At 49.4% G+C, this 57,671-nt stretch carries 47 protein-coding genes and 7 tRNA genes (1 of these 54 running past the window's edge); 33 read left to right on the top strand and 21 right to left on the bottom strand.

Features of this window, described 5'->3' with window-relative positions:
* The 11 genes from mazG to rpoS form a co-directional block, all read left to right on the top strand.
* Positions 1 to 671, top strand: the 3' portion of a protein-coding gene (gene mazG, locus J3L11_RS01790; RefSeq protein WP_347566490.1) for a nucleoside triphosphate pyrophosphohydrolase. It extends 115 nt beyond the left edge of the window; the window shows 671 of its 786 coding nt (coding positions 116-786); its start codon lies beyond the left edge, outside the window; its stop codon occupies positions 669 to 671.
* 141 nt (positions 672 to 812) lie between these two features.
* Positions 813 to 2,450: a CTP synthase gene (locus J3L11_RS01785; RefSeq protein ID WP_207569824.1), complete on the top strand. Its 1,638-nt coding sequence runs from the start codon at positions 813 to 815 to the stop codon at positions 2,448 to 2,450.
* 189 nt (positions 2,451 to 2,639) lie between these two features.
* Positions 2,640 to 3,935 carry a phosphopyruvate hydratase gene (eno, locus tag J3L11_RS01780; protein ID WP_207569823.1) on the top strand — a complete coding sequence of 432 codons (1,296 nt, stop codon included), beginning with the start codon at positions 2,640 to 2,642 and terminating at the stop codon, positions 3,933 to 3,935.
* A gap of 115 nt (positions 3,936 to 4,050) precedes the next feature.
* Positions 4,051 to 4,353, top strand: coding sequence for a cell division protein FtsB (ftsB, locus tag J3L11_RS01775; protein ID WP_133038155.1), 303 nt, complete (start codon positions 4,051 to 4,053; stop codon positions 4,351 to 4,353).
* Between the two features lie 35 nt (positions 4,354 to 4,388).
* Complete coding sequence (ispD, locus tag J3L11_RS01770) at positions 4,389 to 5,120, top strand: 2-C-methyl-D-erythritol 4-phosphate cytidylyltransferase (protein WP_242695034.1); 732 nt, start codon at positions 4,389 to 4,391, stop codon at positions 5,118 to 5,120.
* A 26-nt stretch (positions 5,121 to 5,146) separates the two neighbouring features.
* The gene (gene ispF, locus J3L11_RS01765; RefSeq protein ID WP_207569822.1) at positions 5,147 to 5,647 is read left to right on the top strand and encodes a 2-C-methyl-D-erythritol 2,4-cyclodiphosphate synthase; all 501 of its coding nucleotides are present in this window, start codon (positions 5,147 to 5,149) and stop codon (positions 5,645 to 5,647) included.
* Positions 5,641 to 6,705 carry a tRNA pseudouridine(13) synthase TruD gene (truD, locus tag J3L11_RS01760; RefSeq protein WP_207569821.1) on the top strand — a complete coding sequence of 355 codons (1,065 nt, stop codon included), beginning with the start codon at positions 5,641 to 5,643 and terminating at the stop codon, positions 6,703 to 6,705. The genes ispF and truD overlap by 7 nt, the downstream gene beginning before the upstream one ends.
* Before the next feature lie 6 nt (positions 6,706 to 6,711).
* Positions 6,712 to 7,458 carry a 5'/3'-nucleotidase SurE gene (surE, locus tag J3L11_RS01755; protein ID WP_189618843.1) on the top strand — a complete coding sequence of 249 codons (747 nt, stop codon included), beginning with the start codon at positions 6,712 to 6,714 and terminating at the stop codon, positions 7,456 to 7,458.
* Entirely contained in the window at positions 7,455 to 8,093 is a 639-nt protein-coding gene (locus J3L11_RS01750) for a protein-L-isoaspartate(D-aspartate) O-methyltransferase (protein ID WP_189618844.1), read from the top strand. Before surE ends, J3L11_RS01750 begins: the two co-directional genes overlap by 4 nt.
* 116 nt (positions 8,094 to 8,209) lie before the next feature.
* Positions 8,210 to 9,061 (top strand): peptidoglycan DD-metalloendopeptidase family protein, encoded by an 852-nt coding sequence (locus tag J3L11_RS01745; RefSeq protein WP_207569865.1) that lies wholly within the window; start codon positions 8,210 to 8,212, stop codon positions 9,059 to 9,061.
* 75 nt (positions 9,062 to 9,136) lie between these two features.
* Positions 9,137 to 10,084 carry an RNA polymerase sigma factor RpoS gene (gene rpoS, locus J3L11_RS01740; RefSeq protein WP_189618845.1) on the top strand — a complete coding sequence of 316 codons (948 nt, stop codon included), beginning with the start codon at positions 9,137 to 9,139 and terminating at the stop codon, positions 10,082 to 10,084.
* 69 nt (positions 10,085 to 10,153) lie between these two features.
* On the opposite strand, the gene mutS is transcribed toward rpoS, so the two are convergent.
* Positions 10,154 to 12,742, bottom strand: coding sequence for a DNA mismatch repair protein MutS (gene mutS / locus J3L11_RS01735; protein ID WP_207569864.1), 2,589 nt, complete (start codon positions 12,740 to 12,742; stop codon positions 10,154 to 10,156).
* Positions 12,743 to 13,039: 297 nt separating this feature from the next.
* On the opposite strand from mutS, the gene recA reads away from it, so the two are divergent.
* From recA to J3L11_RS01675, 12 genes are all read left to right on the top strand, one after another.
* The gene (recA, locus tag J3L11_RS01730; RefSeq protein WP_133039660.1) at positions 13,040 to 14,110 is read left to right on the top strand and encodes a recombinase RecA; all 1,071 of its coding nucleotides are present in this window, start codon (positions 13,040 to 13,042) and stop codon (positions 14,108 to 14,110) included.
* Positions 14,111 to 14,121: 11 nt separating this feature from the next.
* The gene (locus J3L11_RS01725; RefSeq protein WP_347566489.1) at positions 14,122 to 14,556 is read left to right on the top strand and encodes a regulatory protein RecX; all 435 of its coding nucleotides are present in this window, start codon (positions 14,122 to 14,124) and stop codon (positions 14,554 to 14,556) included.
* Between the two features lie 500 nt (positions 14,557 to 15,056).
* On the top strand, positions 15,057 to 17,678 hold the full coding sequence (gene alaS, locus J3L11_RS01720) for an alanine--tRNA ligase (protein ID WP_207569820.1): 2,622 nt from the start codon (positions 15,057 to 15,059) through the stop codon (positions 17,676 to 17,678).
* Positions 17,679 to 17,699: 21 nt separating this feature from the next.
* Complete coding sequence (locus J3L11_RS01715; RefSeq protein ID WP_189618915.1) at positions 17,700 to 18,914, top strand: aspartate kinase; 1,215 nt, start codon at positions 17,700 to 17,702, stop codon at positions 18,912 to 18,914.
* A 110-nt stretch (positions 18,915 to 19,024) separates the two neighbouring features.
* Positions 19,025 to 19,222, top strand: coding sequence for a carbon storage regulator CsrA (gene csrA / locus J3L11_RS01710; RefSeq protein ID WP_133039664.1), 198 nt, complete (start codon positions 19,025 to 19,027; stop codon positions 19,220 to 19,222).
* Positions 19,223 to 19,432: 210 nt separating this feature from the next.
* Positions 19,433 to 19,524: transfer RNA gene (locus J3L11_RS01705), tRNA-Ser, on the top strand.
* A gap of 17 nt (positions 19,525 to 19,541) precedes the next feature.
* A tRNA-Arg gene (locus tag J3L11_RS01700) sits at positions 19,542 to 19,618 on the top strand.
* 31 nt (positions 19,619 to 19,649) lie between these two features.
* Positions 19,650 to 19,726, top strand: a tRNA-Arg gene (locus J3L11_RS01695).
* Between the two features lie 27 nt (positions 19,727 to 19,753).
* Positions 19,754 to 19,830: transfer RNA gene (locus J3L11_RS01690), tRNA-Arg, on the top strand.
* 37 nt (positions 19,831 to 19,867) lie between these two features.
* Positions 19,868 to 19,944 (top strand) — tRNA-Arg (locus J3L11_RS01685).
* Between the two features lie 24 nt (positions 19,945 to 19,968).
* Positions 19,969 to 20,045: transfer RNA gene (locus J3L11_RS01680), tRNA-Arg, on the top strand.
* A 6-nt stretch (positions 20,046 to 20,051) separates the two neighbouring features.
* A tRNA-Ser gene (locus J3L11_RS01675) sits at positions 20,052 to 20,143 on the top strand.
* A gap of 80 nt (positions 20,144 to 20,223) precedes the next feature.
* Here J3L11_RS01675 and J3L11_RS01670 read toward each other — a convergent pair.
* Complete coding sequence (locus J3L11_RS01670) at positions 20,224 to 20,391, bottom strand: hypothetical protein (protein WP_165900142.1); 168 nt, start codon at positions 20,389 to 20,391, stop codon at positions 20,224 to 20,226.
* Positions 20,392 to 20,491: 100 nt separating this feature from the next.
* Positions 20,492 to 21,736: a dicarboxylate/amino acid:cation symporter gene (locus tag J3L11_RS01665; protein WP_133039665.1), complete on the bottom strand. Its 1,245-nt coding sequence runs from the start codon at positions 21,734 to 21,736 to the stop codon at positions 20,492 to 20,494.
* A gap of 437 nt (positions 21,737 to 22,173) precedes the next feature.
* On the opposite strand from J3L11_RS01665, the gene J3L11_RS01660 reads away from it, so the two are divergent.
* The 4 genes from J3L11_RS01660 to J3L11_RS01645 all read left to right on the top strand — a co-directional run bounded on the left by J3L11_RS01660 (position 22,174) and on the right by J3L11_RS01645 (position 28,052).
* Entirely contained in the window at positions 22,174 to 25,035 is a 2,862-nt protein-coding gene (locus J3L11_RS01660; RefSeq protein ID WP_207569819.1) for a pitrilysin family protein, read from the top strand.
* 260 nt (positions 25,036 to 25,295) lie between these two features.
* Positions 25,296 to 26,888, top strand: a complete 1,593-nt coding sequence (gene gshA, locus J3L11_RS01655; RefSeq protein WP_207569818.1) for a glutamate--cysteine ligase — start codon at positions 25,296 to 25,298, stop codon at positions 26,886 to 26,888.
* Positions 26,885 to 27,313 (top strand): hypothetical protein, encoded by a 429-nt coding sequence (locus J3L11_RS01650; protein ID WP_347566488.1) that lies wholly within the window; start codon positions 26,885 to 26,887, stop codon positions 27,311 to 27,313. The genes gshA and J3L11_RS01650 overlap by 4 nt, the downstream gene beginning before the upstream one ends.
* Positions 27,314 to 27,425: 112 nt before the next feature.
* The gene (locus J3L11_RS01645) at positions 27,426 to 28,052 is read left to right on the top strand and encodes a hypothetical protein (RefSeq protein ID WP_133039718.1); all 627 of its coding nucleotides are present in this window, start codon (positions 27,426 to 27,428) and stop codon (positions 28,050 to 28,052) included.
* An 11-nt stretch (positions 28,053 to 28,063) separates the two neighbouring features.
* On the opposite strand, the gene J3L11_RS01640 is transcribed toward J3L11_RS01645, so the two are convergent.
* The 4 genes from J3L11_RS01640 to dauA form a co-directional block, all read right to left on the bottom strand.
* Positions 28,064 to 29,227 (bottom strand): sensor domain-containing diguanylate cyclase, encoded by a 1,164-nt coding sequence (locus J3L11_RS01640; protein WP_207569817.1) that lies wholly within the window; start codon positions 29,225 to 29,227, stop codon positions 28,064 to 28,066.
* Positions 29,228 to 29,256: 29 nt separating this feature from the next.
* On the bottom strand, positions 29,257 to 30,339 hold the full coding sequence (gene purK / locus J3L11_RS01635) for a 5-(carboxyamino)imidazole ribonucleotide synthase (protein WP_207569816.1): 1,083 nt from the start codon (positions 30,337 to 30,339) through the stop codon (positions 29,257 to 29,259).
* Positions 30,340 to 30,831, bottom strand: a complete 492-nt coding sequence (purE, locus tag J3L11_RS01630; RefSeq protein ID WP_133039719.1) for a 5-(carboxyamino)imidazole ribonucleotide mutase — start codon at positions 30,829 to 30,831, stop codon at positions 30,340 to 30,342.
* A 248-nt stretch (positions 30,832 to 31,079) separates the two neighbouring features.
* On the bottom strand, positions 31,080 to 32,825 hold the full coding sequence (gene dauA, locus J3L11_RS01625; RefSeq protein ID WP_207569815.1) for a C4-dicarboxylic acid transporter DauA: 1,746 nt from the start codon (positions 32,823 to 32,825) through the stop codon (positions 31,080 to 31,082).
* 283 nt (positions 32,826 to 33,108) lie between these two features.
* Here dauA and J3L11_RS01620 point away from each other — a divergent pair, with 283 nt between their 5' ends.
* Positions 33,109 to 36,381, top strand: coding sequence for a S41 family peptidase (locus tag J3L11_RS01620; RefSeq protein ID WP_207569814.1), 3,273 nt, complete (start codon positions 33,109 to 33,111; stop codon positions 36,379 to 36,381).
* Between the two features lie 57 nt (positions 36,382 to 36,438).
* Here the strand turns inward: J3L11_RS01620 and tnpA (J3L11_RS01615) are convergent, their stop codons facing one another.
* The 3 genes from tnpA (J3L11_RS01615) to J3L11_RS01605 all read right to left on the bottom strand — a co-directional run bounded on the left by tnpA (J3L11_RS01615) (position 36,439) and on the right by J3L11_RS01605 (position 39,368).
* Positions 36,439 to 36,873: an IS200/IS605 family transposase gene (tnpA, locus tag J3L11_RS01615; RefSeq protein WP_189617548.1), complete on the bottom strand. Its 435-nt coding sequence runs from the start codon at positions 36,871 to 36,873 to the stop codon at positions 36,439 to 36,441.
* 164 nt (positions 36,874 to 37,037) lie between these two features.
* Positions 37,038 to 38,321, bottom strand: a complete 1,284-nt coding sequence (hemL, locus tag J3L11_RS01610; RefSeq protein ID WP_207569813.1) for a glutamate-1-semialdehyde 2,1-aminomutase — start codon at positions 38,319 to 38,321, stop codon at positions 37,038 to 37,040.
* Between the two features lie 27 nt (positions 38,322 to 38,348).
* The gene (locus tag J3L11_RS01605) at positions 38,349 to 39,368 is read right to left on the bottom strand and encodes an aspartate carbamoyltransferase (protein WP_189617550.1); all 1,020 of its coding nucleotides are present in this window, start codon (positions 39,366 to 39,368) and stop codon (positions 38,349 to 38,351) included.
* A gap of 420 nt (positions 39,369 to 39,788) precedes the next feature.
* Here J3L11_RS01605 and clcA point away from each other — a divergent pair, with 420 nt between their 5' ends.
* From clcA to erpA, 3 genes are all read left to right on the top strand, one after another.
* Positions 39,789 to 41,282, top strand: coding sequence for a H(+)/Cl(-) exchange transporter ClcA (gene clcA, locus J3L11_RS01600; protein ID WP_133038013.1), 1,494 nt, complete (start codon positions 39,789 to 39,791; stop codon positions 41,280 to 41,282).
* 203 nt (positions 41,283 to 41,485) lie between these two features.
* Entirely contained in the window at positions 41,486 to 42,292 is an 807-nt protein-coding gene (locus J3L11_RS01595; RefSeq protein ID WP_189617551.1) for a DUF6776 family protein, read from the top strand.
* Positions 42,285 to 42,635, top strand: coding sequence for an iron-sulfur cluster insertion protein ErpA (gene erpA / locus J3L11_RS01590; RefSeq protein WP_133038015.1), 351 nt, complete (start codon positions 42,285 to 42,287; stop codon positions 42,633 to 42,635). The genes J3L11_RS01595 and erpA overlap by 8 nt, the downstream gene beginning before the upstream one ends.
* A gap of 67 nt (positions 42,636 to 42,702) precedes the next feature.
* Here the strand turns inward: erpA and J3L11_RS01585 are convergent, their stop codons facing one another.
* The 4 genes from J3L11_RS01585 to J3L11_RS01570 all read right to left on the bottom strand — a co-directional run bounded on the left by J3L11_RS01585 (position 42,703) and on the right by J3L11_RS01570 (position 46,102).
* Positions 42,703 to 43,116, bottom strand: coding sequence for a hypothetical protein (locus tag J3L11_RS01585; RefSeq protein WP_207569812.1), 414 nt, complete (start codon positions 43,114 to 43,116; stop codon positions 42,703 to 42,705).
* A 7-nt stretch (positions 43,117 to 43,123) separates the two neighbouring features.
* Positions 43,124 to 43,465: a DUF2750 domain-containing protein gene (locus tag J3L11_RS01580; RefSeq protein ID WP_133038164.1), complete on the bottom strand. Its 342-nt coding sequence runs from the start codon at positions 43,463 to 43,465 to the stop codon at positions 43,124 to 43,126.
* 110 nt (positions 43,466 to 43,575) lie between these two features.
* Positions 43,576 to 44,685: an anhydro-N-acetylmuramic acid kinase gene (locus tag J3L11_RS01575; protein ID WP_207569811.1), complete on the bottom strand. Its 1,110-nt coding sequence runs from the start codon at positions 44,683 to 44,685 to the stop codon at positions 43,576 to 43,578.
* Between the two features lie 13 nt (positions 44,686 to 44,698).
* A complete protein-coding gene (locus tag J3L11_RS01570; protein WP_207569810.1) occupies positions 44,699 to 46,102 on the bottom strand; it encodes a peptidoglycan DD-metalloendopeptidase family protein in 1,404 nt (467 codons plus the stop codon).
* A gap of 123 nt (positions 46,103 to 46,225) precedes the next feature.
* Here J3L11_RS01570 and tyrS point away from each other — a divergent pair, with 123 nt between their 5' ends.
* Together tyrS and tnpA (J3L11_RS01560) are read left to right on the top strand one after the other, a co-directional pair.
* Entirely contained in the window at positions 46,226 to 47,425 is a 1,200-nt protein-coding gene (gene tyrS / locus J3L11_RS01565) for a tyrosine--tRNA ligase (RefSeq protein WP_207569809.1), read from the top strand.
* Positions 47,426 to 47,613: 188 nt separating this feature from the next.
* Positions 47,614 to 48,072 carry an IS200/IS605 family transposase gene (gene tnpA / locus J3L11_RS01560; protein ID WP_207569808.1) on the top strand — a complete coding sequence of 153 codons (459 nt, stop codon included), beginning with the start codon at positions 47,614 to 47,616 and terminating at the stop codon, positions 48,070 to 48,072.
* Between the two features lie 109 nt (positions 48,073 to 48,181).
* Here the strand turns inward: tnpA (J3L11_RS01560) and J3L11_RS01555 are convergent, their stop codons facing one another.
* From J3L11_RS01555 to gltB, 7 genes are all read right to left on the bottom strand, one after another.
* Complete coding sequence (locus J3L11_RS01555) at positions 48,182 to 48,637, bottom strand: hypothetical protein (protein WP_189617556.1); 456 nt, start codon at positions 48,635 to 48,637, stop codon at positions 48,182 to 48,184.
* 87 nt (positions 48,638 to 48,724) lie between these two features.
* Complete coding sequence (locus tag J3L11_RS01550) at positions 48,725 to 49,171, bottom strand: nuclear transport factor 2 family protein (protein ID WP_133038021.1); 447 nt, start codon at positions 49,169 to 49,171, stop codon at positions 48,725 to 48,727.
* 247 nt (positions 49,172 to 49,418) lie between these two features.
* Positions 49,419 to 49,799, bottom strand: a complete 381-nt coding sequence (locus J3L11_RS01545) for a DUF2721 domain-containing protein (RefSeq protein ID WP_133038165.1) — start codon at positions 49,797 to 49,799, stop codon at positions 49,419 to 49,421.
* A 61-nt stretch (positions 49,800 to 49,860) separates the two neighbouring features.
* The gene (locus J3L11_RS01540) at positions 49,861 to 50,847 is read right to left on the bottom strand and encodes a cobalamin biosynthesis protein (protein ID WP_207569807.1); all 987 of its coding nucleotides are present in this window, start codon (positions 50,845 to 50,847) and stop codon (positions 49,861 to 49,863) included.
* Positions 50,848 to 50,856: 9 nt separating this feature from the next.
* Positions 50,857 to 51,549 (bottom strand): 5'-methylthioadenosine/adenosylhomocysteine nucleosidase, encoded by a 693-nt coding sequence (locus tag J3L11_RS01535; RefSeq protein ID WP_207569806.1) that lies wholly within the window; start codon positions 51,547 to 51,549, stop codon positions 50,857 to 50,859.
* A 122-nt stretch (positions 51,550 to 51,671) separates the two neighbouring features.
* Complete coding sequence (locus J3L11_RS01530; protein WP_207569805.1) at positions 51,672 to 53,078, bottom strand: FAD-dependent oxidoreductase; 1,407 nt, start codon at positions 53,076 to 53,078, stop codon at positions 51,672 to 51,674.
* Positions 53,079 to 53,085: 7 nt separating this feature from the next.
* On the bottom strand, positions 53,086 to 57,534 hold the full coding sequence (gene gltB, locus J3L11_RS01525) for a glutamate synthase large subunit (protein ID WP_207569804.1): 4,449 nt from the start codon (positions 57,532 to 57,534) through the stop codon (positions 53,086 to 53,088).
* Positions 57,535 to 57,671 lie beyond the last annotated feature (137 nt).

The following is a 57,671-nucleotide window of genomic DNA, read 5'->3' as shown; positions in this document are numbered from 1 at the left end:
TGGAGGAAGCCTATGAAGTCGCTGATGCCATTGAACGTGAAGATTGGCAGGAACTGCCCAGCGAATTGGGCGACTTGTTGTTCCAGATAGTGTTTTATGCACAATTGGGCAAAGAGCAACGGCAGTTTGATTTCTCGACTGTGGTGGAACGGATTTGCGACAAATTGCTGCAGAGACATCCCCATGTGTTTGCCGATGCGGCGATTGAGGATCTGCACGAAAATTGGGAAAACCTCAAAGCGAGCGAACGGCAAGCGCGGCAGTTGCATTCCATTTTGGATGATATTCCTAATGCACTACCGGCATTAACACGTGCGGCGAAAATCCAAAAGCGAGTTGCGCGAGTGGGCTTTGACTGGAGCGAACTGCCACCTGTTGTTGGTAAAGTACAGGAAGAGTTGGCCGAGGTGTTGGAAGAGGCCCAGTTATCACCGCAAAATCCGGCAAGATTACAAGAAGAAATGGGCGATTTGCTATTTGCAACGGTTAATCTGGCACGCCATCTGGGCGTAAATCCAGAAGAAGCCTTGCGGCAGGCCAACCATAAGTTTGAACGGCGTTTCCGCGGCGTAGAACAATGTGTGCAAGCGTCCGGCAAAGCCTTTGAGGAGCATACTTTGACCTCGTTGGATCAGTTTTGGGAACAGGTGAAACAGCAAGAACGGCACTGAGTCCACTTCAATTAATCTCATAATCAGGCAAATTTCTACCTCTAGCGGTTTGGTAAATCAGGCTGCCTTTGATATACTGTCGCCCCATCCCAGCGCTTAATCCCGAGCGTTGAATTCTTACTCTTTTTCTCAGGTTCAGCAATGACTACAAGGTATATCTTCGTAACCGGTGGTGTGGTTTCATCACTAGGCAAAGGCATTGCGGCAGCATCATTAGCCGCAATATTGGAGGCACGGGGCCTCAATGTGACCATCATGAAGCTGGATCCTTATATCAACGTTGATCCGGGCACTATGAGCCCAATCCAGCATGGCGAAGTGTTTGTCACTGAAGACGGTGCTGAAACTGACCTCGACCTAGGTCATTACGAACGTTTCATTCGTACTAAAATGGGGCGGCGCAACAACTTCACGACTGGCCGTATCTATGAAGAGGTGCTGCGCAAGGAGCGCCGTGGTGATTATCTCGGAGCCACCATTCAGGTGATCCCGCACATCACCAATGCCATCAAGGAAAAAGTGCTAGAAGGCGGTGAAGGCCATGATGTTGCCATCGTTGAAATTGGTGGTACCGTCGGTGATATTGAGTCCCTGCCATTTCTCGAGTCTATTCGTCAGTTAGGGGTTGAACTGGGCCGTGAGCGCAGCATGTTCATGCACCTGACTTTGGTGCCGTTTATCGGCCCCGCGCAGGAAGTGAAAACTAAACCCACCCAACATTCTGTGAAAGAACTGCGCTCTATTGGGATTGCACCAGATATTCTGGTGTGTCGTGGTGACCGGGCAATTCCCGCCACTGAACGGGCGAAAATCTCACTGTTTTGTAACGTCGAAGAAAAAGCCGTTATCTCCTTGCGCGATGTTGATTCCATCTACAAGATTCCGGCGTTACTGCGCTCTCAAGGGCTGGATGAACTCGTTGTTAAACGTTTTGGCTTGCAATGTCCGGAAGCGGATCTGTCTGAATGGGAAAATGTGATTTACCAAGAAGCCAATCCCAATGGTGAAGTCACTATCGGCATGGTCGGTAAATATACCGAACTGCCTGATGCCTACAAATCGGTTAACGAAGCGTTGAAACATGCCGGCATTAAAACGCGTGTTTCAGTGCATATCAAATATATTGACTCTCAGACTGTTGAAGCTAAAGGCGTAGAAGTGCTCGACGGCCTTGACGGTATTCTGGTGCCTGGCGGCTTCGGTTCTCGTGGCATCGAAGGCAAAATTATGGCGGCACAATATGCCCGTGAACATAAATTGCCTTATTTCGGTATTTGTTTGGGACTGCAGGTGGCGCTGATCGAGTTTGCCCGTCATGTGGCGGGCATGGACGGTGCGCACTCTACTGAGTTTAATCCGGACACCCCTTATCCTGTAGTGGGTTTGATCACTGAATGGATTGATGAAGCGGGGCACGTAGAACACCGTGATGAAGCCTCAGATCTTGGTGGCACCATGCGCTTAGGTGCACAGCTATGCCATTTGTTGCCAGGCACCAAAGCCGCCGCCGCATATGGTCACGAAACCTGTGTTGAACGCCATCGCCATCGTTACGAAGTTAATAACACCTTTGTGCCGAAACTGGAGCAGGCTGGGTTGGTGTTCAGTGGCTTGTCTTCTGACCGCAAGTTGGTCGAGATGATTGAACTGCCGGATCATCCTTGGTTTGTCGCCGGTCAGTTTCACCCGGAATTTACTTCTACACCGCGCGATGGGCATCCGCTGTTTGAAGGGTTTGTATCTGCCGCCAGCGCGTACCAGAAGAGCAAGTTAGGCTAATACGGCAAGAAGCCGGTGCATTCATTTTTGTACCGGCTTTTTGATTAATGTCGGCAGCGGTTCATCAACGCTTGGATAATGTCGTATGATGGGGCATCGTTGCACTCTCAAGAACCCTGTACCCATGTCATGGGGATGCTATATGGGTACGGGTTTTTCTTTTAATTTTATCTTTGAACTGAGGATATTATGGCTAAGATCGTGAAAGTCTTTGGCCGCGAAATCATGGATTCGCGCGGTAACCCCACTGTAGAAGCTGAAGTGCATCTAGAAGGTGGATTTATCGGTATGGCTGCGGCCCCTTCTGGCGCCTCTACTGGCAGCCGTGAAGCACTGGAACTACGCGATGGTGACAAGAGTCGCTATCTGGGCAAAGGCGTACTGCAAGCTGTGGCTAATATCAATGGTCCTATCAGTGCCGCGTTAGTGGGCAAAGATGCTACGGCTCAAGCTGAACTTGATAGCATCATGATTGCACTTGATGGCACTGAAAACAAAGATAAGCTCGGCGCCAATGCCATCTTGGCGGTATCGCTGGCTGCAGCAAAGGCCGCTGCCGCATTTAAAGGAATACCGTTATACGCACATATCGCGGAACTGAACGGTACTCCAGGGCAATACAGTATGCCTGTGCCGATGATGAATATCCTTAACGGTGGTGAACATGCCGATAATAACGTCGATATTCAGGAGTTTATGGTTCAGCCCGTCGGTGCTAAGAATTTCCGCGAAGCGCTGCGTATGGGTGCCGAGATTTTCCATAATCTGAAAAAAGTGCTGAAGGCCAAAGGGCTTAATACGGCAGTAGGTGACGAAGGGGGTTTTGCGCCTAACCTAGCATCTAATGCCGATGCGTTAGCCGTAATCAAAGAGGCCATTGCGGCTGCTGGTTATGCCTTAGGAACCGACGTGACTCTAGCGCTAGATTGTGCAGCATCTGAGTTCTACAAAGATGGCAAATATGATCTTGCGGGTGAAGGTAAAGTATTTACCTCTCATCAGTTCTCCGATTTTCTGAAGTCACTGACGGAACAGTACCCCATTGTGTCTATCGAAGATGGATTGGATGAATCTGACTGGGAAGGCTGGGCTTATCTGACTAAGATCCTCGGTGATAAGATCCAGTTGGTCGGCGACGATCTATTTGTCACCAATACCAAAATTCTGGCGCGTGGTATCGAACAGGGCATCGGTAATTCAATTTTAATCAAATTCAACCAGATTGGTTCGCTGACAGAAACGCTAGCGGCTATCCGTATGGCAAAAGATGCGGGCTATACCGCAGTTATTTCGCATCGTAGTGGTGAAACCGAAGACGCCACGATTGCCGATCTGGCGGTTGGTACTGCGGCAGGGCAGATTAAAACCGGTTCGCTATGCCGTTCAGATCGTATTGCTAAATATAACCAGTTGCTACGAATTGAAGAGCAGTTGGGTGAAAAGGCCCCTTACCACGGTCTATCGGCAATCAAAGGGCAGGCGTAAGTCTCTTTTTTAGCAAGTTGGATACAATCAGACGTAAAAAGGCCGCCACTTGGTGGCCTTTTTTGTTGTACTATCTGTCGCAGAACATTTTGCCTAAAATGGTGACCCGCTGCCTATGAAACCTTTGCTCTTGTTAGGATGCCTGTTGCTTGGTCTGATGCAGTATCGGTTGTGGTGGGGTGATAATAGCCTCACAGAATATTTCCACCTAGAACATCAGATTGCTGAACAGCAACAAAATAATAATGAACTCGATGCCCGCAACCAGGCATTGAAAGAGGAAATCCTTGATTTGCGTAGCGGTAAGGAAGCGATTGAAGAGCGGGCCCGAAATGAGCTGGGATTCATTAAAAAGGGTGAAACTTTTTATCGGGTTGTGGGCGGTGAGCAGCGTTCGATGACCGTTTCTAATAATTGAGAGCACTTTTCCTTTAATATTTAACGCAGGACACCATGAATCAATCTGAATTATCGGTTGACCGTATGCCGCATGCGTCTCAGACCGTGGTTGCTATTGTCCCCGCCGCTGGTGTTGGCAGTCGTATGGGCGCGGATTGTCCCAAACAGTATCTGCCATTGCTGAATGGCTGTATTCTCGGTTACACACTACAGCTATTACTCAATCATCCTGCGATATCTCAGGTTGTCGTAGCGCTGCATCCACAAGATCGCTATTTCACCCAGTTACCACAAGCTAGTCATCCTAAAATATTAACCGTTGTTGGCGGTTCTCAACGGGCGGATTCCGTGCTGGCAGCCTTGAAACAACTGTCTCAGCCTGATGTCTGGGCCTTGGTGCATGATGCTGCCAGACCGTGCCTCACCCATGCCGATATCGATAAGTTATTGGCATCAAGGCAACAATTCCCGCAAGGCGCTATTCTGGCGGCACCAGTGCGTGACACCATGAAACGGGCGGCCGTTGATGGCAGTATCAGTGAAACCGTATCCCGTGATGCTTTGTGGCATGCGTTGACCCCGCAATTATTTCCAGCGCAGTTGTTGCAACATAACTTGTCACAGGCAATTGCGGCAGGGGTACAGATAACCGATGAAGCGTCGGCAATGGAGTGGGCTGGCGTGCGTCCGGGCTTGGTGGCCGGACGCAGTGATAACATTAAGGTGACACATCCAGAAGATTTGCCGTTGGCCGCTTTATTTCTGCAGCATCAGCAGCGTTCGTAAAGCGGGCAGCACACTTGGAGACATTGATGAAAATACGTATCGGACATGGGTTTGATGTCCATAAATTTGGTGCCGAGCAACCGTTGATCCTCGGGGGCGTTGTTGTGCCTCACGAGATTGGGCTGATTGCGCATTCTGATGGTGATGTGGTGTTACATGCGGTGGCCGATGCCTTACTGGGCGCGATGGCGCTGGGCGATATCGGTAAGCACTTTCCCGACACCGATCCCCAGTTTAAAGGGGCTGATAGCCGGGTTTTGTTACGTCACTGTTTTGAGTTGGTGAAACAGCGTGGTTATGCCTTAGGTAATCTGGATGTAACTATCATTGCACAAGCCCCGAAGATGGCACCACATGTCCAGGCAATGCGCGAAGTTTTGGCGAGTGACTTACAGGCCGAGTTAGATGCCGTTAACGTGAAAGCAACGACGACAGAGAAACTTGGATTCACTGGACGAAAAGAAGGAATAGCGGTCGAAGCAGTGGTGTTACTGCAGGCGTATAGTGAGGAGCAGGTTGCGTGGTAGAACTGCATTATCTTTATGGAAAACCGGCTAGTCGTGGCAATTTGCGTACGGTTAACGAAGACTTTCTGGTACAGGAATTACTGCCATTTACCCCGACAGGCGAAGGTGAACACCATCTGTTACATATCCGCAAGCGTGGTCTTAATACTGTAGCGGTGGCGGAATTGTTGGCAAAATTTGCGGGTGTGCACCCCAAAGAGGTGACGTTCGCCGGACAAAAAGACAAAAACGCTGTTACTGAACAGTGGTTTGGTGTGCGCATCCCCGGGAAGGAAACACCTGATTGGCAACAGTTAAACAGTGATAATCTGCAGATACTCTCCAGTCAGCGGCACAGCAAAAAGTTGCGGATAGGGGCGCTCACAGGTAACCGCTTTACGCTCATTCTGCGAGATGTTACCGATGTTGAAGAGGTGCAGCAGCGATTAGAACAGATCCGAGAGCGGGGCGTCCCCAACTATTTTGGTGAGCAGCGATTTGGCCATCATGGTGGCAATATCGCCAAAGCCCGGGAGATGTTAGCGGGTAAAAAAGTGAAGGATCGCAACAAACGCTCTTTATATCTCTCTGCGTTACGGTCCATGTTGTTTAACGCGGTGGTTGCGGCAAGATTACAGCAATATCCGGGAACGCTGTTGCCGGGTGATTGTGTCATGCTGGCGGGTAGCAATAGCTTTTTTGTTGCTGAGCAATGGGACGAAGTGCTTAAAAACCGATTAGCCGCGCAGGATATTCAGTTATCTGCGCCTTTGTGGGGCCGTGGTCGAGCGTTGGCGACCGGCGAGGCGTTGCTCTTTGAGTCCGCCGTATTGGCAGATTATGCGGCCGATCTTGATGCGCTGGAGCATGCCGGATTGTCACAGGAACGGCGGCCACTGATGTTGTGTCCGCAAGCGATGAGCTGGGCGGTAATCCCAGAAGGTTTGCGGTTGAGTTTTGTGTTGCCTGCGGGCGCCTACGCTACCTCCGTCCTCCGGGAAGTGGTGGATTATACCGATGTAGCAGACGTTCGTTGGCAACAAGCCGTGGCCGCAAGAGAAGCGCAACAGGACAGGTAAGCGACAATGAAAATTCTGGTCAGTAATGATGATGGCGTGACCGCGCCGGGGATTAAGGTGCTGACAGAGACGCTGTCGCAATTGGCAAACGTATTGACGGTGGCACCCGATCGCAACTGTTCTGGTGCAAGTAACTCATTAACCTTGACTAATCCTTTAAGGATTAATAAGTTAGATAACGGCTACATTGCAGTTAATGGCACCCCAACAGATTGTGTGCATCTGGCTATCCGTGAACTCTGTGATGGTGAGCCGGACATGGTGGTATCAGGCATTAACGCCGGTGCCAATATGGGCGACGATACCCTATATTCAGGGACGGTTGCAGCGGCGATGGAAGGCCGTTTTTTGGGGTTACCAGCGGTTGCTGTGTCCTTGGCTGGGCGCGCATTAACGCACTATGGCACGGCTGCCGCCTATACGTTGAAGATTATTGAAGGGTTGAAGCGATATCCTATCGCATCTGATCAGATCCTTAATATCAATGTGCCAGACTTACCCATGGATCAAATTCAAGGGATTCGCGTGACCCGGTTAGGAACCCGACATAAAGCCGAAGATATGGTTCGTACCACCGACCCACATGGTCGCGAGATCTTCTGGCTTGGTCCTCCGGGAATTGAACTTGATGTTGGTGATGATACGGATTTTTACGCGGTGGCTCAGGGTTATGTGTCTATTACGCCGTTAACTGTAGATCTGACCGCTTATCGACAGTTATCAAAATTGCAACAGTGGATTGAGAAATTATGAGTCGCGTGGCTTCAGCATCAGCGGCATTACAGTTAACCCGTAAGCTCAGCGAGGCTGGGATCTCTCATCCTGGCGTGTTACAGGCGTTGGCCGCTACGCCTAGGGAACTGTTTGTCGATGGTGCTTTGGCACACAAAGCTTATGAAAACACGGCGTTACCTATTGGTTCCGGGCAAACTATTTCACAGCCTTATATCGTGGGACGCATGACGGAACTGGTGCTGACCGTTAATCCGGCTAAGGTACTGGAAATTGGTACTGGCTCTGGTTATCAGGCCGCAATTTTGGCGCAACTGGTGCCCCAGTTATATACCGTAGAACGGATCAAGAGCCTACAAATCCAGGCGAGGCAACGACTCAAGCGTCTAGATTTGCACAATGTGTCATTCAAGTATGGAGACGGTTGGCAGGGATGGGAAAATCGAGCCCCGTTTGATGCTATTGTGGTTACTGCAGCAGCAGCAGAGATCCCAGAGGCGTTGTTGCAGCAATTGGCAGATGGCGGTGTGCTGGTGGTACCCGTTGGCGAGAATAACCAGCAACTGCTGCGGATTGTCAGGGACGGGGAGCGATATAGTTCTAGCGTTATTGAAGCTGTCAGATTTGTGCCTTTGGTCAGTGGCGCTTTGGCCTGAACAGCTGTTGCCATCAAACAGAGAGGAATGGCGTGTCTCAGGGAACATATTACAGGGTTGTTCGTTTGCTGCTCCATTGGATTTGCCAATGCGTGCTGCTGTGCGCAACCTTGCTGATGGTTTCTGCCTGTAGCTTCCAATCCCATCGTCCTGCTCCCGTGTATTCTGTTAATGGTTCCCGGCCCATCTTTGATAAGGGATACCTTAATTCCGCCAGAACTTACAAAGTCAATAAAGGCGATACCCTTTATTCCATTGCTTGGGCCGCAGATAAAGATTACCGCGATCTGGCAAAACTGAATCAGCTCGACGCAGCCTACACCATATACCCAGGGCAGGTTCTATATCTGATACCTACAACCTCATCTCAACGCCTCCATAAATCGAGCAATTACTCCAAACAGAGTAGTAAAAAACAAGAGAATAAAATTAAAGAAAAACAATTAGATAATAAAAAAATTGGTACAGTTAAATCTGCACAACCTCCGGTACAAAAAACACTTGATTCCGCTCAAAACTCTGCGTACTCTGTAACCACTGGTAAACAGGTTGTTAACGAAATTGTCCACAGTTCAGGCGTAGTTTTACCTGATAATGTCAGTCAGTGGTTATGGCCTGCTAATGGCGCCCTGATAGCAACCTTTTCCAGTACAGAACAAGGCAATAGAGGAATTAAGATTGCTGGTAATCGCGGCGATATTATAAAAGCTGCAGCAGATGGTCGGGTTGTATATGCGGGTAATGCTTTGCGAGGATATGGGAATCTCGTCATTATCAAGCATAGTGATGATTATCTGAGTGCGTATGCTCACGCCGATAAGATCTTAGTGAAGGAACAACAGAATGTGTCCGCAGGACAAACTATTGCCAAGATGGGTAGCACAGGGACTGATCGGGTAATGTTACATTTTGAAATTCGTTACCATGGTCAGTCTGTTGACCCGTTGAATTATTTACCCAAACGTTGATGGTTTGGTGCCACTTTGGCATTGGAGGAAAGCGCCAGATGTAGATTGTTGTCGAAATTTTTGGGAGAGCACATTATGAGCCGAAATAATACCAACGCTTCCGTGCAAGAAGATGCAGATTTTTCAATTGAGATGGATTTGCAACAGGTTGACGCTCTTGCTGAGCGAGTGCAGGACGACCTGCAGAAAAACCTTGATGCCACTCAGTTGTATCTAAGCGAAATCGGTTTTTCTCCCTTGTTAACAGCCGAGGAGGAAGTTTTCTTTTCACGTAAAGCTCTCCGTGGTTGCGAAAAATCGCGTAACCGAATGATTGAAAGCAATCTCAGATTAGTTGTTAAAATTGCCCGCCGTTATAACAATCGTGGCTTGGCGCTGCTAGATCTTATTGAAGAAGGTAACTTAGGATTGATACGGGCAGTTGAAAAGTTCGATCCAGAACGTGGCTTCCGTTTTTCTACCTATGCAACTTGGTGGATCCGTCAGACCATTGAACGGGCCATCATGAATCAGACTCGTACCATTCGTTTGCCGATCCATGTAGTAAAAGAACTCAATGTCTATCTGCGTACTGCCCGCGAGTTGGCACATAAGCTGGATCATGAACCAACAGCAGAAGAGATTGCTGAAAGACTTGATTTGCCCAGTGCTGACGTTAGTCGCATGTTGAAGTTGAACGAAAAAATCACCTCGGTAGATACCCCCATTGGCGGTGACAACGAGAAAGCTTTGTTAGATGTATTGCCCGATGATGATAGCTACACCCCAGATGCTCAAGTTCAGGAAGAGGATATCTCCAAGTCTGTGGTGAAATGGCTTAATGAGCTGAATATTAAGCAGCGGGAAGTATTAGCACGTCGTTTCGGCTTGTTGGGTTATGAGCCCGCCACCTTGGAAGATGTGGGAACTGAGATAGGTCTTACCCGTGAGCGCGTCAGACAGATCCAAGTAGAAGCATTGAAACGTTTACGGGATATGATTTCCGCTCAGGGCTTATCGGTAGAAGCTTTGTTTAAGATGTAATTTGTAGCGATTGCAAAAAAAGCGCACATAAATGTGCGCTTTTTCATCACGTAGATGATCACTGTTAGGTTAACTGGGTTTAGCTAACGCCCGTAATTTATATAACAGATCTAACGCTGCTTTAGGGGTAATTTCATCAAGATTAAGTCGCTGCAACGCCAGCTCAACTTCTGATGTTGCGTTTTCAAAAGGCAGGCTTGACTGCATCGGCATCGGGCTAGTGTTGCCACTGTGGCTATCTCTGGCTTCCAATTCCTGCAATTTCATTTTTGCGGCTTTAATCACATGAGCTGGAACGCCAGCCAGCGCCGCGACCTGCAAGCCGTAGCTCTTGCTAGCAGCCCCTTCCTGCACTGCGTGCATGAACACTATGGTGTCTGCATGCTCTACGGCATCCAGATGCACGTTGATCACCTGCGGTAACAACTCAGATAGTTGCGTCAGTTCAAAATAGTGAGTGGCAAACAATGTAAGCGCCCCCAGTTTCCTAGCGAGGTACTCGGCTGCTGCCCAGGCCAATGACATGCCGTCATAGGTAGATGTGCCTCGCCCAATTTCGTCCATCAGCACCAAGCTGTTGGCGGTAGCATTGTGCAGAATATTTGCCGTTTCTGTCATCTCGACCATAAAGGTCGAGCGACCGGATGCGAGATCATCTGAGGCGCCGATGCGGGTGAATATGCGATCAATTGGGCCAATAGTTGCGCTGGTTGCCGGCACAAAACTGCCGATGTATGCCATCAGCGTTATCAGTGCCACTTGCCGCATATAAGTAGATTTACCGCCCATGTTGGGGCCAGTCACAATCAGCATACGGCGCTTGGGATTAAGCACCACCGGGTTGGCAATAAATGGGGATTGACTCACCCGCTCTACAACCGGGTGCCGACCGTCATCAATATCAATCCCAGTATGGTCACTCAACTCAGGTTGACAATAATTAAAGGATTCGGCGCGCTCGGCAAAATTACTCAGTACGTCTAATTCCGACGCTGCCATAGCAAAGCACTGTAATGCATACAGTTTAGGCAGTAGCAGATCAAACAACTCATCCCATAACTGTTTTTCTAGTGCGAGCGCTTTCCCCTGACTAGAGAGCACTTTTTCTTCATATTCTTTTAGTTCGGGGATAATGTAGCGTTCGGTATTTTTCAGTGTTTGTCGCCGTTGATAGCTTAGGGGCACTTGCGCAGATTGGCCCCGTGACACTTCAATGTAATAACCATGCACCCGATTGAAGCCCACTTTTAGTGTGGCTATGCCTGTGCGTTCCTTTTCACGAACTTCCAGTTGTTGTAGGTAGTCAGACGCACCATCGCTTAGGCTGCGCCAGTCATCGAGCTCCGCGTTGTAACCTTCACGAATGACACCACCATCGCGAATAAGCACCGGTGGATTATCCACAATGGCACGTTGCAGCAGCGACAGCTCATGTGGAAACTCACTGAGCTGTTCACTGAGTTGCCGCAGATGAGGCTGCTGCAGCGTCGATAATTGTTGTTGGATCTCCGGTAACAACTCCAATGCCTGACGTAAACGCGCAAGATCGCGTGGTCGGGCATTGCGGATTGCCAACCTAGCAATAATGCGTTCAACATCGCCCAGTGATTTAAGCAATTGGTGCAGCGACTCGTGTTGTCCCGTTGTTAGCAGTTCTGCCACAGCCTGATGCCGTGCTTCAATCAAAGCGCGGTTGCGTAGTGGCTGGTGGATCCAGCGTTGTAACATGCGGCTCCCCATGGGGGTCGCCGTCGCATCCAACACCGCTGCTAACGTGTTTTCTCGGCCACCGGAAAGGTTTTGCGTAAGCTCTAAATTGCGTCTAGTTGCCGCATCCAGCACTATGCTGTCGCTAGGGCTGAATTGATGAATGGCATTAATGTGTGGCAAAGCAGTGCGCTGAGTATCGCGTACATACTGCATCAAACAACCTGCCGCCTGTAGTGATAGACGTGCCTGTTGAATACCAAAACCATGCAGATCTTTGGTGCCAAACTGATCTAGCAATAGGCGCATTGCCGTGTCGAAATCAAATTCCCACTCGGGGCGACGACGTTTACCTTTGATGCTATTGAGCAGTTGCTGTTGGGTAAAATCTTCACTGTAAAGAAGCTCGGCAGGTTTTGTCCGTTGTAGCTCAGCTTCAAGGCTCTCTAGGTCTTCCAGTTCAGTGACAATGAAACGTCCAGATGCAACATCAAGAGTGGCATACCCAAAACCCGTTTTGCCTTCATAAACGGCCGCCAGCAGATTGTCCTGCCGCTCTTGTAGTAACGCCTCATCTGTTAATGTGCCGGGGGTAACGATACGGACTACCTTGCGCTCAACCGGTCCTTTTGCCAATGCGGGATCGCCAATCTGCTCGCAGATAGCGACAGACTCACCTTGTTGTACCAGCTTGGCCAAGTAGGTTTCCACTGCATGGTATGGAATGCCAGCCATTGGAATGGGTTCACCACCGCTCTTACCCCGAGCGGTAAGGGAAATACCGAGTAATTCGGAAGCTCGGCGGGCATCGTCATAAAACAATTCATAAAAGTCGCCCATCCGGTAAAACAACAACATATCGCTATGCTGAGCTTTCATCGATAGGTATTGCCGCATCATGGGCGTGTGTTTTTCGAAGTCGTCATCGAGGCTGGCAGCTGTGTTTTGCATCATAAGCTTGCGCTGTTTGTCCGTTAGTTATTCAAGGAATTCTCTGTACAATCAGGTTGGCAATATTAACAGGTATTTAGGGGGGATGAAGTTTAGGAGACAAATTTTATCATAGTCTAGTGAGTGCTAGGGACCATTGAGGTCAGCCAATTAGCGCTGGCAAATTAATCATACTCAGGGCTTGATACTGTATGATTGTACAGTATACTACTGTCTAAACGTTAAAACGATTTATACCCGTCCGGGTGATGACAGGCATTTCAGACAACTCATTGGTTGTCGTAAGAGGGAATCAGAATGAAGATTGATCCGAACAAAGAGAAAGCGCTAAACGCCGTGTTGGGCCAGATTGAAAAGCAATTTGGCAAAGGCTCAATTATGAAATTGGGCGAAGACAGAAGCATGGATGTGGAAACGATTTCCACCGGTTCGCTCTCTCTCGATGTTGCCTTGGGTGCCGGTGGTTTGCCACTTGGACGTATTGTTGAAATCTACGGACCTGAATCTTCAGGGAAAACCACGCTGACATTAGAGGTGATTGCGGCTGCTCAACGCGAAGGTAAAGTGTGCGCCTTTATTGACGCAGAACATGCATTGGACCCTATCTATGCCCGTAAATTAGGGGTGGATATTGATAATCTGCTCTGCTCTCAGCCAGACACAGGTGAACAGGCATTGGAAATCTGCGATGCATTGACTCGCAGTGGCGCGGTGGATGTCATTATTGTTGACTCCGTTGCTGCGTTGACGCCTAAAGCTGAGATTGAAGGTGAGATTGGTGATTCCCATATGGGGCTGGCAGCGCGCATGATGAGCCAGGCCATGCGCAAATTGGCGGGTAATCTCAAACAGTCCAACACACTACTGATTTTTATCAACCAGATCCGTATGAAGATCGGGGTAATGTTCGGCAATCCAGAAACTACAACTGGTGGTAATGCGCTGAAGTTTTATGCTTCCGTGCGTCTGGATATTCGCCGTACCGGTTCGATTAAAGAAGGCGATGAAGTTATCGGTAACGAAACCCGAGTTAAAGTGGTTAAAAATAAAGTTGCTGCACCTTTCAAACAGGCTGATTTCCAGATTCTTTATGGTAAAGGTATTAACCGTGTTGGTGAATTGGTTGACTTGGGTGTGGCGCATAAACTTATTGAAAAATCAGGCGCTTGGTACAGCTATAAGGGAGATAAAATCGGTCAGGGACGCGCTAATGCGGGTAAATTCCTGCAAGATAACCCAGAGATTGCGCAAGAGATTGATACTCAGTTGCGTGAGATGTTACTGCATAAAGGTGGCGTTGCTGCGCCTGCTGCGGTTGAGACTGCGGGTGATGATAATATCGATATGGAAACTGGAGAGATCTTCTGAGCGAGTCATTAATGGACATTGCGGTGGCGCTGTTAGCGCGCCGCGATTATAGCCGGAGCGAATTGTGCGCCCGGCTGACAGACAAAGGATTTGCAAAAACCGAGATAGAGCAACTTGCCGATAAACTGGAAGCACAAGGCATTGTTGACGATAAACGTTATGCTGTGGCCCTTATTCGTTCACAGATCTCCAAAGGGCACGGGCCTGCACGGATCCGCCAGACGGGGTTGCAGAAAGGTTTACCAAAAAGCTGTATCGAAGCAGCGTTAGATATTGCTGATTGTGACTGGGTGGACTTAGCTCGTCAGCGCATCCAGAAAAAATACGCGATAACTGACGGTACCATTGATGCTAAAGAGCGTGCCAAGCGTATTCGGCATTTGTTGGGGCAGGGGTTCAGTTACGATCAGATTGCTGCAGCCTTGGACTACGATCCCTATGAGTAAGTACTTTTAATTTAATGGCTATCACCTTGTTTTGACTTACTTCTTTTAGCTATCGAGTTAACCCTGGTTTTACGTTGATTTGGTTGTAGCGATGCTCGTTTCTTTTTTTGCTATTTCCCCTAACACCTTTGTTTAGACGCTTGAAATACATTTGTAGCTATACCTCATCGGTTGGGTCAGGAGTACCTACATTCTTTGACCCCTTGGGTTCTCCAACTTATACCAACAGTCGTTCAGCGAATTCGTGGCAATTCTGATTATTGCTTTGTTCGTGAGGTCATATTGATTAACGCCTATTGTTCCTGCAAATCTTAGATCTCCCACTGATATTGATGATCTTCACCAGAGATTTAACTGATTCAAATGTGCGGTCAGTGATTCTAATTGGTATTCTCTCCCCGCACGCTTATAATGGCAGACCTTTATGTATAACAGTGGCCGGCAGCCTAGCTTCAGGCCATTTTTTGTCGTTTACCGCTTAAGTTATTCAGGACGATTTCATGTATCAGACCACCGCCGCACTGCGAAGTGCTTTTCTGGAGTTTTTCCGAAAGAATGGTCATCAGGTCGTAGACAGCAGCTCCTTAGTGCCGGGCAATGACCCGACACTGCTGTTTACCAATGCCGGGATGAACCAGTTTAAAGACGTGTTCCTCGGTAATGAAAAACGCAGCTACAGCCGTGCCACTACTGCTCAGCGCTGTGTACGTGCTGGTGGTAAGCATAATGATTTAGATAACGTCGGTTATACCGCGCGTCACCACACATTTTTTGAAATGCTGGGTAATTTCAGCTTCGGCGACTATTTCAAACATGATGCCATTCGTTTTGCCTGGACTTTTCTCACTGAAGAACTAAAGCTGCCCAAGGAAAAACTGTGCGTTACCGTTTATCAAAACGATGACGAAGCCTTTGATATCTGGAATAAAGAAATCGGTATTCCAGCTGAAGATATCATCCGCATCGGTGATAACAAGGGAGCACCTTATGCGTCAGATAACTTCTGGCAGATGGGTGATACCGGTCCTTGTGGTCCATGCACAGAAATTTTTTACGATCACGGTGCTCATATCTGGGGTGGACGTCCTGGAACACCAGAAGAAGATGGCGACCGTTTCATCGAGATCTGGAATATCGTCTTTATGCAGTTTAACCGTCAGGCCGACGGTACCATGCTGCCATTGCCTAAGCCATCAGTAGATACCGGCATGGGGCTGGAACGTATCTCTGCCATTATGCAGAAGGTACATTCCAATTATGAAATCGATGTATTTAAGACCCTGATTGCCAAGACTGCTGAGATCATTGGTGTTACAGATCTGGAAGATAAATCCTTACGCGTGATTGCTGACCATATTCGCTCTTGCGCATTCTTAGTGGCGGATGGGGTGATGCCATCTAACGAAGGCCGCGGTTATGTACTGCGTCGCATTATCCGTCGTGCCGTACGTCACGGTTACAAGTTAGGTGCTAGCAATACCTTCTTCTATAAGCTGGTGCCGACACTGATTGAGGTGATGGGCGAGGCTGCCAAGGATCTTAAGACCACTCAGAGTGTTGTAGAGAACGCCTTGAAAGCGGAAGAAGAGCAGTTTGCCCGTACGCTAGAGCGCGGTCTGGGGATCCTTGATAATGCGCTCGCGGACATTAAAGGCAATGTCTTGGATGGTGAAACAGCATTCAAACTTTACGACACTTACGGTTTCCCGCTGGATTTAACCGCTGATGTTTGCCGTGAACGTGATATCACAGTAGATGAGGCGGGGTTTGATGTGGCAATGGCCGCCCAGCGCAGCCGTGCACAGGCTGCTGGTCAGTTCGCTGCTGATTATAACGCCGGTATTAAAAGCGATATCGATAGCCATTTCTGTGGCTATGAAGCGCTAAATGGCGCAGGTAAAGTGCAAGCTATTTATGTGAACGGTCAACCAGTTGATGCCGTGTTACCTGGGCAGGAAGCAGTTATTATTCTTGATAATACTCCATTCTATGGCGAATCCGGCGGACAGGTGGGGGATAAAGGTACACTGTCAGCAGCGGGCACCGAGTTCACCGTAAAAGATACTCAAAAATATGCCCAAGCTATCGGTCATCTTGGCGTATTGGTTGAGGGAAGCCTTAAGCTGGGACAGACCGTCAACGCCAACGTGGACAAGAAGCTGCGCCATCGCACTCAGTTGAATCATTCAGTGACTCATTTGTTACATGCCGCTCTCCGCAAGGTGCTGGGGACTCATGTGGCACAGAAAGGCTCATTGGTGGATCCCGAACGTCTGCGTTTTGATTTTTCACACTTTGAAGCCATGACCACAGAGCAACTCGCTGAAGTGGAGGATTTGGTGAATACCCAGATCCGTCGTAACCATCAACTGCAGATCGCCGAAATGGATCTTGAACAAGCCAAAGCCAAAGGTGCTATGGCGCTGTTTGGTGAAAAATATGATACCCGTGTCCGTGTTGTGACGATGGGGGATTTTTCCGTAGAGCTATGCGGCGGTACTCATGTTGGCCGCACCGGTGATATTGGGTTATTCAAGATTGTATCTGAAAGTGGTATTGCTGCGGGTATCCGCCGTATTGAAGCGGTCACCGGCGCAGCAGCAATGGCTTATATCTCCCAGCAGCAACAGGAATTGGCCGAAGCCGCTGCTCTGTTAAAAGGGGATACACATTCCGTTGTCGCCAAGTTAAAAGCACAATTGGATCGTGCTAAACAGCTGGAGAAAGAGATTTCACAGTTGAAAGATAAGCTGGCCGCTGCGGCAAGTGCTGATCTGGTGAATGAAGTGACCGATGTCGCCGGTACCAAGGTATTGGTGAAGCTGCTTGATGGGGTTGATGCCGGAGCCTTACGCGGTTTACTGGATGAACTAAAACAGAAGTTGCAGTCTGGCATTGTGGTTCTGGGCACTGCTCACGATGGCAAAGTAAACCTAATTGCGGGTGTCACTAAAGATCTTACTGGCAAAGTCAAGGCAGGCGACTTAGTCGCGATGGTGGCGACACAGGTTGGCGGCAAAGGCGGTGGCCGTCCTGATATGGCGCAGGCGGGGGGCAGTGAACCTGAAAAGCTACCTTCTGCATTAAATACGGTGCTGCCATGGTTGCAGGAGCGTCTGTAAACCACATTTGCTGAGGTTTCTGTGACAACAGCAGTAACGCACCGTGGCTCACGGTTGTATGTCAAAAAGTTCGGTGGCACATCACTAGGGTCACTGGAACGAATAGAAATTGTCGCCGAACAGCTCGCCGAGGCATATCACCTTGGCGAGCTGCAAGTGATTGTTTGTTCAGCGATGGCGGGCGAAACAAATCGGTTATACGCCTTGGCACAGCAGTTGGACGAAAACGCTTCTGCGCGTGAATTGGATATGCTGGCGAGCACCGGCGAGCAAGTGAGTATTGCTTTACTCGCTATTGCACTGCAGAAACGAGGTATTAGCGCTCGTTCGCTGCTGGCATCGCAGCTGCCTATTCGTACTTCTGCATCGCACGGTGCTGCAGAAATTACACAGATAGAAACCTCTTATTTGCTGCAGTTACTTCAAGAGGGCATAGTCCCTATTATCGCTGGATTTCAAGGCATCAATGCAAATGGGGATATTACCACGCTTGGACGAGGTGGCTCCGATACTACCGCAGTAGCCATTGCTGCGGCATTACATGCTGAGGAATGCCAGATTTTTACGGATGTTGATGGCGTTTTTACCACCGACCCGGCAATAGAACCCACCGCCAGAAGGCTGGATGCAATCAGTTTTACGGAGATGTTGGCACTGGCAAGAAATGGTGCCAAGGTTTTGCATCCTGACTCAGTTGCTACTGCTCAGCGCTGTTGTGTTCCGCTGCGGGTACTCTCTAGTTTTAACCCAGGTCGGGGAACGTTGATCGTTGACAATTTGCCGCGCTCCAGCGGTATCACTGGTATTGCTGTTGCCCGTAATCAAGCGTTACTTACCAAGGCTGTGACGGTTGGGAATGGTGATTTTAATCAGCAGATGCGGCAATTGTTGCAGCATTGCGGTGTGGCTTTTGAATCAAATGATACGGTGTCGGATAGTTGGTTTGTGGTGGGGCAGCAACATATTACTCAGGTGGTTACCGCCATGGAGCGAAAACCTGACAGCATTCCGGTAAATTGTCAGTCGTCATTGACCCGACTCTCGCTTGTGGGGGCAATAGTGTCTTCTTTTACATCTATAAGCAACGAGTTGCACCTGATGTTGGATGGTGAAGGTATCGATGTTAAGCTGTCGAGCTGGTCGGCTACCACTTTGTCAGTATGGGTAGATGAAGCAAATGCAGACAAGGCTGTTCGCGTGCTGCATCACGCTTTTGGACTAAATAAGGCGCAGTAAAACAAGGCTTTTAGTATTGAATACTATTATTTTGTACTAAGCTCACCCTATAATAGATACCAGAACGGATAAGCGCCGTAATAAAATATGGATAATAGAGGAGCAAGCTAATGCTGATTTTGACTCGTCGTGTTGGCGAAACACTGATGATTGGTGACGAGGTCACAGTTACAGTGCTGGGGGTGAAAGGTAACCAGGTGCGTATCGGCGTGAATGCGCCTAAAGAGGTCTCTGTGCATCGTGAAGAGATCTATCAACGCATCCAGTCTGAAAAAAGTGGCTCTTCCTCAGAAGGCGGCGACTATTGATCCTATGTTGCAGGATCTCGTAAAGATACACTGAAGAGCCAGCCTAAACCGCTGGCTTTTTTATTGTGCTAATTTATAAAAAAGCCTTGTTTTTGGCAGTGTTGCAGCGTATTTGCACGATATGATTAAAAACAGGGCAAACGGTTTGCCTTTCCCAAAAAGCGTTTGACTTATTTTCTTCAAACAGTAATATGTGCGCCAAGAAAAAGTGGAGAGGTGGCCGAGTGGCCGAAGGCGCTCCCCTGCTAAGGGAGTATGGGCTTTAACTCCCATCGAGGGTTCGAATCCCTCCTTCTCCGCCATTTTCTTAACGAAAACTGCGCATGTAGCTCAGCTGGATAGAGTACCTGGCTACGAACCAGGTGGTCGGAGGTTCGACTCCTTCCATGCGCACCATTTTCGTTTATAGCAGTAAAGAATACGTTTTGCGCATGTAGCTCAGCTGGATAGAGTACCTGGCTACGAACCAGGTGGTCGGAGGTTCGACTCCTTCCATGCGCACCATTCTGCTTTAATTCCCATTGTTTCAATGCGCATGTAGCTCAGCTGGATAGAGTACCTGGCTACGAACCAGGTGGTCGGAGGTTCGACTCCTTCCATGCGCACCATTGGGATTTATAGCCTGCGCTCAACAGACAATTAACTGCGCATGTAGCTCAGCTGGATAGAGTACCTGGCTACGAACCAGGTGGTCGGAGGTTCGACTCCTTCCATGCGCACCATTGTCTGCTCATATTTCAAATTATGCGCATGTAGCTCAGCTGGATAGAGTACCTGGCTACGAACCAGGTGGTCGGAGGTTCGACTCCTTCCATGCGCACCAATTTGCGGAGAGGTGGCCGAGTGGCCGAAGGCGCTCCCCTGCTAAGGGAGTATGGGCTTTAACTCCCATCGAGGGTTCGAATCCCTCCTTCTCCGCCATTCTTCTGTTTTTTCACTGCTGCAAATCCCACAATTACCACTGCTTAAAATGGTCTTTAGCCCATGATTGGATTTGTCAATTAGGCCGTCAACCAGATAGCAAATGCCAGTAAACAGATCACCACTGCACTGATACCAATGATCCACACAAAGCCTTTTGCCCCTTGCGAGACCGGAATGCCATTAAAACGCAAGAATGCCAGCCATAGCAGCGATAAAATAAGTGGCAGAAATAAGAAGCGGCCCATAAACAGAAGACTCCAGACAAGCATGTGTCGCTAATAATAACGACAGTTATGGATGAGAAAAAGGCCGCATGCGCGGCCCTTTGTGACAGAAGAACTTTTGCTACACTGTCTCAGCATCGGTAGCATTGCTGTAGAACTTTTCTGTATTGACTTCGTTTTCAGATTTTCCCACCACCACTGCAGTCATCATATCACCGGTAATATTGGTACAGGTGCGGATCATGTCTATCACCCGATCAATAGCGGCAATATAGGCAATCCCCTCCAAGGGTAGACCGATAACACCCAACGTCACCGTTAACATCACCATCGCACTGCCAGGCACCCCGGCAGTGCCTACAGAGGCAATGGTAGCCGTTATGGCAATCAATACGTAATCTGTCATATCCAATGGGATACCGTAAATCTGCGCAATAAAAATAGACGCAATTGCCGGGTAGATACCACCACAGCCGTCCATATTCATGGTGGCACCTAACGGCAACACGAAAGCACTGTAGCGTTCAGATACCCCCATGGCTTGTGCACAACGGGTGGTGACTGGTAGCGTTCCGTAACTGGAGGCGGTACTAAAGGCAACTAATTGTGCTGGCATGGCTTTACGAAAAAACTGCCATGGGCTTAGTCCTGCGGCAAATTTTACCAACCCACCGTAGACACAGATGATATGTAGCAGAGCGGCGATATAAATAGCCAGAATGAACTTTGCTAACGGCGCTAAACTACTGATGCCATATTTACCAACGACCCAGGCCATCAAACCAAATACCCCAATGGGAGTCAGTTTCATGACGAGGCGTGTCAGTTGAAACATCACTTCTGCACCTGCGTGAATAGCTGCTTGCAGTGGCTTGGCTTTTTCGCCGACCATGTTGATGGCAATGCCCACCAGTGCAGCGAACACGATGATCTGTAATACGTTACCTTGCGCTAACGATTCGAACGGGTTGCTTGGGATCATATCCAGCAGTACCTGAGCAAAACCGGGAATGTTGCGTTCCCGTACCTCGGTAGTTGCCAGTTCAATAGTGCCACCCATGTCGATAAGACTGCCAACTGCCAACCCGATAAGCGATGCCAGCGTACCAGTCAGCATAAACATGCCGAGGGTTTTGATACTCAGGCGCTTCAGCCCTACTTCACTGCCCAGCGCGGTGATGCTGGAGACAATGGCACAGAATACTAATGGCGCAACTAGCATTGTAATTGCTTTAATGAACAGATCACCCAAGGGTTTCAATACTGTCGCTTTATCCCCGAGGAATACTCCTAGCAGGGCGCCGAGCACAAAGCCCGCAACCACCTTTTGCCAAAATGGGATACGTTTATAGGTTTGCCAAATCATGAGATTTCCAGAGTTGTTGGCCGTTATCGGTCCGTTGTCATTATTGTTACTGCCATGTGGGTTGCCCGTTCATGGTCAGATGGCGGGATTGTAATCCTTTGTTGCTAAATGGCGGTAAAACCTTTTTTTATAGCTTATGGTGATATTAAGGATTGTTTTAATGAGTTAAAAGCTTTGTTTTTTGTTAATCATGTCAAAGTTTCCCGTTAAAACCCTCGTGAACAGCTAACTTTTAGCGGAATTCAGTTAATGCCGGATTTCATGCGGTTTTGCTCTGAAGGGCTGAACAACACTGTCATAAGGTGCCAGTGAAACGTTATCTTACAAATTACCCTCTTAGGTTTTGTTCCCAGGAAAGGGTAGTCTTAGCCTCGGCATGATGCCGGTCTGAGTAGACTAAGTGTTAGCGCAATATAGTAAAAGTTAAGGAGTAACAGATGAAAAAATGGTTATTGGCTGCGGCAGTGTCGGCAGCTTTAGCGGGATGCGCGGCTGAGAAAGCGCCAGCGCCGCTGGCGCTTTCCGCTGCCGCCCAACTGCCAGCGGGTGTGACGTTGGTAGAGTCCTATGCCCCTAAAGCGGGTGAAATTGGCATTCCCTATAAAAAATATGTTTTGGCTAATGGCTTAACTGTGCTGCTGCATGAAGATCACTCAGATCCTTTGGTCAAAGTGGACGTGACCTATCACGTGGGTTCCGATCGTGAGCATCCTGGCCGTACCGGCTTTGCCCATCTGTTTGAACATATGATGTTTCAAGGGTCAGAACATGTTGCTGACGAGCAGCATTTTAAAGTTGTGACCGAAGCCGGTGGCGAACTAAATGGCACCACCAATAGTGATCGTACCAACTATTTTGAAACGGTTCCTAGCAACCAGTTGGAAAAGATGTTGTGGTTAGAATCCGATCGGATGGGCTATCTGTTGCCAGCACTGACCGATCAGAAATTTGAGGTGCAGCGCGCGACGGTCAAAAATGAACGGGCGCAACGGATTGATAACCGTCCCTATGGACGGCTGAATGAACAGTTTCAGCAGGCGTTTTATCCCAAAGGACACCCTTACAGTTGGCCAGTGATTGGTTGGCCAGCGGATCTTGACCGAGCAACGACTCAGGATGTCAAAGATTTCTTCCGCCGCTGGTACGGCCCTAACAATGCGACCTTGACCATAGGGGGTGATATTGACGAAGCGCAAACCCTGAGCTGGGTGAATAAGTATTTTGGCGATATTCCCCGTGGACCAGAAGTGAAAGCCTTGGACAAGCCGTTAGTCACATTGGATAAAACACGTTATGTGTCGATGCAAGACAATATCCATCTGCCTTTGATCCAGATAGGTTTTCCAACGGTTTATGCCCGTCATCAAGATGAAGCTGCGCTAGATCTGCTGGCGAATATTCTGGGGGGCGGCAAAACCTCGATTATTTACAAAAATTTGGTGAAAGATGGTTATGCGGTGCAGGCGGGAGCCAGTCATCCTTGCCAAGAGTTGGCCTGTCAGTTGAGTTTTTATGCGCTGGCAAATCCTGCCAAAGGCGCGTCACTTGCGCCCATTGAAAAACTTATCCGCCAGTCAATTGATGAATTTGAAACCCGTGGTGTAACCGATGAAGATTTACAGAAGGTAAAAATTCAGTTCCGGGCCGACTCGATTTTCTCGTTGCAAAGCGTTTCTGGCAAGGTGGCGTCCTTGGCAGCCAACCAGACTTTTACCGGTAATCCTAACCAGATTGGCAACGATTTGGCACGCTATGATGCGGTGACCAAAGAGGATGTGATGCGGGTATTCCGTGAATATGTCAAAGGTAAGCCTTCGGTAGTGATGAGCGTTGTTCCTCAAGGTGGTGAAGCCTTGGTCGCTGCCCCTGACAACTATACGCCACCAACCCCAGAGGTGGCTAAGCAAGCGGTGACAGGGCTGTCCGCCACATTAGCTCCAGCACACAGCAGTTTTGACCGCAGTGTGATGCCTCCAGCTGCCAAAGCCCCAGTGTTGAAGGTGCCAGAACTGTGGAGTGCAACGCTGGCGGATAAGATAGACGTGATGGGGACGCAAAGCAGCGAAACGCCAACCACAGAAATCATCATTTATCTGAATGGCGGACACCGGATGGAGCCGCTGCAAAAGGCCGGGTTGGCGGCGCTTACTGCCGACATGCTTAATGAATCCAGTGCCAAACGCAGCAGCGAAGCGCTGGCGCAGGCGCTGGAACTGTTAGGCTCTAGTGTCAGCCTCAGTGCCAGTGATTATCAGAGTGTGGTACGGGTAACTTCGCTCACCGAGAATCTTGATAAAACCTTGGCGATAGTCAAAGAACGGCTGTTAGAACCCGGGTTTACCGAAGCAGATTTCAATCGGGTGAAGCAGCAGACGCTGCAAACACTGCAGCATATGGTATCTGATCCTAACTATCTGGCTAACGAAGGCTTTTCCAAGCTGTTATTTGGTAGCGACAACAGTTTAGGTATCAGTAGTGGTGGCACCTTGCAGACGGTGGCTGGCATCACCCTTGAGGATGTGAAAGCTTTCTATGCTGAACAATACCGAGCCGGAAATGCACAAATGGTGACGGTAACGGATCTGCCCAAGGCTCAATTGCTGGAAAAACTTCAGCCACTGACCCGTTGGCAGGGCGATGCGACGCCATTGCCAGTGGCAGGAAAATTGCCAGCCGGCAACCCTGGGGTAGTATTCCTCATCGACAAACTGGGCGCCGCGCAATCCGTGATCAGTATTGGTAAACGGGCATTGCCTTATGATGCGACCGGTGATTTTTTCAAGAGTTATCTGATGAACTACCCTCTGGGTGGCGCGTTTAACAGCCGTATCAATCTTAACCTCCGGGAGGATAAAGGATACACCTATGGCGCTCGCAGTTTCTTTGCCGGTGGTAGTGAACAAGGCTACTTCGAAGCAAGCGCCAGCGTACGCAGTGATGTCACAGATAAAGCGCTGGCAGAGTTTATGAAGGAGATTAGTCGTTATCATCAAAGTGGCATGAGTGCAGAGGAACAGGCATTTATGCGCGCTTCAATCAGTCAGGGCAAAGCACTGGACTATGAAACGCCTTACCAGAAAGCTGGCTTTATTCGCATGATCCAGAAATATCATCTGGCACATGATTTTACGGATGAACAGGATAAAATTGTGTCACAAATTAGCTTAGAGCAACTGAATCAGTTGGCAAAACAGTGGCTTGATCCTGCAACCATGCAGATCCTCATCGTTGGTGATAAAGCTTCTGTTGAACCAGGGTTAACGGCTCTGGGCTATAAGGTGGTCAATCTGCCCTTGTAATCGCTAAAGTACATCCCCATATCTGTTGCACCAACCGAGATGGTGGTCAGATACTTAACGGCGCGGTGACGGTCTTAGGCTGTCGCCGCCTGTGTCGTATAAATTACGCTTGCCTGACAGCCCCTTAGGCCTTATGTTGGGCAGCATCTAACAAGCTGCACCGGAATGTCCGTTGGGACCGGAGGCCCGATCTCCGGGGACTCGGGTGTCTCGGGCGCAACAGCCAATCTGTTGTGTCTGCCGGAAAAGAGATATTCAATTTGAAGCCATTTAGCGAAACACTAGCGCTGCTTGCCAGTGCCGAAGGCCGTTCTGCTCTGCTGGGAATGCAGCGAGGGATTGAACGCGAAACCCTGCGTATTGACTCAAACAATCAACTGGCATTGGATCCACATCCAGTGGCTTTAGGCTCGGCGTTGATGCACTCGCGGATCACCACCGATTACAGTGAAGCGCTGCTCGAGTTCATTACCCCAGTGTCTGGCGACATTGACGAAATGCTTAAAGGGCTTACTGAAACCCACGCATTTGCCTTACGTCATCTCAATGGTCAGAAACTCTGGCCCGTGAGTATGCCTTGCTATGTAGGTGATGAGCAGAAAATTCCGATTGCTTATTATGGCACTTCCAACCAAGGGCGGATGAAGAGCCTTTACCGCAAAGGGTTAACTTATCGCTACGGGGCGCTGATGCAGATTATCGCGGGTGTCCATTTTAATTTCTCGGTATCCGATAAGCTGTGGCATTGGTTATACGCGCAAACGGACCAGCGCCAGTCCTTGTGCGACTTTAAATCTGATACCTATTTCGGTTTGATCCGTAATTATCGGCGCTTAGTGTGGGTGCTTCCATACCTGTTCGGGGCATCGCCAGCGTTATGTAGCTCATTTATTAAAGGCCAGCAAACCGAGTTGGCGTTTGAGAGCATGGGACAGGGAACTCTGTTTTTACCTTATGCCACATCATTGCGGATGAGCGACCTAGGGTATACCAATAAAGAGCAAGAACAGCTGTCTATCAGCTACAACTCGCTAAAGGATTATCTGAACGGTATTCGTACAGCAATTAAATTGCCATCGCACAAATTTGCGGGAATTGGCGTCAAGGTGGATGGCGAGTATCGTCAGCTCAATGCCAATATTCTGCAGATTGAGAATGAGTTTTACGCACCCATCCGCGCTAAAAGAGTCACGAAAGATAGCGAAAAACCTTCCGAAGCATTAGCTCGGGCTGGCGTAGAGTATATTGAAGTGCGGGCGTTGGATGTTAATCCGTTTAGCCCGGTTGGGGTCGAGGCATCGCAGCTAAGGTTATTGGATCTGTTCCTGCTTTATTGTTTGTTGTCACCATCCCCTATCACTGACGATGCCGGGGAAAAGGAAATTGCTGCTAACCTCAAAGCGGTTGTGCTGGAGGGGCGTAAGCCCGGGCTGATGCTGCAGCGTCAGGGGGTTGCCATTAGTCGATTACAATGGATGCAGGAGCTGTTCGCCGAACTTGCGCAGGTCGCTGTATTACTGGATGGCACCGATAGTCAGCAATATCAGGAAGCACTAGCTTACTGGCAGCAAGCGGTCATCGATCCCGATAAGACCTTGTCAGGTCGAGTTCTGGCCAATCTGGCGTCCAGTGGCCAATCACATGGGGCTTGGGTCAAAGGATTGGCAGAACAGTATCGCCAGCAACTACTGGATTATCCATTGAGTGATGCCACTATTGCCGCTTTTGAAGCTGAAGCCGCCGCATCTATTGCCAAACAGCAACAGATGGAGCAAGAAGATCAACTCGGCTTTGATGATTTTTTGGCGCAATACTTTGCAACCGCAACAACAAAGGATATGCAGTTAACGTGAAATATTGGTGGTTAATAACTGCGCTGCCGTTGATGATGCTCAACGGCTGTGCCTCTGCCCCGGATGATGCGACAGCCTGTGGCGTGGTATCAACTTATGCTGAACCAACGCCCGCAGAGGGGTTTTATCGATTGGTAGTAACCCACATCGATGGTAAGCCGGTGATTTCCAAACCCAACTATCAGTTGCGCCCTGGTGAGCACACATTTCGGGTGTCTGAACTTATCGATGCGCCTGAATTAAAGGTCCGACTGGCGGCGAGAGTGCCAAAAGAGATCAAGGTTGAGGTTCAGGCGGAACAGCGTTACCAACTCGCAGCAAAATTCAATACTGATCGTCAATATAGTGGTGACGATACGGGCTACTGGCAGCCGCAGATCCGTTCCCAGGAAAGTGCAGAATGCGAACTGCCTGTTGATAATTGATTTTCAGGGTTGCAATTCGCTGATAATTCAGGCGAAACTAACCTCGGTGTTTTTGTGGAAGCGGCAATGTCACTTCCTGTACTGATGGAATGTTTCTGTGCCTGACTTCCGTATGTTTCGTAGCTCTTTTCTACGGTTACTGCCGTTGGCGTTGACCGTATCACTCATGGCGGGATGTGCTGCATCGCCGCCGAAAGATCCAGATAATATCTGTGCCATTTTTAAGGAACATCGCTCCTGGTATGACGCCGCTGTTGATGCTCGTGATAAGTGGGGAGTGCCTGTACATGTGCCGTTGGCAATGATGTATCAGGAGAGTTCCTTCAAACACAATGCCGCGCCTCCCATGGAGTATTTCCTCGGCTTTATCCCCATTGGGCGTGCCAGTGATGCTTACGGCTACGCTCAGGCTAAGACCATGACCTGGGATGACTATGTGCGTGAAACTGGCAACAGTTGGTCAAGTCGTAGTGACTTTGATGATGCCATGGATTTTATGGGGTGGTTTATTTATAAAACCAATAAAATCAATGGTGTTTCAAAATGGGATGCGAAAAGGCTCTATCTTAATTATCACGAAGGCTGGGGTGGTTATAAGCGGGGAAGTTACCGTAGCAAACGCTGGTTGATTAAGGTTTCTGATAAGGTAGAGGCACGAGCCAAACGATACGCAGTGCAGTATCGCGGCTGTAAAGATGACCTTGATTCTTCTTGGCTATGGCGGCTGTTTTTCGGCTGATAATCGCAGTGTTAAGTACGTTGCTGGTCGAGGATTTGCGCGGCTACGTCCAGACTTTCTGCGACATTGCCATTAAAAGGGACTAACGCACTGCTGAAATAAACTCCCGGTTGTTGTGTCGCAAAATCGCTGCGTACCTGTTGTAGCCAGTCACTCAATTGCGCGGCGTCACCATAGGACAACAGTGCAAATTTATCGCCATTCAAACGACTCATAAGGGCTTTAGCCGGCCATTGTTGTTGCAGTAGTTGCGCTAATTGGCGTAATACTTCATCGCCATGATCATGACCATATTGTTCATTGATGCGTTTTAATTCATCAATATCCAATAGCAATAGATAGCTTGGTAGTTGTTGTCGCAGTGACCATTGTGCTGCTTGCTGCTCGAAATAACTGCGGTTCATCAGCCCTGTAAGCGTGTCATAACAGGTCAGTTGGTGGATCTGCTGCGACTTTTGATACAGCGCAACAGCATTGGCGGCCTCTTTAGACAGCATGTCGATGACTGTGGCATCGTAATCGTTGAAGCAATCGGGCTCTGTACTGTCGAGATTTAACAGCCCATACAGTTTACCCTCAACATAAATCGGGCTGGAGAGTGTTGCACGGATCAGTTGCCCACCAAATAACTGCCGGGCTATTTGATCATCGGTGTCGTCAGTATCGTTGATGGTAATCACCCGGTCACAGCGCCCACCGGTAAGCCGATACTGAAAGGTTTGTGGTAACTGCATATTGAGTTGCTGCAGTTTCTTTAACTCCTGACCATAAGCCGCCGCAAAATGTAATTTGCGTTCATGCCCCTGGATCAGAATGACTGAACCTAGTTCTGCGCCTTCAACCAAAGCCACCGCTTTATTGAGCAACGCTTGCAGAAAGGCATTTTCTGAATGGCATTGCGCCGGTAATGCCAGCAGCTCGCTGGTGGCGTCACTCAAATCTCGCAGTTGTTGCAGTTGCTGTTGCAGCCGGTTGAACTGCGCTTGATACAGAAAATATCCCAAGGTCATTGCTAGGACAAAAACCGTTGCTACCCCGGCCAGTAATAACCAAGGCAGATGATGACCACCATTGAAGGCCCAGAACAACAAGGAGAACAGCAGCAGCGGCACAACCAGCAACCACCAGAGGAAGCCGGTTTTTACTAGAGGTTTAACGCTGGATAATGGTGTCAATGCTGCAATCCTATTGCAAAAAACAAGACTCAGGTGCGAAAAAACTCCGCCATAACCCACTCCAGTGGTGCCTGGTACTGTTGTGGCATCCACGCTTTCAGTTGTTGTATGCTGTCCGACAGCTGCACCCGGTGATGTACTGACAGATTCAGATGACCTACTTTACGACCGGGGCGTACTTCTTTGTTGTACCAGAAAAGTTCGGCGTTGGGCAGACTCAGCCAGCGATCGTCTCTATCAATACCAATCAGGTTGATCATCACACACTGAAAATTCACCTGTGGGCGATGCATTGGTAAGTTGCAAAGCGCACGTAGATGTAACTGGAACTGGTCAATATGGCAGCCTGCTTGAGTCCAGTGACCCGAGTTGTGTACTCGCGGTGCCAACTCGTTTACCAACAACTTGTCACCGAGACGGAAACACTCCATTGCCATGACCCCGACATAGTCGAGCCCTTGCATAATGGTACTCAACATCTGCTCGGCTTGTGACTGCAGTGGTGCCAATCGTGCTAATGGTGCGATGGAAGCCATCAGGATCCCATCTTGATGCAGATTCAGCGTGAGTGGATAAAAATAGCATTTGCCATCTTGCGCCCGGGCGCCAACCAAGGACACTTCTTCATCAAAGTCAATGGCCTGTTCCGCAATGGCAAGGTTACGCCAGTCGTCTGGAATTGCGGTATTTTCAGACTGCTTCAACCAGTACTGGCCGCGGCCATCATAACCACCGGTACGGCGTTTGAGCAGTACCCGCGCACCGTAATGTGCATGCAGCGCCGCACTGGAGCTGTAGTTGTCGACCAGTTCCCAGGGGGCGGTAGCCACTTGCAATTGATCCAATAGACTTTTTTGTGTAAAACGATCAGCCAGTCGGCCAAATACCGGGCCGTTGATAAAATTATGGTGTGTGGACAGTTGCAGGCTTAATGCCGATTCCGGCCATTGTTCCCGTTCCGCGGTAATAATGTCATCGGTCGCCAGCGGCAGTTGTTCATCGGTCGGCTGCATGATATCTATCGGCCGCACGTCCAGCGCCAAAGGTTTGCCAGCGTGAGCCAGCATGGCACCTAATTGACCATCACCGAGTACCCATACTTTACTGCTCATTTATTCCTCCCGAGGATCCGGGTGTTCCAGCACCGCTTGTGTCTGCGCTTCACGGAATGCTTCTAGACGCGATGCCAGCGCCGCATCATGGGTTGCCAGTATCTGACACGCGAGTAGGCCGGCGTTATAGGCTCCAGCAGTGCCGATCGCCAACGTCCCAACCGCGATACCTTTGGGCATTTGTACTATGGATAACAGGCTATCAAGGCCGTTGAGAGCCTTACTCTGCACCGGCACTCCCAACACAGGCAAGCGGGTTTTTGAGGCCAGCATTCCAGGAAGGTGCGCAGCGCCACCCGCGCCACCAATAATAACTTTGAATCCTTTGTCAGCAGCGTTGGCAGCGAAGGCTATCAATTTATCCGGGGTGCGGTGAGCACTGACCACTTCAACGTGGTAAGGCACTTTGAGGGCATCCATGATTTCAGCGGCTGCTTCCATGGTGGGCCAATCACTTTTTGACCCCATAACGACAGCAACGAGGGCTTGCATCATAACTCCTTAAAACAGCAATTTTTAGTGTAAGTTATAGGTCTGCTGGCAGACGTAGGGTAACACAGACCCGGCGTCAGTCACTGACCGGGTAAAATAGTGGCGGCATAATAGCATGGCGAGGTGATTTTCGCTGCTCCGGTCACAGAAAATTCCGTTCTGTTAAAACGACTAAGACTGCCGGACATGATGTGCCTAGAAAATATAAAAGCCGCTAAGAAGCGGCTTTTTTGAGGACAAATCACGCATCACTCTTTGGATACGGGCAACTCTTCGTCCAGTAATTCCTTCATGGAAGGATAGAATTTGAGCACGCCCGGGATTGGCTGCACTTTGGCTTTGGCCAAGGTACGGATGGGCTGAAACTGCAGATCGCTGATCAATAGTCGGGTACCTTCATCACGGCATTTGCTGACCAGCTTGTTCAGTGCTGCCAAGCCCCCAGCATCAAGCATTGACACACCGTCAAGATTTAAGGCAATGACTTTTTTGTTCTGTGCCATTGCGGCAAGTTCGGCGAATATCCGCTCTGCGGCAGCAAAAAATAACGGCCCATTGATTTTCAGTACCGCCCAATCATCAGGCACGTTCTGCTCAAGGTAACGCTTATTGCCTACCAGGTCGTAAAGCCGGGTCATTTCAGCAATTTCTTTCATAAATAGCAGTGCTGCCAACATGATCCCAAAGGAAATGGCTACCACCATATCGAACAGTACCGTCAGTAATAAACAGCAGAAAAATACTAGGATGTCGCTACGCGGAGCGGCCTTCACCAAATGCACGGCTTTGGGCGCTTCACTCATGTTCCAAGCCACTACCATCAGCAATGCCGCCATTGCCGCCATTGGCAAGTAAGACAGCACTCCGGCCAGCACCACCAGCCCCAGCAAAACCACTATGGCGTGGATCATCGCCGATATCGGGCTGTAAGCACCAGAGCGTACATTAGCGGCACTGCGGGCAATTGCCGCAGTGGCGGTGATCCCACCAAACAGTGGTGCAACGATGTTACCAATGCCCTGGCCTAGGAGTTCACTGTTAGCGCTATGACGCTTACCTGTCATGCCGTCCAGCACTACGGCGCACAATAATGATTCAATAGCCCCCAACATGGCGATGGCAAAAGCTGACGGTGCTAACGTCCGAATGCTATCCCAACTCAGTCCTAACGGCGTACCATCTGGCCCTGGCCGTTGCCATGGCCATTCAAATCCTGGTAGAAAAGGCGGAATACCGTTGCCCTGAGAACCATCTGCCAGTAAGTAGTGAAAACGGCTGCCGATGGTTTCAACCTGCCAGCCGAATTGGGCAAACAGCAATGCCAGTAAACTTCCCACAATAATCGCCGGTAAGTGAGCGGGCAGTGGCAGCTTTAGTTTGGGCCACAACAACATCACCGCTAACGTTGCTACCGCAACACTCAAGCTGGGCAAGTGGGTTTGCGGCAGCGCTAATGCCAGCGTCTGTAACTTGCCGCCGATGTGTTCTGGCATTTCCGCAATCTGCAAACCGAAAAAATCTTTCAACTGCAAAATGGCAATGACGATACCGATACCACCGGTAAAACCCAGTGTCACCGACTGCGGAATGTATTGAATTAGCCGCCCAAGCCGTAGCAGCGCCATAATAATCAGGATGATGCCCGACATTGCCGTCGCCATCAGTAAGCCTGCCAGCCCGTATTGCTGGGCAATGGGGTAAAGTAATACCACAAACGCTGCTGTTGGACCGGAAATGGAGTAGCGTGAGCCGCCGCATAAAGCGATGACAAACCCGCCAACAATTGAGGTGTACAACCCATATTGCGGCGGCACACCACTGGCGATGGCTAGCGCCATGGCGAGGGGAATGGCGATGATGCCAACCGTTATACCGGCCACCAGATCCTGCAGCAGATTGCGGCCGTGGTAGCCTTCTTTAGTGATGACTTCTCGCAGGGCATAGCCCAGATGCAATGAAAATAACTGAGTACGAAAACTGGTTGAATTGGGCACTATACAAGCTCCTGCGGCTGAGGACTCAAAAAGCGAGCGGCATATTTTAGGGAGCTGCTGTGGGTTCAAATGTGATTTATATCACATATAAACTTTGTGTATAGCATTATTGCACTATAGTCTTAGCAACGTTTCAGTTGCTCATCTTGGGCGAATTTCTTCCGCTGGCAGTTGACACATTTGCTAAAACTTCTTCATTGATACGCAGCTGAATGTCGCTGTTTTCTCTGTTAATTTGGCAGTTGAACTAGCAATACTGCATATCGAATAACAAGAGGCATTCATGAAACTTCGTCATTCCGTCGCCTGCTGCATGCTGGCACTTGGCACGTTTGCTGGCAGCGTGCTTGCGGCGCCTGCGCCTGATGTGGGTTATTACCGCACGCCAGATCTTCACGGCAATACCTTGGTATTTACTGCTGAAGGGGATATCTGGACGCAACAACTAGGGGATAGCCATGCGAGTCGTTTGACTAGTCTTCCTGCTGAAGAACTTGATGGGAAAATCTCTCCGGACGGGCAGACGCTGGCATTCACGGCCAACTATGACGGGGTGCAAGAGGTTTATACCCTTCCTATGCATGGCGGCATTGCTAAAAGAGTAACCTTCGAAAATAGCCGGGTTAAGTTGCAGGGCTGGACACCCAAGGGTGAAGTGCTGTACGCCACCGATAATGCGCAAGGGCCTTCGAATTTCTGGGTGTTGCGGTCGGTCAATCCGCAAACGCTGACAACTCACGATATTCCGCTGGCAGATGCGGTGCAGGGGGCCGTGGACGCCAAGGGCGAATATGTCTATTTCGTGCGTTTTGGCCTGCAGGTAACGGGCGACAATGCCAAGGTTTATCGCGGTGGTGCAGCTGGTACTTTGTGGCGTTATCAACTTGGCAAGCAGCAAGAAGCCCAGCGGCTTTTGCCTGACCACCAAGGTTCAATCCGTTCACCTATGGTGTGGAATAACCGGGTGTATTTTGTGTCAGATGCCAGTGGTAATGCCAATATCTGGTCGATGTCTAGTGACGGTAGCGATGTTAAACAACTGACCGACTATAAAGACTTTGAGGTGCGCTCACCTGCGTTGGATCAAGGACGGATAGTGTTTCAGTTAGGTGCTGATATCCACATGGTGGATATTGCCAGTGGTAACGATAAGACGCTGTCGATTCATCTCGCCTCAGATTTTCCTGAGCGGCGCGAACATTGGGTCAATAATCCATTGAAATATATTGCCGATTTTAATCTTGCACCTGCTGGCAACAAGCTCGTGTTGACTGCGCGCAGTCATGTCGCCGTGGCGGGTACTGATGGTTCTCGCCTGATACAGTTGGCGACGGATGGCAGCTATCGCCTGCGCAATGCGGTAATGAGTAAAGACGGTAAGTGGATTTACGCTATCTCCGACGCTTCTGGTGAGCAAGAGATCTGGCGTTATGCCGCCGATGGCAGTGATGCTGCCAAACAACTCACCAAAGATGGTAATAACATGCGCATGAGTCTGGTGTTGTCACCGGACGGACGCTATCTGGCAAACGATGATTATCAAGGCAATCTGTGGTTGTTGGATCTTGAAAAAGGAGGCAATAGTAAAATTGTCAGTAACAACGAAGGGTTGGCACCTTATCAGGACATCGTTTGGTCACCAGATAGTCGTTATCTAGCCATTACTCGCAGTGTTCTGGGTAGTCCAAGGCCGCAAATCATGTTGTATGCGGTGGAAGATGGTAAATCTGCACTACTGACCAGCGATAAGTATGAATCGTTCTCGCCAGCCTTTAGTCGCGATGGCAAGTGGCTGTATTTCCTGTCAAATAGAGAATTTAACAGCACGCCTACTTCGCCGTGGGGCGATCGCAATATGGGCCCGGTATTTGATAAACGAGCCGATATTTTCGCACTGGCACTGGACCCGCATGCGGAATTTCCGTTCCGTCATCCGGACGAACTGAGTAGCAAAGAAACCGCTGACAGTCATTCAGATAAAGACCCGGTGCAGGTCAAAGTGGATTGGCAAGGTCTGGCACAGCGCCTGTGGCAGGTGCCAGTGCCGTCCGGCAATTACGGCTCATTACAGCTTAATGATAACGGGCTGTATCTAAAGCAATGGAGCCTTGACGGACGACAACAGGATGTGAAATTCATCAAATTCGACAACTTATCGCCGAAACTGGAAACCTTTGCTGACGATGTCAAAGGGTATCAGTTGTCCGAAGATGGCAAGAAGATATTCCTGTTCAAAGGCACAGGAAATGGGCAGATGTTGATTGTGGATGCCGGTGAGAAAATCAGTAAAGATCTGGATCACGCCAAAGTACTGCTCGATGGCTGGCAACTGGCGATTAATCCCCAACTGGAATGGCGGCAGATGTTTGATGATGCTTGGCTGATGCACCGTGAATCGTTCTTTGATAAGAAGATGCGTGGTGTGGACTGGCAGGCAACCAAGGCCAAATATCAGCCATTGTTGGCAAGAGTGACCGACCGCCATGAACTCGCGGATATTTTCACCCAGATGATGGGAGAACTAGACGCTTTGCATTCTCAGGTGCGCGGGGGCGATTTTGCAACCGATCCTCAAGCCCCTGAACCGGCAGCACTGGGAGCCAGATTGACACAGACCAAGGATGGCGTAGTCATCAGCCATATCTATCGTAACGATCCAGAGCTGCCGCAACAGGCTTCGCCGTTGGCACAACCTGGGGTTGATGTTACTGATGGCGATATTATTACCCATTTCAATGGCCGCAAGATCGCTAATCTGGCTGATATCACCGCGTTACTGCGTAATCAGGCAGACAAGCAGGTGTTGCTGCAGATACAAAGGGGTAAGCAGAGTCACAAAATCGTGGTTAAACCGGTCAGCCTCAATGATGATAACCAACTGCGCTATCTGGATTGGGTATATCACAATGCGGCTAAGGTAAGTGATGCCAGCCAGGGGAAGATTGGCTATCTGCACTTGTATGCCATGGGGGCTGAGGACATCAACAACTTTGCCCGTGAATTCTATGCAAACTATGATAAACAGGGGTTAATTATCGATGTTCGCCGTAATCGCGGCGGCAATATCGACAGCTGGATTATTGAAAAACTGTTGCGCAAAGCTTGGGCATTCTGGCAACCCACCCATGGTACACCGAACGCTAATATGCAACAGACTTTCCGTGGTCATCTGGTGGTACTGACAGATCAACTGACCTATTCCGATGGCGAAACCTTCTCGGCAGGTATTAAGGCGCTTGGCATTGCTCCGTTGATAGGTAAACGCACCGCAGGGGCTGGGGTCTGGCTGTCGGGGCGAAACCGCCTGACCGATGGCGGTATGGCTCGGGTCGCTGAATATCCACAATATGCAATGGATGGTCGCTGGATCGTGGAAGGGCGCGGTGTCAGCCCAGATATTGAAGTGGATAACCTGCCATTTGCAACGTTCCAAGGACAGGATGCGCAGTTGCAGAAAGCATTAGTGTACCTGCAGGATAAGCTGAAGTCTGATCCTGTACCGCCGCTGCAAGGTGTCATGCCTGCTCGTGGTGAAGCGTTACCCGTGCGTCCGTAGTAAAAAACCACCTTCTGAAGAAGGTGGCTTTGTGATTACCCCCTAAAAGGGGGCCTTCTATACAAGAGCAAGCTCAGCTTGCTCTTGTTTTTCGACTCTTTCTTGATGGCGGACATACCTGCGAATTATTTCTTCATTAATACCAACAGAATCTACGAAATAACCCCTTTGCCAGAAGTGATTTCCCCACATTTTGTTCTTTCGCAAATATGGAAATTTGCTGAATAGCTTCAGCGCCACCTTCCCCTTTAATGCACCCATCAAGTTTGATATCGATAGTTTCGGTGGAACTTTGACCACTAAATGCACATGATCCACTTGAACATTTAATTCCATCACTATGCAGCCTAACTGCTGACAATATATGTGAATACAACGATAGACTTCCTTGCCCACGTTATTCTTTAGTATCCGAAATCGGTACTTCGGAGTCCAAACTATGTGATATTGACATCGCCAAAATACATGCGACGCTTGTTCGTATCTACTCATGTTATTTGCCTCTTTGACTTCGCTAAAAATCGAGGAAGCATTTAGCATGAGTAGATATACGGGCAAAGCCCTTTCATGAATGATAACCACCTACTGAAGTAGGTGGTTTTGGGCTGACAATAAAAACGGGGCACATGGCCCCGTTGTTTTAGCTGTGAACTGAATTACTTCATTTTGGCAAATACTTTGTCGGCAGCGGCAAGCGTGGCGGCAATCTCTTGCTCGCCGTGAGCCATTGACAAGAAACCTGCTTCAAAAGCGCTTGGTGCCAGATAAACGCCTTCATCCAGCATGCCGTGATAGAACACTTTGAACTGCTCGACATTGCATTGGGTGACTTGGGCAAAGTTGGTCACTTCTGGTGCATCGGTGAAGAACAGACCAAACATGCCACCCACGTAATTCACCGCCATTGCGATGCCGTGTTTGGCGGCTGCGGCTTTAATGCCTTCTGCAACCCGTTTGGTTTTCTCTGCCAGTGCTTCGTAAATCCCAGGTTCACATAGTGCTTCCAATTGTGCCAAGCCAGCACTCATGGCAATTGGGTTCCCCGAAAGGGTGCCTGCTTGGTATACCGGCCCAGTTGGCGCAACATATTGCATCACATCCTTACGGCCACCAAACGCACCGACTGGCATACCGCCACCAATCACTTTACCCAAAGTGGTGAGATCGGGTGTCACACCATAATAACCTTGGGCGCCACCTTTGGACACGCGGAAACCGGTCATCACTTCATCAATGATTAACAGCGCTTGGTAGTCATCACAAATCGCCCGCAATCCTTGCAGGAAGCCAGGCTGAGGCGGTACACAGTTCATGTTACCGGCAACGGGCTCCACGATAATACAGGCGATTTCATTTGGATATTGTTCGAACAAAGCTTTCACTGAATCGAGATTATTGTACTCAGCCGTTAGCGTATGCTTGGCAAAGTCCTCTGGGATCCCTGGAGAACTTGGCTGGCCCATGGTCAGAGCACCGGAACCGGCTTTTACCAGCAGACAATCGGCATGACCGTGGTAGCAGCCTTCAAATTTGAGAATTTTGTCGCGCTTGGTGAAGCCACGTGCCAAGCGGATAGCGCTCATGGTGGCTTCCGTACCTGAGCTCACCATACGAACTTGCTCAATGGAGGGCACCATCGCTTTAACTTTCAGCGCCATTTTTACTTCGAGGGCAGTTGGTGCGCCGAAAGACAGGCCATTAGCGACGGCATTCAATACGGCTTCACGGATTTTGGGATGATTGTGACCCAGGATCATCGGTCCCCATGAACCCACATAATCCACATAAGCCTTGCCATCGGCGTCATAGATATACGCGCCATCGGCTTTGTCGATAAACAGTGGGGTGCCGCCCACACCGTTGAAGGCGCGCACCGGTGAGTTAACACCGCCGGGAATAGTTTGCTTGGCCTGTTCAAACAGGTCTTCAGAACGGGTCATATCATTTCCTTACAGTTGATAGCCGACTTATCTGTCGGCTTTACGTGAATACCAGTTGACCGGACACTCGTATTGTTCCAGTTGATGAGCCACACCGAGTGTCAGGGCGAACAGTGCCATACGGATCAACAAGCCATTATCCGCCTGGCGGAAAATAGCCAAGTAAGGATGGTTGTTGAGATCGTTATCCAACTCATTGGCCTGCGCGCGGGAATCCCGTGGCAGTGGATGCATGATAACGGTATTGGACTTACAGTTTTTGGTGTAGATGGCACTGTTCAAACGAAATTTGCCACGATACTTATCCGCTTCTTCCTGAGAGGGGAAGCGTTCTTCCTGGATCCGTGTCAGATACAGAATATCAGCATCATGTAAATTACCTTCCAATTGATCGGTAATTGTGACGCGATGGCCAGCATTTTCAATGTCGGCGATCACAGAGTCTGGCATCGCCAGCTCTTTTGGTGAAATCAGGGTAAAACTGATGTTTTTGTACATGCACAACAGGCGCGACAGTGAATGCACTGTACGGCCGAATTTCAGATCGCCCACCATCGCGATGTGCATACCATCAATGGTCATCCCATTGCTGTTAAGCTCTTTTTTTATGGTGAACAGATCTAACAGCGCTTGCGTTGGGTGTTCGTTGGAACCATCACCGCCGTTAATCACCGGCACCCGCGAGCCTTCGGCAAATTCTTTTACTGAAAATGATTGTGGGTGACGCATGGCGATAACATCGGAATAGCTGGACAGTACTCGGGCGGTATCATATAGCGATTCACCCTTCGACAGGGATGAGTTGGCCATGCCAACCGTTTCTGCTACTCGGCCACCTAACAGGTCGAAGGCGCAGCCAAAGCTGACGCGGGTACGAGTACTGGGCTCAAAAAACAGGTTACCTAAAATGGCACCGTCAAGCACACGAGTACGTTTTTCCCGTAATGCGTAGGGGGTCATACGCTTGGCAACATCAAAAATGGTTTGAATGGCGTCCAGATCTAACTGGTTTACAGACAGGATGTGAGATCCCTGGAATTGGTTCATCAGCCTTGTTTCCGTGTAGGGTGTGCCTTTGTGGCACAGTGGTTGTAGGGTGTTTGGCTGAGGCGAAACTATAACAGATGCCCCTAATCATTAAAATGATCTGTCTCGGAAAATTACCGAAAGTTGTCTTGGGTAACACCTAGTGAACGATGTTGAATTTCAAATTTAGCTCTTTCAGTTAAAAATGGCATATGGCAATAAAAACAAATAGCTAGCAATACCTAAACGATAGTTTGCGCTGTTTAACAGGTAATATTTTGCGGTAATCACGTCCGGTATGTTGCCTGCACCACAGAACGCTAATGCAATTGCATAAAAAAATGGAGAATTGCCAGTGTATGCCTTAGCATTAGCCAGCCGCTCATATACGGTGACGGCCTAGTTTTCGGCAAATTGACTAACAGCTAAGTACCCAAACACATGCCTAAGTTTCCAGATTTTCACTTCCACCCGGGGACCCAACTCAGACTGCGTTTAAGTTCTAACTATTTTACAACGCACCCGGATTATCTGGTGTTACTGGCGTTGTCTGCGTTAGTAGGCGCGATTGCCGGCCTGATCGTGTCAATGTTCGAAATTGCTATCCATTTCATGACAGATTACCGTATTCACTACTTCGATGAGCTGGGATTGCCTGCGTGGATAACTGCGATTTTGGTGATTATTACAGGGGCGGTAGTGGCTGCATTGGGTTTTTGGCTAACAGCCCGCATTGCACCTGAGACCGCAGGCAGTGGTATTCCACATGTTGAAGGTGCCTTGGATGGTTTACATGACATTCGCTGGTGGCGAGTGTTGCCGGTTAAATTTATTGCCGGGGTTTGTACTATCAGCTCTGGAATGGTATTGGGGCGGGAAGGGCCGTCGGTGCAGATTGGTGGTGCAGTTGGCCGCATGTGTGCCGAGGCGGCAAAGCGCTTTCAGTATGCACCGCATGTGTTAACCGCGTCTGGCGCGGCTGCCGGATTAGCGGCGGCTTTTAATGCACCATTAGCAGGCATTCTGTTTATCGTTGAGGAGATGCGGCCGCAGTTCCGCTATAACTTTACCTCGTTTAAATGTATTACGCTGGCGACACTCATGGCCACCATTGTGCTGCGCTATTTCCGCGGTCAAGAGGCGGTAATGGACATTCCCACGTTCAAAGTGCCGCCACTGGCCTCATTATGGTTGTTTGTGGTGCTAGGAATAGTTTTCGGCATTGTTGGCATCTATTTTAACCGCTGGATTTTGCGGGCAACGGCGGCCTTCAAAAAGTATCACCACAACCGTTTGCTTAAGGTGACCTTGACCGGCGCGTTGTTCGGTGGTGTGTTTGCTTTTTTCCAACTCTATGTTCCAGATATTTCCGGGGGTGGTATCGCGCTGATTACGGATTTTGTGCGTGAACCGATGGCCTGGGCGATTCTGGTGTTGTTGTTTGCGCTGCGGATGCTGGCAACTATCAGCTGCTTTGCTTCAGGCGCTCCAGGTGGCGTTTTTGCCCCTATGCTGGCGTTGGGTACTTTATTGGGGCTGGCGTATGGTATTGTTGCTGCAGGATTATTTCCTGACTTAGTCGCTGAACCTGGCATTTACGCGGTGGCAGGTATGGGCGCGCTATTTGCTGCCACGGTACGCGCTCCGGTGACAGGCATTGTACTGGTGGTAGAAATGACGGATAACTACCAGTTGATTCTGCCGTTACTGGCAACCTGTTTAGGCGCCACTTTTATTGCACAAGCACTGGGTGGCAGTCCTTTATATTCGGCCCTGTTACAACAGTCACTGGCGGCTAAGGCGGCCGAGGCCAACGCCGCTGCTACCGTCGATGCCGAGCAGAGCAATGCGGGTGAGGTACCTGCAGATGTTGCGGCTGATGCTACCGCTGCAACTGCTGGTGGCGAAGATGAAAAGCCCGCAACTTCAGCGTAATCAGCAGGACTTGATAAAGAACTGAACAAGTGCTCTCGCATGAGTTGCTAATACGCGCCGATGGTGGCATAACTCCGTAACATCCCTTTGAGGTGCTCCGTAATTAAGGCGGAACACTTTTTAAGTTTTGACGCCAGCCGTCGCATTTAGCGATGGTGACGGGGTTCCCCACACTCACGATTGCCTATAGGGGCCACAAGATAATGGCAAAATATCACCGTTGGCTATTTCGGCTGCAGCTACTGGAGCGAAATATCCGACCATCATCTGTGTATTTACTGGCACTGCTACTGATTGCGTTTGCCGTTGGGGCGTTATCCCTGTCGCTGTGGCAAGATAATAGTCCCACTTCAAATAAATCTAATATTATTAAGATCAATCAATTAAGAGCTGAATTGACTGGACAGTCACAAATATTGGCCAGTCGTAACCTTGAATTACAGTTGGCAAAAGAGTCCAATAAACAGATGCAGGAGATGTTTGCCAAGCAACATCAGAAGCAGCAGGAGTTGGAGCGAGAGCTGACGTTTTACCGCAGTATCATGGCGCCAGAGAACAATGTTGATGGCGTGGCGATTAACGGTATGGAGTTACAAGCAGGGCATAAAGCCGGGAGTTACCGTCTGCGGCTTGTCCTGACTCAACTACAGAAACGTAAGCAGCCGCTGAAGGGCAATGCCGAGGTAACGTTACAAGGGCTTAAAGCGGGTAAAGAAACCAACATCAGCTTGGAGTCTTTGATAGGTAAAGGCAAACTTAATTTTAACTTTAAGTATTTCCAGGTTGTTGAAACCGAATTTGTGCTTCCAGATGCCTTCGAGCTGCAGCGGATCTCGGCTAAAGTGATTGTGCCTGCTAGCCGTTGGAGCAAAGGCGGTGAAACCGAACAAAGTTATAGTGTGCCTGAATTACTGACTGGAGAAAAAGACTCCGGCATAATACTTGAACAAGAAGGTCAGGTATTAGATAATTCGCCACAGCAATCAGATGTAAGAGGTAGTAATGACTGAACAAGCTGAATCAGCAATGCCCATCCGTTTTACTGATGCGGCGGCTGCAAAAGTAAAAGCTTTGCTGGAAGAAGAACAAAACAGTGCGCTTAAACTGCGGGTTTATGTGACTGGTGGCGGCTGTTCAGGATTTCAGTACGGCTTCACCTTCGACGAAAAAATTAACGATGGTGATTTAACCGTAGAAAAGCAGGGCGTACAACTGATAGTTGACCCAATGAGTCTGCAATATCTGGTCGGTGGCGAAGTGGATTACACTTCCGGGCTGGAAGGCTCTCGCTTCTTTGTTAAAAACCCTAATGCTAAAACCACCTGTGGTTGTGGTGCCAGTTTTTCTGTTTGACCCAGACACCACGAAAAAACCGTCCAGATGGACGGTTTTTTTATCTCTTTTTCAAGTTCAACCTTTGCTACTGCATAATATTGAAGTTGATATCTCGACAGAAAAAGCGACTGACCTTAGCGCTGAACACCAGCCACAGTTGTAGCATGGTCAGTGCGATCAATAATCCCATACTTAGCCAGCCAGGAACGCTATCTAGGTAATGCCACAGTTGGCTTTGTTGGAGTTGCTGTTGCAGTTGTGGGTTAATCTCAAGCAGATATGGCAGCAATGTGCTACCTGTTAGGCCGACAATAGCGTAACCCCGCAACAACCACAATCCCGCCTTATGACGTGCCGTGATGGCGAGTAACATCATTAAGGTTAATAGCGACAGGATAACTCCACGACCATAAAGCAGCCCACTTAGTGCCAGTATTGCGTATACCAGCATCAGCGCTAATAAGCGTTTCGGTAGGGGACTTTGGGTGGGCGCAGTCATCAAAAACTCAGTGTGACTTTTTAGGCGAAAGGGTTTCGTCGAACTCGTAAGGTGACACTACCACTCCCAGATCGTCAACCAGCGGGAATACGGCAACCAGCAAGTCATCGTCGGCCATCCCAGGAGTCCAACGTTCCTGCCAGTCCCATAGGCTAACAGACAACGGTTGACAATCCTGCCAATCTTCCTGGGCCCACTCTCTAGCGGCTTCTTCGCTCGGCCAAACCGGAATACAGTCTTCGTCCTCAGTGGTCAGCATTACGCAGCCATTATCGTCATGTAACACCCATAACTCTTTTTTCTCACGGACTTGCTCAATCATATAGTCAAAGCGTTTGTCCGGTGACATTTTAGGTGTTTTTTTCGTGGATGTTTCAGCTTTCACTGCATTCGGTCCTGTCAACTGTTGAGGCGGCGCATGCTACCACTGTGGTGTAAGATGATAAAGCCTCTGCCATATTATTTTGCTGGAAATCTAGCACCCAGCACCGCTTCTCTGGATGCGCCAGTGACCGCTGGCAGGTTGGCCGGTAAACCTTCAACATGGCGTAATGCCAGCCAAGCAAAGGCAATGCCTTCGACCCATTTGGGATCTACGCCCAGCGCGGCGGTTGACAGTAAATAGTGTTGCGGTAATAGCGCCGCCAGCCGTTGCATCAGTGTTTTATTCAGGGCGCCACCGCCGCAGACGTAAACCTCACCACTGGTGCATAGTTTGCGAATGTCATTGGCAATGCTATGGCAGCTTAAATCTAGTAGTGTTGACTGGATATCCTCTTCACTCAATTGTCCAAACTCTGACAACTGTTGTTCCAGCCACGCCTGGTTGAACAGCTCGCGCCCGGTACTTTTGGGATAGGCCTGTGAGAAATAGGGATGAGACAGTAGTTGTTGCAATAATCCTTGGTGGGTGGTGCCGTTGGCGGCCCATAGACCATCGCGGTCGAATGGTTGCTGTTTCACCTGTTGGATCCAGGCATCGATTAGTGTGTTGCCGGGACCGGTATCAAATCCTAGCACTTGGCGGCTGTCTCCCGGCAGATAAGTCACATTACCTATACCACCAATGTTGAGGATCACTCGCGTAACGCCAGCTTCGGCAAAAACCTGTTGATGGAATGCGGGAACAAGTGGGGCACCTTGTCCTCCCAGCGCGATATCTTTGCGGCGAAAGTCGGCAATAACATCGATGCCGGTTTCCGCTGCAATAGTATTGGGATCGCCTATTTGCAAAGTAAAACCGACCTCTAAATTGGGCATGTGTCTGACGGTCTGACCGTGGCTGCCAACTGCGATAATCTCAGAGGCCGGAATCTGTGCTTTTGCTAGCAGTTGAGTAACTGCTTGCGCAAATATTTTCCCAACCGTGCGGTCCAGGCGACCCAGGCGATTAATTTCATCGTTGCCGGGTTGGCACAACCGCTGTAGCCCTTTATACAGATGCTCGGGATAATCCTCTGTATGGTGGGCCACCAGTTTAGGTTGGTTTCCCGAAAAATCCACCAGTGCAGCATCTACGCCATCCATGCTGGTGCCTGACATCAGTCCGATGTAATAAGCGGTTTTCATGTGCATATTTCCGTTATTGTCTGGCAATTCTGATCTGTTGATTATGGGCTATGGTTGCCATGAGCTGATTACTGATAGCCATAAATTTAGCTTTTTCTTTGGTGGCGATAGGCAAAGCCTTCGGCAAGTCAACGGTGCGTGGATTGCGGTGGGTGCCGTTGACGATAAATTCATAATGCAGATGGGCGCCGGTTACCCGGCCTGTGCGCCCTAACGTCCCGATAATTTGCCCTTGTTTGATGTTATCGCCGCGTTTGACTTTGCGTTTGTTTAAATGCAGATACTTAGTGGTATAGGTGTCATTGTGTTTGATGAACACATAATTACCATTGTACTGGTTGTAACTGGCTTCAATCACTTTGCCGTCACCGGCAGCTTTTATGGGGGTACCAATGGCGGCTACATAATCTACGCCCCGGTGGGGTCGCACCAATCCGGTAACCGGATGCAGACGCTTGGGGTTAAAGTTAGAGCTCACATACTTAAAGTCGACCGGTGAGCGCAAGAAGGCTTTACGCATGCTGCGGCCATCCGCTGAATAATAGTTACCATCGGAATAACGCACGGCAGTATAACGCTGGCCTTGGTTGATGAATTCTGCCGCCATAATATTACCGTTGCGTAAAAACTGACCATCGGCATATTCCTGTTCATAGACTAGGGCAAAGCTGTCGCCAGCACGCAGATCCAATGCAAAATCCACATCCCAGCCAAAGATGGTTGCCAATTGCATGATCTGCGCCGGGGTCAGTCCAGCATCTACCCCAGCGTTCCAGAAATTACTTTTGATTTCGGCACTGACAAACTGCTGCCGGTTTTCCACATCTTTGTTGGTCACTTTGGCTTGATAACCCTCACCATTCTTTAAAATGATCAGGGTAGAGATAGCATCTATCTGGTAGCGCAGTTCCTGCAATGCGCCACTGCTATCTTTACCAATGATGATCTCTTCACCCGGCATGATTTTGATTAAGTTCTGTTTTGCCAGCGGCAGTTGGGTAATGTCATAGACTTCTCGCGCACTTAGTTGTGCTCGGTTAAACACTGCAGCCAGCGTGTCGCCTTGCTTGATATCAAAATGTTCCAGCTCGGCCATTGCACTGGGTTCTGTATCGGTTTTCGGCTCCAACGCCTGTTGGGTTTCGTCGGTGATTTCTTCTGTGATGGCTTCGGCTGCGGCTTCAGACTCCTCTGGCACGCCACTCTCAGACGTTTCTACCGCTGCTGGTGCCGCTGGCGTACGGAATGCCAGTGGCACCTCGTAGCGGATATTGCTGTTAGTCGCAGGTGTTTGGCGCGAAGCCGAGGCATCATCAACGGGAAATATCAGGACGATAAAAGCGAAGACAACGAGAATACAGAGCAGAATCTGGTGTTTTTTCGGCAGTAGTTGGAACAGCGTTATAAGTTTTGCCATTGACCCCGGTACCAAATCGTCAAACTTGGGCATTGCGCACCAGTTTACACACTTTAAATTAGGCTGGCTAACAAGTAACATAAGTCTCTTTGATTTTGAAGTGCCTTGGGAGTTGTTGGCAAAATGGCTGATTTAGCGCAGGTAATGGCGGAGATTAAACGCGGTACTGACGAAATTCTGCTGGAATCTGATCTGGTTGAAAAACTGCAAGAAGGGCGTCCGCTGAAGATTAAACTCGGTGCTGACCCAACCGCACCCGATATTCATCTGGGACACACAGTAATCCTGAATAAGCTGCGCACTTTCCAGGAACTTGGTCATGAGGTGATTTTCCTCATCGGTGATTTCACCGGTATGGTGGGGGATCCGAGTGGTAAAAATAGTACTCGACCACCGCTGACGCGGGAACAGGTATTGGCCAATGCCGAAACCTATAAAGAGCAGGTGTACAAAATCCTTGACCCGGCGAAAACCCGGATTGTGTTTAATTCTAGTTGGCTGGAGCAACTCGGCGCGGCAGGGATGATCCGCTTAGCATCACGGCAGACTGTTGCGCGGATGATGGAACGGGATGACTTTAAAAAGCGCTATGCCTCGGGCCAATCAATTGCTATCCATGAATTTATGTACCCCTTGTTGCAGGGCTATGACTCTGTCGCGCTGCATGCCGATGTGGAATTGGGTGGCACCGATCAGAAGTTTAATCTGCTGATGGGCCGTGAACTGCAAAAGGCTGAAGGGCAAAAGCCACAAGCCGTCATTATGATGCCGTTGCTGGAAGGGCTGGATGGCGTTAAGAAAATGTCCAAGTCTGCGGGTAACTATATCGGTGTTAGCGAAGCCCCTGATGAGATGTTCGGTAAACTGATGTCTATCTCTGATGAACTGATGTGGCGTTATTTTGAGTTGTTGTCATTCCGTCCTTTGGGCGAAATCGAACAGTTTAAGACAGATGTGAGCAACGGTGCTAATCCTCGTGATATCAAGATCTTGTTGGCAAAAGAGATCATTGCCCGTTTCCATAGTGAGACCGCTGCCGAGGCCGCACATCAGGCATTTATCGACCGTTTCCAAAAAGGTGCCTTGCCGGAGGATATCGAAGAGATCACTGTGACTGCCGGGGCTGAAGGTGTTGCGGTGGCTAATCTGCTGAAAGATGCCGGGCTGGTGGCGTCTACATCTGAAGCCCTGCGCATGATTAAGCAAGGCGCGGTGAAGATGGATGGTGAGCGGTTGGATGATGGCAAACAACACTTTGCGGCTGGTGTGACTGCCGTATTTCAGGTGGGTAAGCGCAAGTTTGCCAAGGTCACCGTGGTTTAACGATAATGTTTTGCGATCACAAAGGGCCATCTGGCCCTTTGTTTTTTGTAGCAGTGAAAACCCCCAGCTAGGCTGGGGGTTCCGTTAAGCTTTCAGCTATGAGTCAGTTATAAAACCCCTTTCAATTTGTTAAAACGACTTGCGGTCTGGCAACTGCAAGGGTTAAACAAAATTGAAAGGGGGTCCCAATGGAGGACGAAAAGAGCTTAGCGCACACGCGATGGAACTGTAAATATCACATAGTATTTGCTCCAAAATACCGAAGGCAGGCGTTTTATGGAGAAAAACGAAGGTCAGTTGGTGGAATATTAAGAAAGCTATGTGAATGGAAAAGTGTGAATATTCTGGAAGCGGAGTGCTGTATAGATCATATCCATATGCTTGTTGAAATACCGACGAAAATGAGCGTTTCAGGTTTTATGGGGTATCTGAAAGGTAAGAGTAGCCTGATGCTTTACGAGCAGTTTGGAGACTTGAAGTTCAAATATCGAAATCGAGAGTTTTGGTGCCGAGGGTATTATGTAGATACGGTAGGAAAAAATACTTCGAAAATACAAAGCTATATAAAACACCAGTTAGAGCAGGATAAATTGGGAGAACAACTCTCAATACCGTATGCAGGAAGCCCGTTTACGGGCCGTAAGTAATCGCTTTATGCAAATGTCAGATCGCGATGCGCCTGCTAGGGCGCTGCTGGTAGGAGAGCCTTATAGGCGCATATGAAAAACCTCCGGCTATGCCGGAGGATATTTTTTTCTAGGGTTCTGTCGAGTCAATCGCATTGGCTTTACAGTGCTTGGTGCTAAAAAAATCATCTTTACTGCAACGCCAACTCAAGCGGGCTTTATGCAGTTCCCAATTACCGGCTTTTTTGTCCAACGCTAAGATCAATAACAGCTGTGGATGACCAAGTTTAGGCGGCCTGACACTGTAGGTGATGACTTGTCCTTGATACTCTTTTGATTTCACCAGTTCGAAACTAGCGCCTGCATATTGTTGGCTGATGAGCTTGGGGTCGTGACTCCAGGCAACCTGCTGTTGCTGCGCTTGCGCCAAGGTCTTGTTGAAATGATTGACAGGTTGTGTTGCGTAAGAAAGCACCATCGGCGCTTCTGGTAATGCCTGATGAGCGATTGTTTCCAACGTGGCGGCCGCCTTACCACAGTATAGTAGCAACAAACCTAAGATTACGCCGGTTAAAAAACGCCCCATGAACACCTCTTTCATACAACGCGAGCTATTTAGCTAGTCTCTCCTGTCTAATGGGACTGCTGTTGAATGAAAGAGTTCCTTCAGCGCTTACTGAACTGCTAGTTGGTCCGCCATCGTCTGATAGTCAATGAAATCTTGATGTTTGATTACCCGGTGATTCAACATATCCAGATTGAGGGTAGTGACGCCAGGGATAGCGATATCGATAATTTTCCCGGGTTTACCGAATTGCTCTCCCGGGCCTTTGAAGTGATAGTTACCTATCATGACCACTAATGACCCCGAGTTGAACATATGCTCGATGTTGAATTCGTATTCCAGTACGCCACGATGTGCCCGTTCTAGAAATTCAATGATATGGCGAGAGCCGGTGTAACTGCGGCCTGCTGTGACATCAATAAAAACACTGTCACGGTTGTAAAAGGTTTCCAGCTTCTGATAATCGTGATTGGTGTAGGCGTCGATATAGCTCATGGCCATCTGTTGTTCTCGCGGCATTTCACTGTTATCCGCCAACAAAGGGAAAGCTATCATGACTAAAATCAACCACAGATAACGCAAACTATTTTTCTCTTCCGGACAATTGTTGATACAAAACGCTGCGACTTAGATACCGTTGCGGATAGTGTCGTCCGGACTGTATAAAAAATACCATCAGCAGAAATCCGGAGGGTTCTGGCATAATGCCTTGTGCTCTAGAGCGAATCAACCCTCAGGGCGCAGGGAAATGTCAGCAACGGTCAATCTTGGGTAAAACGGCGGCAACACTGCGTTGCAATGTTTAAATATCATCCATTTGTTGCAAATGGATGTTAAGTGCATCCACTGAAATACGAATTTCCAGCACGGATAGAACCAATGAATACAACAGAAGCAGCAGACTGCCACCAAAAACCAGCGAACCAGCCTGATTGAACCCCAGATAAATCAGTATCATACATAGCACGCATAAGGCGAAACTGGAAACACCAGCTTCCTGCATGCGTCTGATGATCACAATCCGCCGTCGCAGATTTTTCAGTTGTTCACTGGCTACTGGCTTTTCCGCTGCGCTGAGGCTGCGGATCAGTGCTGCCAGCGAGAAAAAACGGTTGGTATATGCCAGCAGCAGCAGCGAAATCGCCGGGAATAACAGCGCTGGAGTGGTCAGCGATATAGACATTTGTTCCAGCACGATATCTCTCCTGAATTCCATAAAACGACAAACGTATTATATGAAGCTTTTAATGGGCGTGAAACCAGCGTAGAACTACCCAAATCACAGGAATGGCACAGAGCAAAATTAACCAGAAGGCCATTGCGGCTTTTACCAGGCTACGAGCGCGGTCAATATCAGCCGCTAACGGCAAGCTACCAAAACGATAACGGTTGCTATTGATCTTGTTGCCTGTGTATTTTTGTGGTCCTCCCAGCTCAATATGCAGCATCGCTGCGCTTAAAGCATATAGTTGCTGGTAGCTGTTAAGTTCAGGGTTCTGCACAACAGGGAAGCGTTTAAACAGCCAGGGTAAGCCTCCGTTAATCGCCAAAGAGAATCGCCATAGCCATGAGGGTAGCCAGAACAACATCTGATTAGCCCAACTTAATGGTTGACTGAAATAACGGTAGCGGGGGGCTTGTGGCCACCAGCGTTGCTGTAGTTGCCACAGCATGGCGAGCAGCAAACAAACCGGAGCACCAAATAATATATAAGCCAGCAAACTTGCCAGCAGTCGATAAGCGGGCATCGTCACCAGCGTTTCAATGGTGGTTTTGGCAATACCCGTTTCAGACAACTCCTCGGTATCACGGGCGACCCAAGACGACAACCGACTTCTGGCGAGCACCTTGTCTTGTGCTTTTAAAGACTGGCTGATCTCGGCCGCAACGCCAACAAAGCGCAGATCCTGCAGACAAAAATAGAGGATCAGCATTTCAAAAAACCACGGATATACCGCCAGATATAACAGCAGTGAGCTAATTACCCAAAAGGGTAATATCAGTAGCAGTAATGCTAATATCCCCGCCAGTGCCTGTTGGTTGGCCGCACGGTTGGTATGCAGCACTTTCGCCGCAAGCGCATTTGCTAGTTCTCCCAACCACAGTAATGGCTGCAAATGCGCTGGCAGTGGCAGCAGTTTTATCGCCAGTAATGGCACCAGCATTGTGGCGAAATAGCGCAGTAATTCGCCATCTTCAGTCAGCAACTTATTGATAAAGGTCGCCAGCATCAGTTTGGCTCAGAGGTGATGTAACATGCCAATCACCATCAACGCCGAATGCTTGCCCGCTTTTACGAGGTAAGCATCAAAGTCGACTGGTGAATTGTTGTTGGCATTGTCAGACAGTGAACGGATCACCACAAAGGGCACCTTAAACTGATGGCACACCTGCGCAACTGCAGCGCCTTCCATTTCGCATGCGGCCATTTGCGGGAAATGCTGACGCATGATAGAGGTGCGCTCAGGATCGCAGATAAAACTATCTCCCGTGCAGATCTGACCGGTAACCGCTTGCACTTCACCTAAGCCGACGACGGCCTGTTTGGCGGCAGCAACCAGCTTGGTATCCGCGATAAAGGCCGCAGGTTGTTGTGCCATTTGACCCATTTCATAACCAAAGGCAGTGACATCAACATCGTGATAACGCAGTTCGTTGGAAATGACGATGTCACCGATATTCAGTTCATCCACAAAACCACCAGCGGAACCGGTGTTGATAACCGCAGCAACGGCAAATTTTTCGATGAGCAGGCTGGTTGCCACCGCTGCGGCTACTTTGCCAATTCCTGAGCGAGTGATAACGACGTCCTTACCCGCCAGTCGGCCACTGACAAATTCCACCGCACCGAGGGTGACAGTGTGTGGACTCTGCAGTTCGGCAATCAGGTGTGCAACTTCCGGCTCCATCGCGCCGATGATCCCAATCTTCATGGATAAACCTTTATTAATTCAGATAGAAAAACGGCTCAATATACCATAGTGAATGGCGGCCACAAAAAAATGCGCATCGCGGTAATGCGGATGCGCAATAGGGAGAAAAATAGGCCTTGTTGCTAATCGAAGAAGTTGAGTATACCTCGTGCGGCTTCACGGCCTTCGGCGATGGCGGTAACCACCAAATCTGAGCCACGCACCATATCGCCACCAGCAAACACCTTCGGATTGCTGGTTTGAAATGGGGTGTCACTGTCTTTGGGGGCTTTAACCCGTTGCCACTGATCGACTTCAATGCCGTAATCGGCAAACCAGCTAGCCGGGCTGGGCTGAAATCCAAAGGCGATGATCACCGCATCGGCTGGCAATAACTGTTCACTGCCAGCAATGGGTTCGGCACGGCGACGTCCACTACTGTCGGCAGCGCCCATCTGGGTCTCCACACATTCAATGCCAACGACCTTACCGTCGTCGGTTTTAATGGCTGTCGGTTGCCGATTAAATAGAAACTCTACACCCTCTTCTCGGGCGTTTTTCACTTCGCGACGTGAGCCGGGCATATTTGCTTCGTCACGACGATAAGCACAGGTAACTGATGCCGCACCCTGACGGATGGCGGTACGCACACAGTCCATGGCGGTATCGCCGCCGCCAAGCACCACGACCTTCTGCCCCTGCAGATTGATGTATGGTTGCTGCGGATCGGTTTCACCTAACAATTTTTTCGTGTTGGCGATGAGATAGGGCAGTGCTTGAATAACACCGTGAGCATCTTCTCCCGGCAGACCTGAAGTCATGGCACTGTAGGTTCCCATTCCTAGGAATACCGCATCGTATTCATCCAGTAATTCGTTGAACGCTACGTCTTTGCCAACTTCAGTGCCAAGCCGGAATTCGATTCCCATGCCTTCCATCACTTTACGGCGGGTTTCCATGACAGATTTGTCCAGCTTGAAGGCAGGGATACCATAAGTGAGCAAACCGCCAATTTGCTGATAGCGGTCGTAAACCACCGCTTTTACGCCGTTACGGGCCAAGATATCGGCACAGCCAAGGCCAGCGGGACCGGCACCAATAATCGCTACCCGCTCTTTGCGTGCGATCACTTGGCTCATGTCGGGACGCCATCCCTGAGCAATCGCGGTATCGGTAATATATTTTTCAACATTACCGATAGTGACCGCACCATATTCAGCATTGAGGGTGCAGGAACCTTCGCAGAGTCTATCCTGCGGACATACCCGGCCACAAACTTCCGGCAAGGTATTGGTCTCATGCACTAGCTCTGCCGCTTCCATAATCCGCCCCTGTTTGGCGAGATCTAGCCAGTTAGGAATGTAATTATGCAACGGGCAGCGCCATTCACAGTATGGGTTGCCACAATCCAGACAGCGGTCTGCTTGTTGGCTGACTTGCTGCTGAGTAAAGGGCTGGTAAATCTCGATAAACTGTGTCTTTCGCAGAGCTGTTGGCTGCTTGTCAGGATCGACACGGTCTACTTCAATAAACTGAAAGTTGTTACTCATTGACTCATTACCCCGCTTTAACTGCTAGTTCAGGGCTGGGCAAATTTGCTTTAAGCAGATCTGCCGCTGCAATATTTTTGGGTTTGACCAGCACAAAACAATCCAGCCAGTTCTCAAAGTCATGCAGAATGGCTTTGGCATGTTCACTGCCAGTTTCGGCCACATGGTCTTCAATCAGACTTTTGAGGTGCTGTTGATGGATGGGAGCGTCAACTTTTAATAACTCAACCATCTCTTTGTTAACGCGCCGACCAAAGCGGCCAAACTGGTCAAAGACATAGGCGAAGCCGCCGGTCATCCCCGCGCCGAAGTTGACGCCAGTAGTTCCCAACACGACCACTATGCCGCCAGTCATATATTCACAGCCGTTGTCGCCCACGCCTTCAACTACCGCCAACGCACCGGAATTGCGCACCGCAAAACGCTCACCCGCACGGCCAGCAGCATATAACTTACCACCAGTGGCGCCGTACAAGCAGGTGTTGCCAATGATGGCGCTGCGCTCAGATTTAAACGGACTGCCGTATGGTGGATAGATACTGAGCTTGCCACCCGACATCCCTTTGCCCACATAATCATTGGCATCGCCACAAAGTGATAGTTCCAGCCCAGGGCTGTTCCAGACGCCAAAACTCTGACCTGCACTGCCATTAAAACGGATTTGTAGCGGCTGCGGACAACCTTTGAGGCCCCATTTACCGGCAATGTAGCCAGATAAGGCTGCTCCCACGGAACGGTCAGTGTTGTTAATTGTGAAACAAGCATCAAAGCCGTCACCTTTATCCACCAACTCGCTACATTTCGTCAGTAATTCCTGATTAAGCAAACCTTGGTCAGCGGGCTCGTTCAGTTCTCGCCAGGTGAGAGCGGTTGTGGCACGTACTTCAGGACGGTAGAGAATTGGTGATAAATCTAACCCCTGTTGTTTATCAGTATCACCCGCTAACAGTTGCAACCATTCAGTATGGCCTACCAGATCTTCAAAGCGGGACACACCCAGTTTGGCCATCCATTCCCGAACTTCTTCTGCGACAAACTGGAAGTAAGTCATGACGCGTTCCGGTAAACCGTGGAAGTGTTTGTCGCGTAACTTCTGATCCTGAGTCGCTACGCCAGTTGCGCAGTTATTGAGGTGGCAAATACGCAGATAACGGCAGCCAAGTGCAATCATCGGTACCGTGCCAAAACCAAAGCTTTCAGCCCCCAGCAGTGCGGCTTTAATCACATCTGTGCCGGTTTTGAGCCCACCATCCACCTGCAGGCGGATTTTGTGTCGCAGCCCATTCTGTACCAATGACTGATGTACTTCCGATAACCCCAGTTCCCAGGGACTGCCGGCATATTTAACTGATGTCAGCGGACTAGCGCCTGTGCCACCGTCGTATCCGGCAACCGTGATCATATCGGCGTAAGCCTTGGCAACCCCGGTAGCAATGGTACCGATGCCCGGTTCAGATACCAGTTTTACGGAGATCATTGCTTTGGGGTTGATCTGTTTCAGATCGAAAATCAGCTGTGCCAAATCTTCAATTGAGTAGATGTCATGATGTGGTGGCGGTGAAATCAGCGTTACCCCAGGGCGTGAATAGCGCAAAGTGGCAATTTCCACGCTGACTTTATGTCCAGGTAACTGACCGCCTTCCCCTGGTTTTGCCCCTTGCGCAACTTTGATCTGTAAGACATCGGCATTGATCAAATAGTGGGCGGTAACACCAAAACGGCCAGATGCAATCTGCTTAATGGCGGAGTTACGTTCAGTATTAAAGCGGCGTGGGTCTTCACCACCTTCCCCTGAGTTAGAACGGCCTCCCAAACGGTTCATGGCGATTGCCAATGCTTCGTGAGCTTCAGGACTCAGTGCTCCGATACTCATTGCTGCGGTGTCAAACCGTTGATAAAGATTTTTATCGGGTTCGACCTCGGCTAATGTCAGCGATGGTTTATCTCCTTGGATGCGCATCAGGTCGCGAAAGGTGGTCACCGGTCGCTCATCGACCAATTTGGCAAACTGCTTGTACAATCCGTAATCTTGCTGATTTAACGCTGTCTGCAGGGTATTCACTACATCCGGATTGAATGCGTGGTATTCGCCGCCTTCCACATACTTCAGTAAGCCGCCCTGAGCCACAGGTTGGTGTGCTCTGAAGGCTGCTTGAGTACGTTGTTTAACATCGGCTTCAATCCCCGCAAAGCCTACCCCTTGGATACGACTAACCACACCTTTAAAGCACTGTTCAATCACTTCATCGGCTAGACCAATGGCTTCGAACAACTGGCTGCAACGGTATGAGGCAACGGTGGATATGCCCATTTTGGAGATAATCTTGCGCAGCCCTTTTTCGATGCCATAGCGATAGTTGAGCATGGCGGTCACAATCTCATCTTGCTGATGTTGCTTCGCCAACTGTGCAATGGTTTCGTATACCAGATAGGGGTAAATGGCTGTAGCGCCAAATCCGAGCAATACTGCAAAATGGTGCGGGTCACGGACGCTGCCGGTTTCTACGATAATATTAGTATCGCAGCGCAAGCTTTTGCTGACCAACATCTGCTGTACTGAACCTACCGCCATTGCCATAGGGATAATCAGCGTTTCTTTGGCGATATTACGATCTGACAGCACCACCAGTGTCGTCCCGCTACGTGCCAGTTTCTCGGCCTCGTCGGTGATACGTTTTATTGCGTTGTGTAGCCCTTCATCGGGATTGTATGCCAGATCTATGATGCTGGCTCGGTAGTAGGTGCTGTCAAGCCCAAGCAACTGATGGAAATCGCTATAGAGCAACACTGGCGAGTTAAACATTACCCGGTAAGCATGCCCAGTGGTCTCATTGAACAGGTTCTGTTCTTTACCGATGCAGGTCGCCAGTGACATCACATGTTTTTCCCGCAAGGGGTCGATAGGTGGGTTAGTGACCTGCGCAAATTTCTGGCGGAAATAGTCGTAGAGTGTGCGCTGTTTACGCGATAGCACCGCCATCGGCGTGTCATCGCCCATGGAGCCAATGGCTTCTTCTCCTTTACTGGCGAGCACCCAGATAATCTGTTCCATCTCTTCGCGGGTGTAACCAAACATCTTTTGGTATTTGAGCAGGGTCTGCTCATCAAATTCACTAACCCCAAGCTGCGCTACCGGAAGTTCCTCGGCTGGCACTAACGTGCGGCTGTTTTTGGCCATCCATTCTTTGTAGGGATGACGGCGTTTCAGGTCATTATCAATCTCAAATGACTGATAAAGACGGCCGCGAACTGTGTCCAGAACCAGTAATTCTCCCGGACCGACTCGACCTTTTTCGATGACTTCGTCTGGGGCGTAGTCCCAAATTCCTACTTCTGACGCCAATGTCAGGATGCGGTCCTTAGTAATGATGTAGCGAGATGGGCGCAGGCCGTTACGGTCCACCGCGCAGGCCGCGTGACGGCCATCGGTCATAACAATACCGGCAGGGCCATCCCAAGGTTCCATATGCATGGAGTTAAAGTCATAGAAGGCTTTCAACTCTTCATCCATTTCCGGGTTGCTTTGCCAAGCTGGTGGGATCAATAAGCGCATTGCACGATAGAGATCCATACCACCTGCAAGCAGCATTTCCAGCATATTGTCTAGCGATGACGAATCTGAGCCTGTTTCGTTCACAAATGGCGCCGCCTGCTGTAGATCCGGCAATAACGGGGAATTGAATTTGTAAGCACGTGCTCGCGCCCATTGGCGGTTACCGGTAATGGTGTTGATTTCACCATTGTGGGCAAGGAAGCGAAAAGGTTGCGCCAGTGGCCATTTGGGGGACGTATTGGTGGAAAAACGTTGGTGAAATAGACAGATGGCACTTTGTAAGCGCATGTCTGCCAGGTCCGAATAGAAAGTCGGCAAGTCGGCTGGCATCATCAGACCTTTGTAAACGATAACCTGAGCCGACAAACTGGCAACATAAAAATCTTTGTCATCAAGTAGTTGTTTTTCAAGACGCCGTCGCGCCATATACAAGCGACGTTCCACATCTTCAATGCGCCAGCCGACTGGGGCATTTACCAACACCTGCCATATCTGTGGCACGCTGGCTTTACCTATCTCACCGAGAACGTCACCATTAACTGGTACTTTTCGCCAGCCAGCAATACTGAGCGTTTCTCTTTCAAGTTCCTTTTCAGTCAGATATTTGGCAGTTGCAGCCTGCTCTTCGTCCTGACTTAGAAACAACATTCCCACCGCAAACTTGCGGCTGAGATGCCAGCCTTCCTCGGCAGCAACGGCTTCAAAAAAACTGACGGGCATTTGCATAAGCAAACCACAACCATCGCCGGTGCGCCCATCCGCGGCGATCCCTCCTCGATGTTTCATTCGGTCAAGACCATGAATGGCTGTACGCACAATGCGGTGGCTGGCTTCACCATCCATCTGCGCGATCAGACCGAATCCACAGTTTTCCCGCTCGAAACTGGGATGATACAAACTCATACAAACCCCCAACTAAACACCCACATACTGCGCTATAGCAACAATGTTCTATAGATATGCACCCGAACGAACCAAATTATCCTGAGACTCTTCAAAGGTCAAACCAAAAAATTGCATATATAGAATTAAAATAACGG

The sequence above is a fragment of the Shewanella sp. 4t3-1-2LB genome, from assembly GCF_017368415.1.
GTDB classification, from domain to species: domain Bacteria; phylum Pseudomonadota; class Gammaproteobacteria; order Enterobacterales; family Shewanellaceae; genus Shewanella; species Shewanella fodinae.
The sequence above is the reverse complement of the archived record's forward strand: the minus strand, read 5'-3'. Positions and strand labels throughout refer to the sequence as shown.

Bases quoted from the DNA above. Each gene is read 5' to 3' on its own strand.
- J3L11_RS01785 (WP_207569824.1), top strand. From the start codon at position 813: ATGACTACAAGGTATATCTTCGTAACCGGTGGTGTGGTTTCATCACTA.
- eno (WP_207569823.1), top strand. From the start codon at position 2,640: ATGGCTAAGATCGTGAAAGTCTTTGGCCGCGAAATCATGGATTCGCGC.
- ftsB (WP_133038155.1), top strand. From the start codon at position 4,051: ATGAAACCTTTGCTCTTGTTAGGATGCCTGTTGCTTGGTCTGATGCAG.
- ispD (WP_242695034.1), top strand. From the start codon at position 4,389: ATGAATCAATCTGAATTATCGGTTGACCGTATGCCGCATGCGTCTCAG.
- ispF (WP_207569822.1), top strand. From the start codon at position 5,147: ATGAAAATACGTATCGGACATGGGTTTGATGTCCATAAATTTGGTGCC.
- surE (WP_189618843.1), top strand. From the start codon at position 6,712: ATGAAAATTCTGGTCAGTAATGATGATGGCGTGACCGCGCCGGGGATT.
- J3L11_RS01750 (WP_189618844.1), top strand. From the start codon at position 7,455: ATGAGTCGCGTGGCTTCAGCATCAGCGGCATTACAGTTAACCCGTAAG.
- J3L11_RS01745 (WP_207569865.1), top strand. From the start codon at position 8,210: ATGGTTTCTGCCTGTAGCTTCCAATCCCATCGTCCTGCTCCCGTGTAT.
- rpoS (WP_189618845.1), top strand. From the start codon at position 9,137: ATGAGCCGAAATAATACCAACGCTTCCGTGCAAGAAGATGCAGATTTT.
- mutS (WP_207569864.1), bottom strand. From the start codon at position 12,742: ATGCAAAACACAGCTGCCAGCCTCGATGACGACTTCGAAAAACACACG.
- recA (WP_133039660.1), top strand. From the start codon at position 13,040: ATGAAGATTGATCCGAACAAAGAGAAAGCGCTAAACGCCGTGTTGGGC.
- J3L11_RS01725 (WP_347566489.1), top strand. From the start codon at position 14,122: ATGGACATTGCGGTGGCGCTGTTAGCGCGCCGCGATTATAGCCGGAGC.
- alaS (WP_207569820.1), top strand. From the start codon at position 15,057: ATGTATCAGACCACCGCCGCACTGCGAAGTGCTTTTCTGGAGTTTTTC.
- csrA (WP_133039664.1), top strand. From the start codon at position 19,025: ATGCTGATTTTGACTCGTCGTGTTGGCGAAACACTGATGATTGGTGAC.
- J3L11_RS01670 (WP_165900142.1), bottom strand. From the start codon at position 20,391: ATGGGCCGCTTCTTATTTCTGCCACTTATTTTATCGCTGCTATGGCTG.
- J3L11_RS01665 (WP_133039665.1), bottom strand. From the start codon at position 21,736: ATGATTTGGCAAACCTATAAACGTATCCCATTTTGGCAAAAGGTGGTT.
- J3L11_RS01660 (WP_207569819.1), top strand. From the start codon at position 22,174: ATGAAAAAATGGTTATTGGCTGCGGCAGTGTCGGCAGCTTTAGCGGGA.
- J3L11_RS01645 (WP_133039718.1), top strand. From the start codon at position 27,426: ATGTTTCGTAGCTCTTTTCTACGGTTACTGCCGTTGGCGTTGACCGTA.
- purK (WP_207569816.1), bottom strand. From the start codon at position 30,339: ATGAGCAGTAAAGTATGGGTACTCGGTGATGGTCAATTAGGTGCCATG.
- purE (WP_133039719.1), bottom strand. From the start codon at position 30,831: ATGCAAGCCCTCGTTGCTGTCGTTATGGGGTCAAAAAGTGATTGGCCC.
- J3L11_RS01620 (WP_207569814.1), top strand. From the start codon at position 33,109: ATGAAACTTCGTCATTCCGTCGCCTGCTGCATGCTGGCACTTGGCACG.
- tnpA (WP_189617548.1), bottom strand. From the start codon at position 36,873: ATGAGTAGATACGAACAAGCGTCGCATGTATTTTGGCGATGTCAATAT.
- hemL (WP_207569813.1), bottom strand. From the start codon at position 38,321: ATGACCCGTTCTGAAGACCTGTTTGAACAGGCCAAGCAAACTATTCCC.
- J3L11_RS01605 (WP_189617550.1), bottom strand. From the start codon at position 39,368: ATGAACCAATTCCAGGGATCTCACATCCTGTCTGTAAACCAGTTAGAT.
- clcA (WP_133038013.1), top strand. From the start codon at position 39,789: ATGCCTAAGTTTCCAGATTTTCACTTCCACCCGGGGACCCAACTCAGA.
- J3L11_RS01595 (WP_189617551.1), top strand. From the start codon at position 41,486: ATGGCAAAATATCACCGTTGGCTATTTCGGCTGCAGCTACTGGAGCGA.
- erpA (WP_133038015.1), top strand. From the start codon at position 42,285: ATGACTGAACAAGCTGAATCAGCAATGCCCATCCGTTTTACTGATGCG.
- J3L11_RS01585 (WP_207569812.1), bottom strand. From the start codon at position 43,116: ATGACTGCGCCCACCCAAAGTCCCCTACCGAAACGCTTATTAGCGCTG.
- J3L11_RS01580 (WP_133038164.1), bottom strand. From the start codon at position 43,465: ATGTCACCGGACAAACGCTTTGACTATATGATTGAGCAAGTCCGTGAG.
- J3L11_RS01575 (WP_207569811.1), bottom strand. From the start codon at position 44,685: ATGAAAACCGCTTATTACATCGGACTGATGTCAGGCACCAGCATGGAT.
- J3L11_RS01570 (WP_207569810.1), bottom strand. From the start codon at position 46,102: ATGGCAAAACTTATAACGCTGTTCCAACTACTGCCGAAAAAACACCAG.
- tyrS (WP_207569809.1), top strand. From the start codon at position 46,226: ATGGCTGATTTAGCGCAGGTAATGGCGGAGATTAAACGCGGTACTGAC.
- tnpA (WP_207569808.1), top strand. From the start codon at position 47,614: ATGGAGGACGAAAAGAGCTTAGCGCACACGCGATGGAACTGTAAATAT.
- J3L11_RS01555 (WP_189617556.1), bottom strand. From the start codon at position 48,637: ATGGGGCGTTTTTTAACCGGCGTAATCTTAGGTTTGTTGCTACTATAC.
- J3L11_RS01550 (WP_133038021.1), bottom strand. From the start codon at position 49,171: ATGATAGCTTTCCCTTTGTTGGCGGATAACAGTGAAATGCCGCGAGAA.
- J3L11_RS01545 (WP_133038165.1), bottom strand. From the start codon at position 49,799: ATGTCTATATCGCTGACCACTCCAGCGCTGTTATTCCCGGCGATTTCG.
- J3L11_RS01540 (WP_207569807.1), bottom strand. From the start codon at position 50,847: ATGCTGGCGACCTTTATCAATAAGTTGCTGACTGAAGATGGCGAATTA.
- J3L11_RS01535 (WP_207569806.1), bottom strand. From the start codon at position 51,549: ATGAAGATTGGGATCATCGGCGCGATGGAGCCGGAAGTTGCACACCTG.
- J3L11_RS01530 (WP_207569805.1), bottom strand. From the start codon at position 53,078: ATGAGTAACAACTTTCAGTTTATTGAAGTAGACCGTGTCGATCCTGAC.
- gltB (WP_207569804.1), bottom strand. From the start codon at position 57,534: ATGAGTTTGTATCATCCCAGTTTCGAGCGGGAAAACTGTGGATTCGGT.